Origin of the sequence: Lactococcus sp. S47, from assembly GCF_016517475.1 — a bacterium.
Lineage (GTDB): Bacteria > Bacillota > Bacilli > Lactobacillales > Streptococcaceae > Lactococcus > Lactococcus lactis.
This window is the reverse complement of record NZ_JACVUB010000006.1, coordinates 1-57,671: the sequence shown is the minus strand read 5'-3', so window position 1 is coordinate 57,671 and position 57,671 is coordinate 1. Positions and strand designations below refer to the sequence as shown.

General features: G+C 34.4%; 42 protein-coding genes and 2 pseudogenes (1 of these 44 running past the window's edge). 39 read left to right on the top strand and 5 right to left on the bottom strand.

Annotated elements, in window-relative coordinates; genetic code table 11:
- The 5 genes from smc to IAE52_RS07415 form a co-directional block, all read left to right on the top strand.
- Window positions 1–1,513, top strand: partial view of a chromosome segregation protein SMC gene (smc, locus tag IAE52_RS07435; RefSeq protein WP_058206151.1) — the 3' end only. It extends 2,012 nt beyond the left edge of the window; the window shows 1,513 of its 3,525 coding nt (coding positions 2,013–3,525); its start codon lies off the left edge, out of view; the stop codon is at window positions 1,511–1,513.
- A gap of 241 nt (window positions 1,514–1,754) precedes the next feature.
- The gene (locus tag IAE52_RS07430; protein WP_012897477.1) at window positions 1,755–3,923 is read left to right on the top strand and encodes an LTA synthase family protein; all 2,169 of its coding nucleotides are present in this window, start codon (window positions 1,755–1,757) and stop codon (window positions 3,921–3,923) included.
- A 90-nt stretch (window positions 3,924–4,013) separates the two neighbouring features.
- Window positions 4,014–4,424, top strand: a complete 411-nt coding sequence (locus tag IAE52_RS07425) for an EbsA family protein (RefSeq protein WP_003132556.1) — start codon at window positions 4,014–4,016, stop codon at window positions 4,422–4,424.
- A 90-nt stretch (window positions 4,425–4,514) separates the two neighbouring features.
- Window positions 4,515–5,633, top strand: coding sequence for a YibE/F family protein (locus IAE52_RS07420; RefSeq protein WP_039114967.1), 1,119 nt, complete (start codon window positions 4,515–4,517; stop codon window positions 5,631–5,633).
- Window positions 5,630–6,391, top strand: coding sequence for a YibE/F family protein (locus IAE52_RS07415; RefSeq protein ID WP_033900327.1), 762 nt, complete (start codon window positions 5,630–5,632; stop codon window positions 6,389–6,391). The genes IAE52_RS07420 and IAE52_RS07415 overlap by 4 nt, the downstream gene beginning before the upstream one ends.
- Before the next feature lie 49 nt (window positions 6,392–6,440).
- Here the strand turns inward: IAE52_RS07415 and IAE52_RS07410 are convergent, their stop codons facing one another.
- Window positions 6,441–7,781, bottom strand: coding sequence for an amino acid permease (locus IAE52_RS07410; protein ID WP_003132560.1), 1,341 nt, complete (start codon window positions 7,779–7,781; stop codon window positions 6,441–6,443).
- A 375-nt stretch (window positions 7,782–8,156) separates the two neighbouring features.
- Here IAE52_RS07410 and IAE52_RS07405 point away from each other — a divergent pair, with 375 nt between their 5' ends.
- From IAE52_RS07405 to IAE52_RS07320, 18 genes and pseudogenes are all read left to right on the top strand, one after another.
- Window positions 8,157–8,966, top strand: coding sequence for a Cof-type HAD-IIB family hydrolase (locus IAE52_RS07405; RefSeq protein ID WP_011835534.1), 810 nt, complete (start codon window positions 8,157–8,159; stop codon window positions 8,964–8,966).
- 9 nt (window positions 8,967–8,975) lie between these two features.
- Window positions 8,976–9,527, top strand: coding sequence for a hypothetical protein (locus IAE52_RS07400; RefSeq protein WP_200136744.1), 552 nt, complete (start codon window positions 8,976–8,978; stop codon window positions 9,525–9,527).
- A 45-nt stretch (window positions 9,528–9,572) separates the two neighbouring features.
- Window positions 9,573–10,952 carry a signal recognition particle-docking protein FtsY gene (ftsY, locus tag IAE52_RS07395; RefSeq protein WP_033900321.1) on the top strand — a complete coding sequence of 460 codons (1,380 nt, stop codon included), beginning with the start codon at window positions 9,573–9,575 and terminating at the stop codon, window positions 10,950–10,952.
- A gap of 175 nt (window positions 10,953–11,127) precedes the next feature.
- A complete protein-coding gene (locus IAE52_RS07390; RefSeq protein WP_011835531.1) occupies window positions 11,128–12,102 on the top strand; it encodes a ribose-phosphate diphosphokinase in 975 nt (324 codons plus the stop codon).
- A gap of 72 nt (window positions 12,103–12,174) precedes the next feature.
- Window positions 12,175–12,846, top strand: coding sequence for a helix-turn-helix domain-containing protein (locus IAE52_RS07385; RefSeq protein ID WP_033900317.1), 672 nt, complete (start codon window positions 12,175–12,177; stop codon window positions 12,844–12,846).
- A gap of 70 nt (window positions 12,847–12,916) precedes the next feature.
- The gene (gene leuS, locus IAE52_RS07380) at window positions 12,917–15,406 is read left to right on the top strand and encodes a leucine--tRNA ligase (protein WP_003132571.1); all 2,490 of its coding nucleotides are present in this window, start codon (window positions 12,917–12,919) and stop codon (window positions 15,404–15,406) included.
- A gap of 264 nt (window positions 15,407–15,670) precedes the next feature.
- Window positions 15,671–16,426, top strand: coding sequence for a MurR/RpiR family transcriptional regulator (locus tag IAE52_RS07375; RefSeq protein WP_003132572.1), 756 nt, complete (start codon window positions 15,671–15,673; stop codon window positions 16,424–16,426).
- A gap of 413 nt (window positions 16,427–16,839) precedes the next feature.
- The gene (locus tag IAE52_RS07370) at window positions 16,840–18,258 is read left to right on the top strand and encodes a PTS sugar transporter subunit IIC (protein WP_010905577.1); all 1,419 of its coding nucleotides are present in this window, start codon (window positions 16,840–16,842) and stop codon (window positions 18,256–18,258) included.
- Window positions 18,259–18,342: 84 nt separating this feature from the next.
- Window positions 18,343–19,704 (top strand): glycoside hydrolase family 1 protein, encoded by a 1,362-nt coding sequence (locus tag IAE52_RS07365; RefSeq protein ID WP_012897484.1) that lies wholly within the window; start codon window positions 18,343–18,345, stop codon window positions 19,702–19,704.
- A gap of 251 nt (window positions 19,705–19,955) precedes the next feature.
- A complete protein-coding gene (locus IAE52_RS07360; RefSeq protein ID WP_109990746.1) occupies window positions 19,956–20,759 on the top strand; it encodes an alpha/beta fold hydrolase in 804 nt (267 codons plus the stop codon).
- A 159-nt stretch (window positions 20,760–20,918) separates the two neighbouring features.
- Window positions 20,919–21,281 carry a hypothetical protein gene (locus IAE52_RS07355; RefSeq protein WP_109990747.1) on the top strand — a complete coding sequence of 121 codons (363 nt, stop codon included), beginning with the start codon at window positions 20,919–20,921 and terminating at the stop codon, window positions 21,279–21,281.
- Between the two features lie 130 nt (window positions 21,282–21,411).
- Window positions 21,412–22,653, top strand: a pseudogene (locus IAE52_RS07350) (NAD(P)/FAD-dependent oxidoreductase); the annotation flags it as partial.
- Between the two features lie 161 nt (window positions 22,654–22,814).
- Window positions 22,815–24,818: an NAD(P)/FAD-dependent oxidoreductase gene (locus tag IAE52_RS07345; RefSeq protein WP_015426135.1), complete on the top strand. Its 2,004-nt coding sequence runs from the start codon at window positions 22,815–22,817 to the stop codon at window positions 24,816–24,818.
- A gap of 113 nt (window positions 24,819–24,931) precedes the next feature.
- The gene (gene sdaAB / locus IAE52_RS07340) at window positions 24,932–25,603 is read left to right on the top strand and encodes an L-serine ammonia-lyase, iron-sulfur-dependent subunit beta (RefSeq protein WP_012897487.1); all 672 of its coding nucleotides are present in this window, start codon (window positions 24,932–24,934) and stop codon (window positions 25,601–25,603) included.
- 19 nt (window positions 25,604–25,622) lie between these two features.
- The gene (gene sdaAA / locus IAE52_RS07335) at window positions 25,623–26,486 is read left to right on the top strand and encodes an L-serine ammonia-lyase, iron-sulfur-dependent, subunit alpha (protein WP_109990748.1); all 864 of its coding nucleotides are present in this window, start codon (window positions 25,623–25,625) and stop codon (window positions 26,484–26,486) included.
- A gap of 120 nt (window positions 26,487–26,606) precedes the next feature.
- Window positions 26,607–27,062 carry a CopY/TcrY family copper transport repressor gene (locus IAE52_RS07330; RefSeq protein ID WP_003132584.1) on the top strand — a complete coding sequence of 152 codons (456 nt, stop codon included), beginning with the start codon at window positions 26,607–26,609 and terminating at the stop codon, window positions 27,060–27,062.
- 15 nt (window positions 27,063–27,077) lie between these two features.
- Entirely contained in the window at window positions 27,078–27,278 is a 201-nt protein-coding gene (locus IAE52_RS07325) for a heavy-metal-associated domain-containing protein (RefSeq protein WP_021722979.1), read from the top strand.
- Between the two features lie 185 nt (window positions 27,279–27,463).
- The gene (locus IAE52_RS07320) at window positions 27,464–29,626 is read left to right on the top strand and encodes a cation-translocating P-type ATPase (RefSeq protein WP_109990749.1); all 2,163 of its coding nucleotides are present in this window, start codon (window positions 27,464–27,466) and stop codon (window positions 29,624–29,626) included.
- A 54-nt stretch (window positions 29,627–29,680) separates the two neighbouring features.
- Here the strand turns inward: IAE52_RS07320 and IAE52_RS07315 are convergent, their stop codons facing one another.
- The 3 genes from IAE52_RS07315 to IAE52_RS07305 all read right to left on the bottom strand — a co-directional run bounded on the left by IAE52_RS07315 (window position 29,681) and on the right by IAE52_RS07305 (window position 33,321).
- Complete coding sequence (locus IAE52_RS07315) at window positions 29,681–29,824, bottom strand: hypothetical protein (RefSeq protein ID WP_003132587.1); 144 nt, start codon at window positions 29,822–29,824, stop codon at window positions 29,681–29,683.
- A complete protein-coding gene (locus IAE52_RS07310) occupies window positions 29,814–32,465 on the bottom strand; it encodes a YfhO family protein (RefSeq protein ID WP_109990750.1) in 2,652 nt (883 codons plus the stop codon). The genes IAE52_RS07315 and IAE52_RS07310 overlap by 11 nt, the downstream gene beginning before the upstream one ends.
- A gap of 70 nt (window positions 32,466–32,535) precedes the next feature.
- On the bottom strand, window positions 32,536–33,321 hold the full coding sequence (locus IAE52_RS07305) for a DUF4931 domain-containing protein (RefSeq protein ID WP_010905582.1): 786 nt from the start codon (window positions 33,319–33,321) through the stop codon (window positions 32,536–32,538).
- A gap of 275 nt (window positions 33,322–33,596) precedes the next feature.
- On the opposite strand from IAE52_RS07305, the gene mnmA reads away from it, so the two are divergent.
- The 6 genes and pseudogenes from mnmA to mutY all read left to right on the top strand — a co-directional run bounded on the left by mnmA (window position 33,597) and on the right by mutY (window position 41,301).
- The gene (gene mnmA, locus IAE52_RS07300; RefSeq protein ID WP_003132592.1) at window positions 33,597–34,727 is read left to right on the top strand and encodes a tRNA 2-thiouridine(34) synthase MnmA; all 1,131 of its coding nucleotides are present in this window, start codon (window positions 33,597–33,599) and stop codon (window positions 34,725–34,727) included.
- A 210-nt stretch (window positions 34,728–34,937) separates the two neighbouring features.
- Entirely contained in the window at window positions 34,938–36,164 is a 1,227-nt protein-coding gene (gene rpsA / locus IAE52_RS07295) for a 30S ribosomal protein S1 (RefSeq protein ID WP_003132594.1), read from the top strand.
- A 150-nt stretch (window positions 36,165–36,314) separates the two neighbouring features.
- Window positions 36,315–37,031 (top strand): nucleoside phosphorylase, encoded by a 717-nt coding sequence (locus tag IAE52_RS07290; RefSeq protein WP_064973681.1) that lies wholly within the window; start codon window positions 36,315–36,317, stop codon window positions 37,029–37,031.
- Window positions 37,032–37,159: 128 nt separating this feature from the next.
- The gene (gene pnuC / locus IAE52_RS07285; protein ID WP_012897492.1) at window positions 37,160–37,873 is read left to right on the top strand and encodes a nicotinamide riboside transporter PnuC; all 714 of its coding nucleotides are present in this window, start codon (window positions 37,160–37,162) and stop codon (window positions 37,871–37,873) included.
- 94 nt (window positions 37,874–37,967) lie between these two features.
- Window positions 37,968–39,902: pseudogene (gene uvrC / locus IAE52_RS07280) on the top strand (excinuclease ABC subunit UvrC); the annotation flags it as partial.
- A 235-nt stretch (window positions 39,903–40,137) separates the two neighbouring features.
- Window positions 40,138–41,301, top strand: coding sequence for an A/G-specific adenine glycosylase (gene mutY / locus IAE52_RS07275; protein WP_109990751.1), 1,164 nt, complete (start codon window positions 40,138–40,140; stop codon window positions 41,299–41,301).
- Window positions 41,302–42,534: 1,233 nt separating this feature from the next.
- Here mutY and IAE52_RS07270 read toward each other — a convergent pair.
- Window positions 42,535–42,687, bottom strand: a complete 153-nt coding sequence (locus IAE52_RS07270; protein ID WP_155273357.1) for a hypothetical protein — start codon at window positions 42,685–42,687, stop codon at window positions 42,535–42,537.
- A 753-nt stretch (window positions 42,688–43,440) separates the two neighbouring features.
- Between IAE52_RS07270 and secA2 the strand changes: the two genes are divergently transcribed.
- The 10 genes from secA2 to IAE52_RS07220 form a co-directional block, all read left to right on the top strand.
- Window positions 43,441–45,798 (top strand): accessory Sec system translocase SecA2, encoded by a 2,358-nt coding sequence (gene secA2 / locus IAE52_RS07265; protein ID WP_109990752.1) that lies wholly within the window; start codon window positions 43,441–43,443, stop codon window positions 45,796–45,798.
- 50 nt (window positions 45,799–45,848) lie between these two features.
- Complete coding sequence (locus tag IAE52_RS07260) at window positions 45,849–47,057, top strand: accessory Sec system protein translocase subunit SecY2 (protein ID WP_200136743.1); 1,209 nt, start codon at window positions 45,849–45,851, stop codon at window positions 47,055–47,057.
- A 19-nt stretch (window positions 47,058–47,076) separates the two neighbouring features.
- Window positions 47,077–48,630 (top strand): accessory Sec system glycosyltransferase Asp1, encoded by a 1,554-nt coding sequence (asp1, locus tag IAE52_RS07255; protein ID WP_033900289.1) that lies wholly within the window; start codon window positions 47,077–47,079, stop codon window positions 48,628–48,630.
- Window positions 48,620–50,209: an accessory Sec system protein Asp2 gene (gene asp2 / locus IAE52_RS07250; RefSeq protein WP_187398242.1), complete on the top strand. Its 1,590-nt coding sequence runs from the start codon at window positions 48,620–48,622 to the stop codon at window positions 50,207–50,209. The genes asp1 and asp2 overlap by 11 nt, the downstream gene beginning before the upstream one ends.
- A 33-nt stretch (window positions 50,210–50,242) precedes the next feature.
- Window positions 50,243–51,127, top strand: coding sequence for an accessory Sec system protein Asp3 (gene asp3, locus IAE52_RS07245; protein WP_033900286.1), 885 nt, complete (start codon window positions 50,243–50,245; stop codon window positions 51,125–51,127).
- A gap of 38 nt (window positions 51,128–51,165) precedes the next feature.
- Window positions 51,166–52,608 carry a glycosyltransferase gene (locus tag IAE52_RS07240; protein WP_033900284.1) on the top strand — a complete coding sequence of 481 codons (1,443 nt, stop codon included), beginning with the start codon at window positions 51,166–51,168 and terminating at the stop codon, window positions 52,606–52,608.
- Window positions 52,598–53,473 carry a hypothetical protein gene (locus tag IAE52_RS07235; RefSeq protein WP_033900282.1) on the top strand — a complete coding sequence of 292 codons (876 nt, stop codon included), beginning with the start codon at window positions 52,598–52,600 and terminating at the stop codon, window positions 53,471–53,473. Before IAE52_RS07240 ends, IAE52_RS07235 begins: the two co-directional genes overlap by 11 nt.
- Window positions 53,463–53,714: a hypothetical protein gene (locus IAE52_RS07230; RefSeq protein ID WP_033900280.1), complete on the top strand. Its 252-nt coding sequence runs from the start codon at window positions 53,463–53,465 to the stop codon at window positions 53,712–53,714. The genes IAE52_RS07235 and IAE52_RS07230 overlap by 11 nt, the downstream gene beginning before the upstream one ends.
- Window positions 53,715–53,763: 49 nt before the next feature.
- Window positions 53,764–54,771, top strand: a complete 1,008-nt coding sequence (locus IAE52_RS07225) for a sugar transferase (RefSeq protein WP_033900278.1) — start codon at window positions 53,764–53,766, stop codon at window positions 54,769–54,771.
- A gap of 197 nt (window positions 54,772–54,968) precedes the next feature.
- The coding region (locus IAE52_RS07220) for a KxYKxGKxW signal peptide domain-containing protein (RefSeq protein ID WP_200136742.1) at window positions 54,969–57,671 on the top strand (2,703 nt) is incomplete at its 3' end.

The following is a 57,671-nucleotide window of genomic DNA, read 5'->3' as shown; positions in this document are numbered from 1 at the left end:
TTTTACTTCTGTTGAAATAAGTAATTTAGAAAAACAAATTAAGTCATCAGAAGAGCAGTTAAAAATTTCAGAAAAAGAAGTTCAAAAAGCCCAAAGTGCTCGTCAAGAATTGCTAAAAGAAATTGAACTTTTGAAAACTCAAGGGGAAGAAAAACGTTTTGTTGAACAATCTTTGAATTTGAAAATTGAACAATTAACAGAACAAAAAGTTGCGCTAGAACAATTAACTAATCTGTCAGCAAATCAAGAAGCAACAGGTAATTTGCTTGAATTAACTAAAGAAAATGAACATAAAGTAGAAGTTCTTGCAAAAATTACAGAGCGAAAAGCTGAAATTGAAAAGCAACTTGAAGAAGTTAAAACGAATAGTCAAGCGCATAAAGCCTTGCAATCAGAGAAAACAAGTGCTTTAAATCAGGCTCAACTTCGTCAATCAGAAGTGGCCAGTGAATTGAAATTCACCAAAGCAGATGAAAAACGTTTACTGACAGACTTGTCAGCCTTGACAGAAGAAAAAAATCAACTGACAGCACTTTTAAACCCTGTCCAATTTGATGAAACAGAAAGAAATAATTTCTCAAAACAACTGACAGAAGTAGAAGAACGCTTGAGTCAAATTAATGTCCGAATGGTTAGTTTAAAATTTGAACGTGAAGATTTAGCAGCTCAAATGGAAGATTTAGAACATCACAATCAAGATTTTATCCAGCAAACACAAGAACTTAACACGAAAAAAACGCGTTATGAAATGCAATTGGAACAAATCGAAGGACAATTGATGACACTTCAAGAAACGTTGAATAGTGAACATCAAATCAGTTTTGAAGAGGCGCAAGCCACTGCAAAAATAGTGGATGATTTAGCGGAGGCTGAGCAAAAACTCAAAAATCTAGAACGTCAAATCAAGGCATTAGGACCAATTAACTTGGATGCCATTGCTCAATTTGATGAAGTCAATGAACGCTTTACTTTCCTTTCAAGTCAAAAAGATGATTTATTAGAAGCTAAAAATCTTTTATTGAGTACAATCGATGACATGAATGATGAAGTTAAAATTCGGTTTAAAACAAGTTTTGATGCGATTCGTGAAAGTTTCAAAACGACCTTTGCTCAAATGTTTGTTGGTGGGCTTGCTGATTTAGAATTAACAAGCGACAACCTTTTAGAAGCTGGGGTTGAAATTAAAGTACAACCGCCAGGTAAAAAATTATCAAGTTTAAATTTGATGAGTGGTGGAGAAAAAGCGCTGACAGCTTTAGCTTTAATTTTTGCAATCTTAAGAGTACGAACAGTACCTTTCGTGGTTCTTGATGAGGTTGAAGCGGCACTTGATGAAGCCAATGTTAAACGTTTTGGTGATTACATGAATCACTTTGATAATAGTAATCAATTTATTGTTGTAACACACCGTCGTGGAACTATGGCGGCAGCAGGTTCAATGTATGGCGTTACAATGGCTGATGCTGGGGTTTCTAAGATGATTTCGGTGAAACTTGATTCGGCTATTAATTGAAATTTAAGATAGTTTTAATCTATAAATGCTACACTATAAATTGATTTTTGAAGGACTGCCTAATTTATGGCTTGGTATATGATTTGCCTAAAAATAAGGAAAGTCGTATAATTTAAGCAACAAAAACATGAATTTAAAAAATTTCATTAATTAAAAAAATAATGAAATTGGCGTTTTTCGTATTCATTAATAAGTTTTATATTAATGAATTGACTGCAGTTTTTCTTTAAATTAAGGAAGAATGAGTATATTTTCTGGGGATAATAAATTGAAAAAATTACTATCTGCTTTCAACACACGTGTTGGTTTGCTTAGTTTTATTGTATTTTTTGTATGGGTAAAATCGATGATTGCCTACTTTGGAGTTTTTAATCTTCGCGGAGTTGGTCCAGCGGAATTATTGCTGATGATTATTAACCCAATTGGTTTTACAGCTATTTGTTTTGCTGTTTTACTCTTTATTAGAAGAACTTCGCTTTTCTATTTAGCGACACTGGTCTTAACGATAGCTGCAAACTTTTTGCTCTATCTTAATATTCTCTATTATCGAGAATTCACCGATTTCATCACGATTGATACGATGACTGGTGGGGCCGGAATGTTCCAACATGGTTTTGATTTTGGTTCGGTGCCTGTTCATTTGATGGACTGGGTTTATTGGATTGACCTTGTAGTCATTATTGTTTTATTGATTGCTAAAAAAATGAAATTCGACCAACGACCGGTTGGTGCGAAAAGAGCATTTACTTATCTTTCAATGGGCTTGGCTTTGTTTGGTTTGAATTTCTGGTTTGGAGATTTTAATAAACACCAATTGATTTTGCGTAAGGCCCAATCAGATAAAACTTATATTGTTCGATATCTTGGCTTAGGCCCATGGATGTTAACAGACGGTTATTATACGAATTTAGCAAATACGCAACGGAAAGATGCCAGCAAAGAAAGCTTGCAAGAAATTCAAAAATACATTGCTTCAAATCGTTATTTAGCACCGAACTTGAAAATGTATGGAATTGCTAAAAACCGCAATGTTATTGAGATTCATTTGGAATCTTTCCAACAAGCATTGATTGATTTGAAAATTAAAGGAACAGACGGAAAAGAACATGTAGTTACGCCTTTCCTAAATTCAATCTATCATTCAAATTCGACTTACTCATTCAGTAATTTCTTCAATCAGGTTGGACAAGGAAAAACTTCTGATGCCGAAAATCTATTGGAAACATCAACATTTGGTTTACCAGCTGGCTCACTTTTTGCCAAATATGGTTCAACCCAAACTTTCCAAGCAATGCCGGCTATCTTGAATCAAACCGATGGTTATAGTTCAGCTGTGGTTCATGGGAACGTTGGTGCTTTCTATAATCGATTGAATACATACAAACAAATGGGTTACCAAAACTTCTTTGACCAAAGTTTCTTTGATAATTCCGCATCAAATATGAGTCCTTGGGGAATTAAAGATAAATTACTCTTCCGTGATTCTGTACCATTGCTTGAACAAATGCAACAACCTTTCTATGTTAAGTATTTGACGGTTACAAATCACTTAACATATACAATGGATGATGAAGACAAAGATCCGAACTTTGCAACTGTTGATTCAGGGAATAAATTAGTTGACGGTTACTTTGAAACGGCTCATTACTTAGACCAAGCAGTTCAACAATTTTATGATTATTTGAAGAAATCTGGCTTATACGATAAATCAATTATTGTGTTATATGGTGACCACTACGGAATTTCTGGTAGTGATAATAAGGCATTTGCGCCTTATGTTGGCTATAATGCTGATACTTTCAATAGTTACGATAGTACAATGTTACAAAGAACACCATTCATGGTAGATATTCCTGGACAAACAAATGGTCATATTATCAATACTTATGTTGGTCAACTTGATGTTATGCCAACGCTTGAGCATTTACTTGGGATTGATACGAAAAAATATGTACAGTTTGGTCAAGATATGTTTGCTTCTGGTCGTCAAGATTTTGTTGCTCTAAGAAATGGTGGATTTGTTACTCCAACCATTACTCAACCAAGTTTGAATGGAAACTATTATGATACTCAAACGGGCTTGCAGATTGAAAAACTTAATGCTCAGCAAGAACAATATGTTAAAGAAACCAAGCAAAAAGTTTCTGATCTCTTAAAAGCATCTGATAAATTAAATAATCAAAATCTCCTCAGGTTCTATACGCCAGAAGGCTTTAAAGCTGTTGACCCTAAAGATTACAACTATACGGTCAAGGCAACCGAGAAGAGATTGAAGAAAGAAAATGAAGATTTAGCAGCTAGATCAAATAGTTTACTTAGTCAAAATCAAGGAAAATCAACTTTACCAGATTATTCGGTTGAAATTCCAGAAGTTGAAAAAGGACAAGATTCACCAAAGGTGAAAGATTAATAAAAATAAGATAAGTTACTGACAGAAAGCTTCAAAATGAGTTAATCTCATTTTAAGGCTGGTCAGCACTTTATATTAAGAGAGGAACCAATGAAAACAGGATATTTTCTGCCAGTGTCACTTAATCATCGATTAGTTTTGCTCTGGGGCATCATCATTTTAAGCTTTGAGCGAACACTTTTTTATGAATTTAATAAAGAAGGCAACTGGTTTTTGACTATTTTGGCGATTGTTTCATATATTATCTTTATCACTTTGATTTGGCCACACCGTTTCTTCATTGCTGATGACGAGCTTCACTTTACAACTTTCCCCCGAGTGCGAATGAAAACAATTGAATTGAAATATATCACAGCCGTAAAAACAACAAAATTTGGTTTTGGATTTTCTTATGCTGGCAAACGTTATCAATTCTTCACTTTTGGAAAGTCTAAAGAAGCTTTAGCAACTTTGCATGATACGATAGAACATTCTGATAAAGTCAGTGATTTAAAAGCCTAATAAAAAAGACGGCAGTTTTGTCGTCTTTTGATTTGTCATAAAAAAATATGACTAAAATTCATTATTTTAGTCGATGAAAAAAGGAAAGTTATGAATATAAAATGGATATTCAAGAAAATGCTACTTCCCATAATCTTTGCTATTGTTGCATTTTTTCTTGTGAGTCATGACCAATTTTTGTACGAGGCGCCAGTTGGCAAAATTACGGTTGCCAAAATGATAAGTAGTCACGAAGTGAGTGATGATTTTCAAAATAAAGACCGTCAAGTCACGCAAGAATTGTCAATAAAAGTCCTCAATGCAAAAGGAGCAGAGCCTGGGAATTTAAATTTAAAAAACACAACAACTCTCTCTCAAACAACAGGACAAATTTATCGTGTTGGTCAGCAAGTAATTTTAAAGAAAATATCGGGAAATTATCAAATTGTGACCTTAAAAAGGGATGCACTAATTGTTGGACTACTCGTTTTATTTATTGGTTTTGTCATTAGTTTTGAACGATTTAGGGCTTCAATTTTTCTTTTCTTATCTCTGGTCTTAAACCTTCTTTACTTTGTGATTGTCATCGCCCTTAACGTTGAATTTAATCCGCCTGTCATTTTGCTATTTGGGATTCTGTCAGTAATTTTTGCAGCTTCCTCCCTTTTATTTGTCTTGGGACCGACAAAACAGATGCTCTATACTTTTATAACTACCGTATTAACCACTGCTTTAACTTTTTCAATTGTTTTATTCGTTCTAAAAATGACAGGGAATTCGGGTATTCATTTTGAATATTTGGACTATGTCACCCAAAATCCATCAGAGTTTTTCTTTGTTGGGACAATGATTTCAGTTTTAGGGGCAATCATGGATGGTACAGGTGATATTGTTGCAGGGCTTTTTGGTATGGCTAGACAAAATAAATTGAACAAAATAAATATGGTCAGAAAAGATTACATTAAATCAGGAATTTCAATTGGGCAAGAGCTCATTGGAACTTTGACAAATGTTTTGTTCATGATTTTCATGGCGGAAACTTTGCCGATGACGCTTTTATTATTGAGAAATGGAAATTCTTGGTCTTATATTGCAACGGTTGGTCTTAATCTTGGGTTATTACAAACAATTATTTCGGCCATTGGAATCGTGTTAGCTGTGCCAATTACCGCTGTTTTCACAAGTTTTGCTTTGACTAGAAGTCATCAAGGAAAGGAGAGTTCTTTATGAATGCACTCTTGATCCTATTAATTTTACTGATTGTATTGATGCTTATCGTTGCCAAAAAAGATGGCTTACGAAATTTAATTGGTTTGACCTTTAATTTTATTGCTATTTTTGTGTTAATTACTTTAATTTCTTGGGGATTTAATGCAATAGCAGTTCTGATAGTTCTGTCAGTAATTATTTTGGCAATAGCTATCTTTATGTCTGCTGATGAAAGTGAAGTCACGTTGATTGCTTTTAAAACGAGTATCATTGTTGTTTTATCTTTGCTCATTCTTGCTTTAATCATTCAACATTTTGGTCAATTTCAGGGATTTGCTACAGAAGATGTTGATGAATTGGAAAATCTGTCATTAAATGTGGGGCTTAATTTTTCAAATGTAGCCATTGTAGTCATGGTTATTTCCATGCTTGGAGCGGTAGCAGAATCAGCGATGGCTTTAGCAGCTAGCCTTTCGGAAGTTGTTGAGCAGGACGAAAACATGAGTCTTGACCAATTTAAAAATCAAAGAGAAATTATATCTCAACAAATTTTGGGAACGGCTGTCAATACCCTCTTTTTTGGAGTTTTGGGGGCAACTGTCGGTCTAATTCTCTGGTTTGTACGTTTAAACTATCGCTTGGCGGATATTTTTAATTCAAAATTACTGATGGCCGAAGTTGCCACCATGCTTTTAGGAATGTTAGGAATTCTATTTGCAATTTGGCTTTCTGGTTATTTTGTTCAAAAATCTTTTGAGCAAAAAAATACTGACAGATAATTCTGTCAGTAAAAACAAAAAGACTTGATTAATTATCAAGTCTTTTTTATTAGTTTAAATTACTGACAGAATCATTCTTTTTTCGATAACTGATAAAGATGATGAAATAAAGAATTGCTGTGAAGACAGTCACACCAATTGGATTAGTAAATAAAATACCAATCAGAATGAGAAAGAGAGCAATCAGTGCTAAGAGACTCATCGTTCTACCGGATAATGATTTTGTTTTAAGAGAGAGACCAAAACCAGCGAGACTAATTAAAATCCAAACGGCTAAAACAGTGTAAGAAAGGGAACCAGCCAAGTAATTAAACAAACGATCACCGACAAAATAAGAAAGAACAACACCGATATAAAGTGTACCTGAACAGAAAATGACTGCTCTTTGAGGAACGTGATGTTTATTTAAATGAGCCATTCTTTGAGCCATTTTACCTTGACGATTTTTTAAACGGAAATACAAAAGGCGAGATGAAGCATAGATTCCAGAATTAATTGATGAGAAGAGGGCAAGAATGATAATCAAGTTGACAATATCGCCAGCAAAAGGAATATGCATTTTATTAAAGACCATCACAAAAGGGCTCATTGAAGAAGTAGCCAACGTTTGCCAATTATAAATTACAAGAAGTAAGAACATCGGAATAATATAAAATGAAATAATTCGACCGATTACACCGCGGATGGCTTTAGGAATGGCTCTTTTAGGATCTTCTGTTTCACTAACTGTAATAGCAATTAATTCAGAACCACCATATGAATAGATAACAATTAGTAAAGAATTAATGACCCCTTTAAAGCCATGAGGAGCAAAGCCACCATGAGCGGTCATTCCAGAGAAAGTAGTCACTAGATTAGTATCAAAAATTTGTTTTGCCACAAGAAAAACACCAAAAATAATCAACAAAATAACAACACTAATTTTAATAAATGCCAACCAGTATTCTGTCTCAGCAAAGAGAGCAACTGAGAATAAGTTAATAAGGGAAGTTAAAAGGGCAATAATCAAGACAAAAACCCAAGTGGGAACATTAGCAAACCAGAGTTGCAAAAAACTTGCAGCAGCAACAGCCTCAGCAATGATATTAATCATCCACATTGACCAATAAACCCAGTCCGTAAAATCAGCCGTATGATTACCCAGATAAGGCTGAACAAGTCCGGACAAGCCGTGTGGATCTTTTGAACTTAGAACAAGCTTTTCTAAACTCTTCATTACAAAATAAAGAACGATTCCTCCGATAAAATAAGCGATTAAGACAGAGGGACCAGCGGCAGCAATGGCTGATGAGCTTCCTTTGAAAAGACCAGCACCAATTGCTCCACCAAGAGCAATCATAGTAATATGGCGTGCGGCCATTTTTTTCTTTAAGGATTGATTAGTTTCCAACGATAATTCCTAGCTTTCTAAATCAATAAGCAGAGACGTCTCTCTTTTATTGACTAATAAATTGATAATAAAACATTAAAAAAGACGTCCTGAGGACGTCTCTTCGTCCTCGTTAATGACAAACGTCAAAGAGGACTCACACATTTAGCTTAAATTAGCTAGTGTGAGCCCTCCTTCAACAACAAGTTAAGAGAAGCTTGTAAATAAGTCATTTATTGGACCTCGTTTTTTTAATTATTCTAAGTGTAATCAAAAGATTTAGATTTGTCAAACATTTTTATGAATAATCTAAAAATATTAGTAAATGTTTAATTCTCAATCTGACTTTAGTGAGCATTATTGAACCTGACTGATACAGTGTGCTATAATTAAACAATGAATAAAGAAATTAAACTCATTGCCCTAGATTTGGATGGGACCTTACTCAACTCTTCAAAAGAAATTTCAAAAGAAAATCGTCTGGCTATTAATGCAGCAAGACAAAAAGGGGTCCATGTTGTTTTAACAACGGGGCGTCCTTTGATTGCAATTCAACCCTTTCTCAAAACGTTAGAAATGCTTGATTTTGAAGATTTTTCAATTACCTTTAATGGTGGTCTGGTCCAAAGAAATACGGGTCAAATCTTATCTAAAAAAAGTTTTTCACATGATGAAATTTTAGAAATTAAAGAATTGACTTCAAATCTTGGCATTCCTTGCGATGTTTTGAGTGAAGAAAAAGTTTATATGACGAAAAGTAAAATTGACTCGCAATATGACACTTTAAATAAGCTTTTAACTTTTATCAAAGTTGATTTTGATCAAGTTCCACTTGATGTGGTTTATAATAAGATTGTTTCTTGTACAGAAAAAGAATTGTTGGACGCTAGTCTTGATAAAATTCCTGAATCTTATTTTGACCAATTTGAGATTTTTAAAACTCAAGCGAAGCTTTTAGAGTTTATGCCAAAAGGAATTAATAAAGCTTATGGTTTGACACAATTGATTAATCAGTTAAACTTAAAACCAGAAAATGTAATGGCCATGGGAGATGAAGCAAACGATTTATCAATGATTTCTTGGGCAGGATATGGTGTTGCTATGGCAAATGCTGTCCCAGCAGTTAAAGAAGAAGCAAGAATTATTTCTGATTTAACTAATGACCAACACGCTGTTGCTCATATTATTGAAAAATATGTACTCTAAGGACTAATAATGAAAGATGAAGTTCAACTAAAAAAGTATTTGCCGAGTTTAATTTTTGCGATTATTTTACCAGTTATTGCCTATTTGTTTTTAAAAATGCTTGGGAATTCAGACACTTTAGCTTTAGGAATTGCAACAGCCTTTCCAGTTGTTCATATGCTCTGGTCTTTAATTAGAAAAAAAGAGTTAAATCCTGTTTCTTTAGTGGCAATTATTGGTTTTTTAATTTCACTCTTAGCTGTTTATCTGACGCATGGAAATAATCTTGCTTTCAAGCTCTGGCGCCCGATTTTAACGGCTGCTATTGGAACGATTTTTTTACTGTCAGTCCTTCTAAATCGACCGCTTTTAGAGCTTGCTAGCGAGGGTGAAAATCACAGAAAAATGTTAATAATGACTCTTTTTATGGGCTTGGTTTTTATTTTTCATGCTTTGTCAGTCATTTTATTAGCCTTTTTTGTAGAGACCACGGCTTTCGTTTTGCTTTCAAAGGTAATCGATTTTTCAGCCGTTGGTGTCCTTATTTTAGGGCTTGCATTTTTAAGAAAAAAATTAAATTAAAATCTTTCATTATATGAATGAACTTTATCATCAAAAGGAGAAAAAATGGGACTTTTTGACCGACTCTTCGGAAAGAAGAAACAAGAGGAAACTAATCATGATGTGCCTGTCAGTGAAAATCAATCTAGTGAAATCACTGAAGCAGTCAAGAATGAAAAAGAAAATGAAACTGCTAAACGGCCTGAGGTAACTGAAAAGCCAGTAAAAGTAGAAAAAGTTACTGACGAGTCTGTCAGTAAAATGATCGATGTTGAGCCAGAAATTACGGATGAACCTGTCAGTGAAAATGAACCTATTATTTCTGAAAAGGTTGAAGTAGAAGTTACTGACGAAAAAATTGTTAAACCAGAAAATGATGAAAAATTAGAAAAAATTACTGACGAAAAAGTAATCTCTGAAACTACAGAAGTGACTGAGAAAAAAGTTACTGACGAAGATGAGGAAGAAGAGATTGTCATTGATATTGATGCTCTGGCTAATATTTTCACTCAATCACGTGAGGAAACTGAGAAAAAATATGAACAGTCATTAACTTTAACTCGTAAGACTTTTTCTGACGGCTTTAATGAACTTTTTGCTAACTTCCGGACAGTTGATGAAGAATTCTTTGAAGAACTTGAAGAAACTTTAATTATGTCAGATGTCGGTGTGGATTTGGCAATGGAAGTGACTGAAGAATTGCGCAAGGAAGCAAAATTAGTTAATGCTAAATCAACAGATGACTTGCGTCAATTGATTATTGAAAAAATTGTTGATAAGTTTGACGGTGAAAAATTACCGACAAAATTGGATATCCAAACGGATGGATTAAGTGTTTTCCTTTTTGTTGGGGTAAATGGTGTTGGTAAAACAACGACCATTGGTAAATTAGCTGCTCGTTATAAAAATGAAGGCAAAAAAGTACTCTTAGCAGCTGCGGATACTTTCCGGGCAGGTGCTATTGACCAATTAGTTGAATGGGGAAATCGTTCAGGCGTTGAAGTAGTCACAAAACCAGCTGGTTCAGATCCAGCGGCAGTCGTTTTTGACGCTCTCGCAAAAGCTAAAGCTGAAAATTATGATATTTTACTTGTGGATACTGCAGGACGTTTGCAAAATAAAGATAATTTGATGAAAGAGCTGGAAAAAATTGGTAAAGTGATTAAACGAGAAATTCCAGATGCTCCGCATGAAACGATTTTGGCACTTGATGCAACAACAGGCCAAAATGCCATTCAACAAGCCAAAGAATTTTCAGCAGTTACTCCAATTACAGGAATTGCTCTGACTAAACTTGACGGTTCGGCAAAAGGTGGGATTGTCTTGTCAATCGTTCAAAGTCTTAAACTTCCAGTTAAATTGATTGGTTTAGGTGAAAAGCTTAATGATTTACAAGATTTTGATGAAGAATTTTTCGTCAGAGGGCTTTTCAAAGAGCTTTTATAAAATATAAAATAAGAAGTAAAAAAGTTTTGTTCAGTTTGGGCAATGCTTTTTAACTTGTCAACGGTTCCATTAAAATAAAGCCGATGAGCGTTTGAAAAAATTGAGAATTTAATGTAAAATAGAATTACATAAAATAGAACTGCTATGTTCTGTAGGAATTAAAGAAAGGCTCTTCATGTCGTATTCAAATTTGAAGTTGTTTTCGCTCTCTTCTAACCACGAATTAGCCCAAAAAGTGGCTAAAGAAATTGGAATTGAGCTTGGAAAAGTAAGTGTTGGTGCACATTCGGATGGCGAAACTGTCGTTCATATTGACGAATCAGTTCGTGGTGATCATGTGTTTATCCTTCAATCAACAAGTGACCCTGTCAATGATAACTTGATGGAACTCTTGATTATGATGGATGCATTGCGTCGTGCCTCTGCTGCATCAATTAACATTGTCTTACCTTACTATGGTTATGCTCGTCAAGACCGTAAAGCTCGTGCTCGTGAACCAATCACATCAAAACTCGTAGCAAACATGCTTCAAATTGCTGGTGCCGACCGTTTAATTACTTTCGACCTTCACGCACCACAAATTCAAGGATTCTTCAACATTCCAGTTGACCACCTTATGGGTTCACCATTGATTGCTGAATATTTCCGTCGTCAATTGGTTTCTGCTGGTGATGATATCGTTGTCGTTTCGCCTGACCATGGTGGAGTAGGACGTGCGCGCAAGTTAGCAAACTTCTTGAAAGCACCACTTGCTATCATTGATAAACGTCGTCCTCGTGCCAATGTGGCAGAAATTATGAATATCATCGGTGATGTTCAAGGGAAAAAATGTATCTTGATTGATGACATGATTGATACGGCTGGAACAATTACTTTAGCGGCCAATGCCCTTAAAGAACTTGGTGCAACAGAAGTCTACGCTTCATGTACTCATGCCGTACTTTCAGGACCAGCTATCGAGAGAATTAATAATTCAGCGATTACTAAACTCGTTGTTTTGGATACTATTGAAATGCCAGAAGAACGTCAAAGTGAAAAAATTGTTCAACTTTCAATTGCTCACTTGCTTGCTGATGCGATTATTCGTATTCACGAACGCCGTCCATTGTCACCACTCTTTGAATTACATCTTCCTTCAGAACAAATCTAAACTAGTAATTGTTGGAATTCAAAGTGGATTTAGGATAAGACTTCAAGCGACCAGAGGTCGCTTTTTTAAAAAATGGAACTAGAAAAAATTAGAAAACTTTACGAGAAAGTTGACCCCAGTCAACTGACAGAGCGAGAAAAGTTACTGACAGAATTGATTTTTACTGACAGAAAATTGAAGACTGATAAACTTCCTAATGGCCGCTATCGTATTTTACAATTTTCAGGAAATAATTTTGAAGAATTGGAAAATACTTTAAAGCTACTTTTACCTGATTTTGTAAAAAGCATTGGGGAAGAAAAAATTGTGATAGAAGCATTTTCAACTGATAGTCCCACAAACTCAGAACTTTTTGATATTTTTCAAACCCTTTCGCAAGATATGGGTGAAGAGGTGACGGCTTATGTTGGCCGTTTTGTCGAGAAAAATAAACTCTCTGAAGCATACTCTGAAGAATACAAAATTTTTGAAAGTCAGCAAACTTTTAGTGAATACATTTTATCAGAAAGTCTAAATCTATCAGAAAATAGAATTTTACAAGAAATCCGTAAAGAATTATTAGAAAATCCTGAAGACCAAAAACTAGTTGAAGCAATGTATAAAGCAAGTAGCAATCAAACGAAAGCAGCAAAAATACTTTATGTTCATCGAAATACGCTGATTAATAAAATCAAAAAATATGAGCAAAAATATGGCTTACAACTTTCGGGAAGTGACCTAACTCTCGCTTATAATTTATTATAAAAGACAATTTATATTAGCAATATTATGAGAAAGGAACTGAGTTTAATAAAATTGAACTCAAATCTTTAATATGGAATACAATCATCAAGAAATAGAAGCCAAATGGCAAAAATACTGGGCGGATAACAAAACTTTCCGTACAGGAACAGATAAAAATAAACCAAAATTTTATGCTCTAGATATGTTCCCTTATCCATCTGGTGCAGGACTTCACGTTGGACACCCAGAAGGTTATACTGCAACTGATATTTTGAGCCGTTACAAACGCGCTCAAGGGTTCAATGTTCTTCATCCAATGGGCTGGGATGCCTTTGGTTTACCTGCTGAACAATATGCAATGGATACAGGAAATGACCCAGCAGAATTTACAGCTGAAAATATTGCTAACTTTAAACGTCAAATCAATAGCTTAGGTTTTAGTTATGACTGGGAACGTGAAGTTAATACAACTGACCCTAATTTTTATAAATGGACACAGTGGATTTTTACTAAACTTTATGAAAAAGGGTTAGCTTATGAAGCAGAAGTAGCTGTTAACTGGGTTGAAGAACTCGGAACGGCTATTGCTAATGAAGAAGTGCTTCCAGACGGAACTTCTGAACGCGGGGGTTATCCTGTTGTTCGTAAACCAATGCGCCAATGGATGCTTAAAATTACAGCTTATGCGGAACGTTTACTTGAAGACCTTGAAGAAGTCGATTGGCCTGAATCAATCAAAGAAATGCAACGGAATTGGATAGGGAAATCAGTAGGAGCAGATGTGACTTTTGAAGTTGCAGGAACCGACAAATCATTTGAAGTCTTTACGACTCGTCCTGATACCCTTTTTGGGGCAACTTATGCTGTGCTTGCACCTGAACATGATTTAGTTGATGCTATTACGACACCTGAGCAAAAAGAAGCTGTTGCTGAATACCGTCGCAAAGCGAGCTTGAAATCTGATTTAGCCCGTACAGACCTTTCTAAAGAAAAAACTGGAGCATTTACCGGAGCTTACGCGATTAACCCAATTAATGGCCGTAAAATGCCAATTTGGGTTGCAGATTATGTTCTTGCTTCTTATGGACATGGTGCTGTTATGGCAGTTCCTGCTCACGACGAACGTGACTGGGAATTTGCTAAGGTCTATGGACTTGAAATTTTGCCTGTTGTTGAAGGTGGAAATGTAGAAGAAGCTGTTTATACAGAAGATGGCCCTCATATTAATTCAGAATTTTTGAATGGACTTGACAAAGCACAAGCGATTGAAAAAGCCATTGAATTTTTAGAAGAAAAGAAAATTGGGAAAAAGAAAATCACTTACCGCTTGCGTGACTGGCTCTTTAGTCGTCAACGTTATTGGGGTGAACCAATTCCAATTATTCATTGGGAAGATGGCACATCAACAGCGCTCTCAGAAGATGAACTTCCTCTTGTTTTACCAGTAACCTCTGATATCAAACCGTCAGGAACTGGTGAGTCTCCTTTGGCTAACTTGACAGATTGGTTGGAAGTCACACGCGCAGATGGCCTAAAAGGTCGCCGTGAAACTAATACAATGCCACAATGGGCAGGTTCAAGTTGGTACTACCTTCGCTATATTGACCCAAATAATAGCGAAGCTTTGGCAGACCCAGAACTTCTCAAAGAATGGTTGCCAGTTGATATCTATGTGGGAGGGGCTGAACATGCTGTTCTTCACTTACTTTACGCTCGTTTCTGGCATAAAGTGCTTTATGATTTAGGAGTTGTTCCAACTAAAGAACCTTTCCAAAAACTCTTTAACCAAGGAATGATTCTCGGAACCTCTTATCGTGATCATCGTGGGGCCTTGGTTGCAACTGATAAGGTTGAAAAACGTGATGGTGGCTTTTACCATATGGAAACAGGTGAAGCCCTTGAACAAGCTCCAGCTAAAATGTCTAAATCTCTTAAAAATGTTGTTAATCCTGATGATGTTGTTGAACATTATGGAGCTGATACTTTACGTGTTTATGAAATGTTCATGGGTCCACTTGATGCAAGTATTCCATGGTCAGAAGAAGGCCTTGAAGGGGCTCGTAAATTCCTAGACCGAGCTGTTCGAATGATTGAAAATTCAGAGATTAAAGCTGAAAATAATGGAGAATTGGACAAAGTTTACAATGAAACAGTGAAAAATGTTACTGAGCGTTTGGACTTGATGTACTTTAACACTGCAATTTCCCAATTAATGATTTTTGTTAATGCAGTTAATAAAGCAAAAGCTTTACCGTTAGAATACGCTAATGGCTTTGTCCAACTTTTGGCGCCATTTGCACCACATATTGCTGAAGAACTTTGGGTAAAATTAGGTAATGAAGCTGGAATTTCTTATGTTGCTTGGCCAACATTTGACGAAAGCAAATTAATTGAATCAGAAGTTGAAATTGTTGTTCAAATTAATGGTAAATTAAAAGCAAAAATTAAAATTGCTAAAGATTTAGCGCGTGAAGAACTTGAAAAAATTGGTCGTGAATCAGTTGCTGAGGCTCTTGAAGGTAAAAACGTGGTCAAAGTAATTGCTGTTCCAAATAAATTAGTTAATATTGTTGTAAAATAAAGATGACAATCTGAACATTTATCAGTTAAATCTTATAATAATTAGCTGTCAGTAAAAAAATGAGAGCTAAAGAATAAAAAGTAAAATAAGCTGGTTGACAATTTGTCGACTGGCTTATTTTATTTTGGAAGTCACAGAAGAGTTTAGAGTTGACCCTCAAAATTCTGTCAGTAATTTATTTATTAAATAAAAATCGCTACTGATGAGTTCGCTCAGGATAACAAATAAATAATCAACAACATAAGAAAGGTTGGGTCAGTAAAAATGATTGATTTCTTGCCCGAACAAGTTCGAACGCTCAATGAACTAGAAACTGCGACATTTAATTTTATCTTATCTAATTTATCAAGTATTGATAAAATGTCAGTCAGACAGCTTGCACAAGCTGTCCATGTTTCCACAGCAACAGTTATGCGCATGACCAGAAAACTTGGTTTTGAGGGCTGGGTAGAACTAAAATATTATCTTAAAAACCAAAATCAACTGACAGAAATTCCAGTTAATTACTATGAAAATTTATTACAACTCGATCTATTTTTACGAAAAATAACCTCTAAGGAAGCGGGAAGAAAATTAGAAGAAGCTGTCAAATTAATTCGAGAAGCTCGATATATTATTTTTATTGGAGTAGGTTCTTCAGGAGCTTTAGCTGAATATGGTGCCCGCTATTTTACAAATATTGGCTTAGAATCTTATGCCATTTCTGATCCTTATCAAGCCGTTAAGGGCAAAGGTGCACCAGACGTTTTAAGCATTGTCTTATCCGCTTCGGGTGAAACAGATAAGATTATTGAACGAGTTGTCAAACTAAGAGAGGAAGCGCCAGCAAAGATTATTTCAATTACAAATCATCCAGAAACGACCTTATCCAAACTTTCAAATATAAATTTAACTTATGGATTCCAAACGGAATATTCCGCCTATGACCCACTTGAAAATTTGACTTCTCAGCTCCCAGTCATTGCTTTTATTGAAATACTAGCTCATCAGGCAATGGAAAAAGCTGATAAATGTAACTAATCCTGTAACAGGTAACAAAGATAGAAAAGCCCCTTGCAAAAAAAATTGTAAGGGGTATTATTGTATTGTAAGCGGTTTAATTAAAAGAGTATAGTCTTCAAAGTATCTGAACTGTCTTAACAAATTGAGTTCGACCTTCTTGAAATAAGTGAAAATGCGATTCGCCTTGCAACTTTGCCTTTTTATCACTTGCTTTAGCAAGTAGAGAAAACGGACAGCGTAGCTGATGAAATCAGCAAAGATAGTCGCTTAGAGCGAATGGATTGTGTAGCAGCTTGCTGCGTAGATAGATAAAGTACGTTGAGCATTCCAGCTAAGTGTTAAAGCACTTGTTGGGGGGCAAAACGCCAGCACAAAAGACAATTTTCCTCATTTCAGAACCGTCGGGCTCACATCTTAAAGGAGGTTTATTTATGAACGGCTTCATAAATAATAAAGTCTTACCGCCAATTATGAAATTCGTGAATACACGAGCGATGACTGCTTTGAAAAATGGAATGCTTTTTGCCATGCCATTTATCATTGTTGGGTCAATTTTCTTAATTCTGGCGAATATTCCAATTCCACCTGTGGCAAAATGGTTATCAGACAACGGCTGGTCAGCAATTTTTACCCAAGCATTTAACGTATCATTCGGTATTTTAGCGATTTGGGCAGCAGTCGGTATTGGCTATTCTTATGTCAAAGAAGCTGGATTTGGTGATGTTGCTTTACAAGGAGGATTAACTTCTCTCTCTGCATTTTTCATTGTTCAATCTCTAAGTATTGCAAATCCAATCACAGCGGCACTAGCTACTGGGAAAGAAGCCTCAGGCATTGGAAATCTCACAGGAACACAAGCAACGGCTGCTTTTGAAAAGCTTCCTCATGCCATGCAAGTCTTTCTAAATAATCCAGTGACAGGAGTGCTCAATTTAACTTGGAACGGTGGTCAAGGAATGATTGCGGCCATTATTATTGGTATTCTATCAGGCTGGGCTTATTCAGCAATGATGAAAGCAGGCTGGAAGATTACACTTCCTGAACAAGTCCCATCAAATGTTGCTAATCAATTCACTTCAATGATTCCAACAGGAGTAATTGTCGTCGCTGCTACGGTTGTCTATGCTTTATTTGATAAAATTGGTCATACCGATGCAGTAACCTTTATTTATCATTGGTTATCTGTCCCTCTACAAGGTTTAGGCGGCTCATTTGGTGGAATTATTATTATCTCACTCTTAGTTCCATTCTTCTGGTTCTTTGGGGTTCATGGTGGAATTATTATGGGAGCAATTACCTCTGCCTTTCTGATTCCAAATACCTTTGCCAATGCATCCCTTTATCAATCTCACAAATTGAGTTTAGCTAATGGTGCTCATATTGTGACCAATGAATTCTATAATAACTTTATTAATCTTTCGGGGTCAGGAATTACTTTTGGATTAATTATCTTTACGATTTTCTTTGCTCGTTCAGAACAGATGAAGTCAATTGGTAAAGTAGAGTTAGTCCCAGGTTTATTTAATATCAATGAACCTTTCTTATTTGGATTGCCACTTGTTTTAAATCCAGTTCTTGCTCTGCCATTCTTTCTTGTTCCAGTAGTCGTTTCGGCTACGGTTTACGGAGCGATTTATTTTCACATTGTTCCGCCAATGAATGGTGTTGCTGCGCCTTGGACCACTCCACCAATTATTTCTGGCTTTTTAATCGGAGGCTGGCAATATGCAGTGCTGCAAGTTATTGCGCTTTTAGAATCAATTTTGATTTATCTTCCATTTGCTAAAAAATATGACAAAATGTTGTTAGAACAAGAAGCAAATGCTGAAGTTGAAGAAGTTATTGCTTAGTAATTGAATAAGGAGATTAGAAACTCCGGAGAAACTTTTTCTTCGGGATTTCTTTTTATAAAATTAAAGATAAAAGGGGACAAAATGGAAAATAAAATGCCAAAAGATTTTTTCTGGGGGAATTCAACTTCGTCAATGCAAACCGAAGGCGGCTGGAATGAAGGAGGAAAAGGGCCCTCTGTCTATGATGTGAATACCGCTGGACGTTCTGCCAAAGATTGGCAAGTAACAAATGATAATTATCATCATTATTCCCAAGATCTAGATCTTATGAAAGAAATGAATATGAATATGTATCGTTTCCAAATTTCTTGGTCACGAATTGTTCCTGACGGCGATGGTGAATTTAATGAGGAAGGAATTGCCTTTTATAATCGTCTGATTGATGATTTGCTTGCTCGTGGAATTGAGCCTATGATATGTCTCTATCATTTCGATATGCCATTAAATCTGGCTGAAAAGTACAATGGTTTTTTGAGCCGAAAAGTGAAAGAAGCATTTGTAAGATTTGGGCAAGAAATGATGAAAAGATTTGCTGACAAAGTCAAATATTGGATTGTTTTTAATGAGCATAATCTTTATTTTGCTGACGGTTTTGAGCATTATTCGGGAGTTTTGAAAAAAGAGCTGACACTCTCTGATATGTATACTGTTTTTCATCACACCATGCTTGCTCATTGTGAATTGACCCAATTTTTGCATGAAAATTTTGAAGCAAAAATAGGAGGAATGTTGGCGACTACGGAAATATATCCCGCAACTTTTTCACCAAAAGATAATCTATATCTTAGAAAATTTGATGAATTTTATAATCGAAATCTCTGTGATGTTTATGCTTTTGGTCATTATTCGCATGAGGTTATGACCTATGTTAAAAATCAGAACATCCAAATGGATTTTCAAAAAGGAGATGAAGAAATTTTAAAAAATGGAATTTCTGACTTTATTTCTTTTTCTTATTATCGCTCAATTTTACTTGATGCAAGTCAGCTGACAGAAAATGATGCACCAAATTCTTATTTGACTAAAGGAATGAAATTAAATCCGTTGCTTGAACATAATCAATGGGATTGGTCCATTGACCCAGAAGGCTTTAGAAGAATTCTAAGTAGATTATATAATGAATTTGGATTGCCTGTTTTTCCTATTGAAAATGGCATTGGTCAGTCAGAAATCTGGGATGGGAAAACAAAAATTGCTGATGACTTGAGAATTTCTTATCATCAGAAACATCTTGAAGCCATGAAAAAGGCAATATTTACTGACGGGGTAGAAGTTATGGGTTATCTTGGTTGGGGATTGATTGATATTCCTGCTTCATCTGGTGCTATTGATAAACGTTACGGTGCTGTTTATGTGGATCCAAAAAGTCATAAACGTATTCCAAAAAAATCATTTCATTGGTTTAAAAATGTTTTTGCTTCAAATGGTGATCATTTGGATTAGAATAATCAGTGATAAAAATGAAATAATGATAGAAAACTTATGATTTACTCATATCTCTTAATTAAACTGATAGCTAGGCTGTCAGTTTTTAAATTCATCATTAAAAAATTTTACTGACAGAATTTTTTTACTTATTGTCAGTATTTTTATCTGGCTGAAGAATAATCAGTTACTAGAAATCATAATTGGTCAGTGCTGACAGAATTTTTGTTACAATGAAAACATTGGAAAATGCTTGAGAGGAAACAAAAATGTCTTTTTTTACAACAAATGATTTAGTAAAAATAAATTTTCATGATTATGGCAATCAGTTAAATCAACCTCTGATTCTAATTGGTGGCTATTCGTCCAGTGAAGTTACATGGTTTGCCCAAATAGAAACATTTGTAAATGCTGGTTATAGGGTGATTACTTATGATCATCGCTCACATGGAGATTCACAACAAGTTGATTATGGCTTGACTTTACACCGTTTGGCAATGGACCTAAAAGAATTAATTGACTATTTACAATTAAAAAATGTTGTCTTAATTGGCCATTCGATGGGTGCGGCAACAATTATGGCTTATGAAGAATTATTTACTGACGAAAATGTATCAGCAATAATTACAGAAGATCAGGCCCCAACTTTCTTCAAATCGGCAGATTGGCTCAATGGTCAATATGGGAAAACACTGACAGAGCTGTCAGTATTTATTGATGATTTTCCAAAAACTCGGTTGACACAAAAAAAGTTGTCAGATAGTGTAAAACGAACACTGGGACATGGAATGAAACCTTTTGATTTCAAACGCTATCGTCCTTTACTGCAAAATGTTATTTTGCAAGATTGGCGTCCTGAGCTTGGGCAAGAAAAAAAACCACATTTATTTTTTGCCGGCGAGAAATCTCCGATTTTTCCAGCAATTCATGCTCAAGCAGCGCGTGAATTACAAAACAGTCCAAATTCAGAAGTTCAAATTTTTGAAGGATGTGGGCATATCTTACATTTGGAAGAAATTGAGAAATTCAACCAAGCAGTCATTGTTTTTCTCAACAAAATAAAAAAAGACTGATGTGGTCAGTCTTTTTTGCTGACCGTCAGTAAAATTTAAACTAGTAAGAAAGGCAGTATTATAGGCTTAAAAGTATTAAATAAATTTTATTTTCATATCATTTTTTTCTCATAATAAAACTTGATAAAATAGAATTAAGAAATGGAAAGGAGCTAAACCATGAAAAATAATAACATGGAACTTGCCCAAGATTCAAAAACTGATGATCAGCAAAAACCAAAGCATTTTAAAATTGAAACAACCGTAATGAAATTAGTAGTAGATAGCTATCTCCATGGCGCTCAAACCTGTGAAGTTAAAAAAGGAAAAATTTTAGGCGTCAGTATTCATCAAGGAGCATGTGATAGTATTCACCTTTTTATTAACGACGACCATAAAGTTACAGTAGAAGTTAGTCAAGGCATTAGCCGAATTTCACTGATGCAAAAGAAAAATATTGAAGATATTGATTATATACTTCCTTTCATGAAATGTTTAGGTGTATCTGAGGGTCAAGTCTTAAAAAATTATTCAATTATTTAAAAAAGCCGTATACTGCGGTTTTTTATTTTAAAAATTACAGAAAGTAAATTTATAAACAGAAAAATGTATATTTATTTCGATAAGAGGTATAATATTTTTTGGAATTATTATTAGTAGGAGGCCAAGAGAAATGGCTAAGAAAAAAATCGTTATTGTAGGTGCTGGATTTGCTGGAGTTTCAGCCACACGCTTACTTGCAAAAAATTTGAAAAATGATGCAGAAATTACAGTTATAGATAAACATGATTTTCAAACTTCAATGACCCAACTTCATGAAGTTGCAGCGAGTCGTGTTGAGGCAGATGCTGTTCAATATCATTTGAATCGAACAATTGGAAAATTTAATAACGTTAAAGTGGTAAAAGAGTCACTTGTTGAACTTGATAAAGCTAACAAAAAAGTGATTACAGATAAAAATAGCTATGACTATGATTATTTAGTCGTTTCAATGGGTGGAGAACCCAATGATTTTGGTGTACCAGGTGTTAACGAATATGGCTTCACACTTTGGTCACTTGAAGATGCTTTGAAAATAAAAGCACATTTGAAAGAAATGGTTCAAGCAGCAGCTAAAGAAGCTGATTCAGAAAAACGCAAAAAATTGTTAACCTTTAGCGTGGCTGGTTCAGGATTCACTGGAATTGAAATGGCCGGAGAATTGATTGATTGGCGTAAAAAAGCATCTAAAAAATACGGCATTCCAGAATCTGAATTTACAATCAATATTGTTGAAATGATGCCAACAATTATGAATATTTTAGACCGTAGTTTAGCAGATAAAGCACTCGTTTACCTTCAAAATAAAAACATCAATGTCCTTGTAAATCATGGAATTACAGCTGTAGCACAAGATCATATCACTGTTAATGTTGGTGGGCGTGACGAGGAAAAAGTTGTTAAAGAAATTCCAGGAAATACCTTAATTTGGACAACAGGGGTACAAGGAAATACAGAAGCAGAAGCTTGTCAACTTTCCGAAACAGAACGTGGTCATCGTCTTCAAGCAAATGAATACATGGAAGCGATTGGCGAAGAAAATCATGGCATCTATGTTGCAGGAGATGTATCAGGTTATATTGTTCCCGAAAATGGTCGACCAACTCCTCAAATTGTAGAAGCAGCAGAACAAACAGGAAGCACGGCCGCTAAAAATATCATTGCAGATATCAAAGGTGGCGAAAAAACCAAATTTGTTGGAAATTATCGTGGAACACTGGTTTCTATTGGTTCAGGCTATGCGGTTGGGACAGTTGGAAAAACAAAATTAAGTGGTTTTTCAGCAACATTCATGAAACACATGGTTTATCTTGTTTATACCTTTGAAATTCGTTCTGGTCATTATTTCTTCAAATATATCAATGACCAACTTTTCCACAAAGGGGCAATTTAAGTTAAAATAAAATATAAATATAAAACTTTTCCATGAAAAAATTTGGAAAAGTTTTTCTTGTGTAACAGTTTACAAATTGCTCTAAAAAGGATATAATAGTGCCTGACGTTATTATTATATTACTAGTAGGAGAACCATTCTAAATGACTAAGAAACAAATCGTAGTCATCGGTGGTGGTGTTGCAGGAGTACATGCGACGCGTGAGCTTTCTAAAAAGCTCAAAGCAGATGCTGACATCACACTGATTGACAAACATAGTTACCACACAACCATGACTCAACTTCACGAAGTTGCAGCAGGACGTGTTCCATTCACAACTGTACAATATGATTTCCAAAAGCTTTTAGGAAAACGTAAAAACGTTAGTCTTGTCACTGACTCTGTCGTCAGTCTTGACAAAGAAAACAAACAAGTAATCACAAAACATGGTCGTTATAGCTATGATTATGTCATTGTTGCCCTTGGTGGCGAACCAAATGACTTTGGAGTTCCTGGTGTTAAAGAACACGGGTTTACACTTTGGTCACTTGAAGATGCAATGCGAATCAAACGTCATTTGGAAAAAATCGTCCAATATGCATCAACAGAAGTTGATGATGAAAAACGCCGTGCTCTTTTAACAATTTCAGTTGCCGGATCAGGATTTACTGGGATTGAAATGGCAGGTGAATTGATTGATTGGCGTAAAAAAGTTTCAACAGATTGGAAAATACCTGAAGAAGAAATCACAATCAACGTTGTTGAAATGATGCCAACAATCCTTAATACTTTAGACCGTAAACAAGCAGATAAAGCTCATGCATATCTTGAAAAGAAAAATGTTCACGTTTTAACAAATCACGGTATTGTTGAAGTAGCAAAAGATCATATCAAAGTGAATGTTGGTGGGCGTGACGAAGAAAAAGTTGCCAAAGAACTTCCAACTCACACATTAATCTGGACAACTGGTGTTCAAGGAAATACAGCTGCAAAAACAGACCTTAATGAAACAGAACGTGGACATCGTCTTCAAGCAAATGAATACATGGAAGCTGTTGGTTTTGAAGGAAAAGGGATTTACGTTGCTGGTGACGTTTCAGGATATATTGAACCAGATACTGGTCGTCCAACACCACAAATCGTTGAAGCTGCGGAACAAACAGCACACACAGCAGCGGCAAATATTCTTGCAGACATCAATGGTGGAAGCAAACATAAACATGAAAGTAAATACCAAGGAACAATGGTTTCAATTGGTTCAACTTGGGGAGTTGCCAAAATCGGTAGCATGCGTCTAACTGGTTTCTGGGCAATGTTGATGAAGAATATTGTTTACTTTATCTATACTTTACAAATTCGTTCAGCACATTATTTCTGGCGTTATGCCTTGGATGAAGTCTTCCGCGTAAAAGATAATCGTAACTTTATGCGTGGTCATACTTCACGTCAAGGAAATGTACTTTGGGCTGTTCCACTTCGTATTTTCTATGGTGTGGTTTGGTTTACCGAAGCAATTAAGAAAATTGTCGGTGATGGTCAATACTTCAACCCAACGACTTGGTTTGGTAAAGGTTCTTGGTTTACAAATGACCTTAAATTCCCATTCTCATGGTTGCAAGAAGCACCAAAAGCAGCTGACGCAGCCGCAGGCGCTTCAACAGCTGCTTCATCAAGTTCTAGTGTAGCCGATGCAGCCGCAGGTGCTACAGGCGCAGCAACAACGGCCGCTTCAAGTGGTGGTGGCGAAGCTGCTCATAAAGCAACTGAATGGGGTCTCTCATACGCTTACGGTTCTGACCCAATGACTGTTTTTGACAAAGTGCCACATTGGATGGAACCTATCTTTAAGTTTATGATTCCAAACCGTGAAGTCGCATTGTTCATGCAAAAATTCATGTCAATTGTTGAAATCTTCCTTGCACTTGCCCTTATTTTTGGATTGTTCACTTGGATTGCAGCAGCAGCAACAGCCGCATTGACTGTTATGTTCTCACTTTCAGGAATGTTCTACTGGGTTAACATTTGGTTTATTCCAGTGGCAATTGCACTTATGAATGGTTCAGGTCGTTCATTTGGTTTAGATAAATGGGTTCAACCTTGGATTCAAAGATGGCTAACCAAAATATGGTATGGTCAATCGCGTTCAATTTACAAAGGACGTCAATAGAAAATAGCTCTGCGGAGCTATTTTTTTTTGCCTGAAAAAGCTTGAAAATTATGTTATGATATTTGAAGATAAAAGATAGTTTAAAAACTATCTTTGTAAGAACTGAGGTTTAAATGGATAATTTAAGATATAAAAGTGTCTTTGACATCATTGGTCCAGTGATGATTGGACCTTCAAGCTCGCACACAGCTGGTGCTGCTCGAATTGGTAAAATTGTACGTTCTATTTTCGGTGAACTTCCAGAAAAATTGGAGATTCATCTTTATGAATCTTTTGCTAAAACCTATCGGGGTCATGGAACAGATGTTGCTCTTGTTGCAGGTGTTTTAGGAATGGATACAGATGATGAACGTCTGCCAATGGCGCCTCAGCTTGCTTTTGAACAAGGAATGGAAATTTCTTATGTTCCACATCCAGAAGAAAAAGCAGAACATCCCAATACCGCACGTTTAATCGCCAAAAAAGGGGATCGAACAATGACCGTGACTGGAATTTCAATCGGTGGTGGAATGATTCAAGTGACAGAATTGAATGGATTTGATATCGCAATTTCGGCTGGTGTTCCGACATTTGTGGTCATTCATGAAGACGTTCCAGGTATGATTGCTAGAGTTTCTAGTGTCCTTTCAGAACATCAAATTAATATCGCACAAATGAATGTAACCAGAGAAGCTAAGGGTGAAAAAGCGATTATGATTTTAGAAGTTGATACACCAAATGTTAAGGAAGTAATTGAGGAAATGAAACTTATTCCTCGTTTGCACGCCGTTAATTTCTTTAATTAAAAGCAGTATAGGAATAAATATGTTTAAAAATATAGAAGAATTAATCGAGGATTCTAAAAATTATTCCTCGGTCACAGAATTAATGATTGCCATTGAAATGGAACAAACTGGACGAAATCGTGAACAAATTTGGGAAATGATGGAACATAACCTAGAAACGATGCTTGATTCTATTAAAAAGGGGCTTGCTGGTAAAAAATCACTTACAGGTCTTACTGGTGGCGACGCAAAATTGATGGATGATTATATTAAATCAGGCAAAGCACTTTCGGGTGAGCTTATCTTGGGAGCAGCTCGTGATGCGGTTGCCGTCAATGAAGTGAATGCACAAATGGGGCTCATTTGTGCGACACCAACTGCCGGATCAGCCGGCTGTTTGCCAGGTGTTTTAACTTCGGCTATTAAAACTTTAGACTTGAGTCATGAACAGCAAGTGGAATTTTTATTTGTAGCAGGAGCCTTTGGACTTGCTATTGCAAATAATGCAACGATTTCTGGAGCTGAGGGTGGCTGTCAAGCTGAGGTCGGTTCTGCTTCGGCAATGGCATCAGCTGCACTCGTTTTAGCTGCTGGTGGTTCTGCAGAACAAGCAGGTTATGCGATTGCTATTGTCTTGCAAAACATGTTGGGCTTAATTTGTGACCCTGTTGCTGGTTTGGTTGAAATCCCTTGTGTTCACCGTAATGCAATGGGGGCGTCACAAGCAATGATTTCAGCTGATATGGCTTTGGCTGGGGTTAAAACAGTGATTCCAGTTGACGAGGTGGTCAATACCATGTATAATGTGGGACGTTCTCTACCAGCTGCTTTTAGAGAAACAGCTGAGGGTGGTTTGGCCCAAACACCCACTGGACGTAAAATTATGGAAGAATTATTTGGTTAAGATTAAACTTAAGAATTCGAATGATAAAATTCGAATTTTATTTTTTAGGTTGAATACTTGACTTTTAGTGTTTACACGTGTAAACTTATCTTATGAAAATGAATAAGGAAAGGAGAAAAAATGAACGAAGTAGAATTTAATGTATCAAACGCCGAATTAATCGTTATGCGTGTAATTTGGTCTCTGGGAGAAGCGCGAGTTGATGAAATTTATGCGCAAATCCCCCAAGAATTAGAATGGTCATTGGCCACTGTTAAGACTTTACTTGGTCGACTGGTAAAAAAAGAAATGCTTTCTACCGAAAAAGAAGGAAGAAAATTTGTTTATCGTCCATTGATGGAAGAATGTACGGCTATTAATTTAATGGCCGATGGTCTAATCCAAAAAGTTTGTGAAACGAAACATGTCAATGTTTTGCAAGAGATGATTGAAAAATCGACTTTGACGGCAAAGGATATTGAACTTTTGCAAGAATCACTTAATGCCAAAGAAGTGGTAGGACAAAAACATTGTAATTGCTTAGAAACAAGTGGACTTTGTGCTTGCAAACATGAACATGAGCAGATTTCTGCTTAAAAAGGAGAATATAAAATGAAAGAAACTTTAAAAATTGAGGGAATGACTTGTGACCACTGTGTAATGCATGTGACAAATGCTTTGGAAGCTATTGAGGGTGTTGAAAAAGCGAAAGTCTCTTTGAAAAAAAATGAAGCACTAGTTAAATTTTCTGCCCCAGCAGATATGGATAAAATGGCTGTTGCCGTTGCAGAGGCTGGTTATAAAGTAATTTAAAAAACACTTCGTTTGTGAATTGAATTTAAATTTGCTAGAATGAAATTGGTAAAGCAAACCCCAAATATTGTTTTACTAAATAATAACAGGTCATCTTCATTCCCCAAATGGAGATGATTTTTTCTTGACTTTTTTCGTTTACAGTTGTAAACTATATTTAGAGATAAAATATAGAAGAGGTAAAAATGCGGAGTCAATCATTTGTAATTACAGGAATGACCTGTGCAAATTGTGTAAATACAGTTTCAAAAACATTGAATCAGTCAGATAAAATTATGGAAGCAACGGTAAATTTGGCGACTGAGAAAGCCAAAATTGTTGCTGACGATAATATTTCTGACCAAGAAATTATTAACTTAGTGGAAAAAGCGGGTTATGGAGCCATTGTTAATGACAAAGCTCATCAGGAAAAAATTGCACGTCAAGCTGCAAAAAAAGCAAGAAATTTGGCTTTGTCTTTTTGGATTGCTTTAATTTTGACTTTACCTTTAGTAGTTGCAATGTTTGCTGATATCTTCGGAGTACATGCAAATTGGGTCATGTTTTTACATGAACCAATCGTACAATTGATTTTGGCAACTCCAGTACAATTCGTTATTGGTTGGCGCTTTTATGTTGGCGCTTATCATGCTTTGCGAAATAAATCGGCAAATATGGATGTTTTAGTGGCTTTAGGAACTTCGGTTGCTTACTTTTCGAGTTTGATTTTGGCTGTTTTTATGAGCCAAGCGAATGCTTTGAATTTTGAATCATCGATGGTAATTATCACTTTGGTGGTCATGGGTAAACTTTTAGAACATAATGCAAAAGAGAAAACAACGCAAGCAATTACTGGATTAATGTCTAGTCGATCAAATTTTGTTCATACGGAATCGACTGATTTAGCGATTGAAGAAGTTCAAATGGGACAAGTGATTCGCATTTTGCCAGGGGAGAAAGTGCCTTTGGATGCGATGATTCTTTCTGGCAAAGCATCCTTTGATGAATCTATTTTGACAGGTGAAGCCTTACCTGTTGTAAAAATGGATGATGAAGTCATTTTTGAAGGAACAATTAATTTAGATGGTGAAGTTAAAGCGGTTGTTGTTCATGATTTAAATGATTCAACAATTTCAAGAATGGTTGAAATGATGAGTGAAGCACAAGGCTCAAAACCAAACATTCAAAAATTAGCTGACAAGATTTCAGGGATTTTTGTGCCAGTTGTGTTAGTTATTGCTCTGATAACTTTCATTGCGACTTGGGCTGTCAGTGGAATTTTACTGACAGCAATCATGCATTCAGTAGCAGTTTTGGTCATTGCTTGTCCTTGTGCGCTTGGTTTAGCTACACCAACTGCCATTATTTCTGGAACTGGTTTGGCTGCTAAAAATGGTTTGTTGATTAAGAATGCCAATGCTTTGGAGCTTGCCGGATTAGTTAAAACAGTATTTTTTGATAAAACTGGGACAATTACAACAGGTGAATTTGAACTGACAGATTTTAAATTACTGACAGAAAGTGAAAAAGTTACTGACAGCTTTAATTCTATTGAAGAAAAACTAGCAAGTGATGAGTTTAAATTATTGGCTAGTCTAGAAGCTCACTCTAATCACCCTTTGGCTAAATCTCTTAAATTTCAAGGTGATTTATATGAACTGACAGATTTATCAGAACTTGCGGGTCGTGGACTTTCTGCTAAAATTAATGGTCAGGAATATTTTGCGGGCAATGATAAATTAATGACAGACTTAAACCTGTCAGTCCCAGAAACAGATGATACGGTCATTTATTTGGCAAATAAAGAAAAATTATTAGCGATGGCTGTTTTTAGTTCAAGTCTCAAAGATGATGCGCTTAAGACAATTCAGACCTTGCAAAAACGTGGTCTAAAGACTGTTATGTTGACAGGAGATAATCAAAATTCGGCAGCAAAAATTCAAAAACTTGTTCATTTAGATGAAGTTAAAAGTGGTTTAAGACCTGAAGAAAAAGCAGAAATTGTGCAAAATAGCTCAAATTCAATGATGGTTGGTGATGGAATCAATGATGCTATTGCTTTAGCGTCAGCGACCGTCGGGCTGGCAATGGCAACTGGGTCAGATATAGCTATGGAAGCTGGTGATGTGACTGTTACTAGCGGTCAGCTTCATAAAATTTCCACTTTCTTTGAAGTAGCTAAAAAAACAATTTCCAAAATTAAGCAAAATTATTTTTGGGCTTTCGTTTATAATGTCATTGGCATTCCGCTTGCAGCTTTTGGATTACTCAATCCAATGCTCGCTGCAGCAGCAATGAGTTTATCATCAGTTTCTGTTATTTTGAATTCCTTACTTTTGACAAAAACAAAAATAAAAAACGTTGAATAATCAACGTTTTTTTATTTAGAATTTACTGATAGAATTTTTTAAAGACAGTCTGCCTTATTTTTTATACAATTCTGGGTCAAGCAAGCCACCTTTTTTGAAATTGACTTCAAAATGTTTGGTCTTTAAAGAATAGGAAACAGGGATGCTGACAGCAACTAGGATTCCGAGCGTAAAGGGGATAATTGATTTAGCTTTCATTTTTTGTTCCTCCAGATTTTTTAGGTTTATTAGTAAAATAGTTGTAACCAATAAATAACAGAATTCCTAAAATAAAGCAAATGATTCCTTCTTTTAGTCCATTAGGGAAGAATTTTAGTTCAAGACGATGACTGCCAGCAGGAACGCTAACTTTCATAAAACCAGATTGAGCTTTACTGACAGCCACTTTTTTTCCATCAACTTTTGCTGACCAGCCTTTATCATAAGGGATTGTCAAGAAAATATCGCCCTTTTCTTTTTCCGTATAAGTCATGCGAACCCCGTTTTTAATCATTTCTGTTTTAGGACTACGAGATTGTAGAAGTGCCATTTCTTTTTGATAAGCTTCAGTGTCCAGACGCCAGAATGAAGTGGTATCAAAAGTAACTTGTGAATTTTCCGGAAATGCTAAGGTCACTTTTAGCTTAGTTTCCTTACTGAAACTTCCTAAATTCAAGAAGGAGCCAGTATCATTTGTACCAACGTAATAACTATTGAGAGAACGTGTCATTTTTGGATTGGAAACATCAGAAATAGTAATCAATGTATTTTCAGCATTACTATTTAGATAAGTAATATTGGGAACAGATAAATAAATTTGACTATTTGCCGCCACGGTAATTCCGTAGGTGACTGAAACATCAGTAGCTGTAGAAGTTTTTGGTCGAGTCAGAGTAACAGAATTGCCAGCACCCGTGATTTTATCAGCAGTTTCTTCACTGGTCGTGTAAAATGGAGTAAAGAATGTAGTTTTCGATTTTGTCAAAGCGTTAACTAAAGCTGTTTGATTATTAATAAAGCTGCTAGCTTGAGCTTTATCAGTGAATTTAGCATCTTCAAATCCATTGGGAACGAAGACACCAAGACCCATCACATTTGAGTTTTTGCTCAAATTACTGAGAGCATTGGAAACTGGTGAAAATCCAAATTTTGGAGGTTGAGCTTGGCTTATATTATATTTAATTCCAAAAATCGAATCCATCAGTAATGTATTCCCAGGATAACGTAAATTCAAATAAGTACTGTCAGTGTGAAAACCTAATTGACGCATGATTGAACTGGCGTTGCTGTTACGAACAGATGAAAATTGGGAAAGTGCATTAAAATTGTACTTCATGCCATCATTTGCTGTATCAGGAACAGTGTTATCCATTCTGGCAAAACCAGAACCAGTAAGCTCATTCACCTTATTGGCAATCGGTTCTATAGAATTCACTTGGGTATTATAGTAATCACGACTAGCAAAATTCCACTCTTTTTGTATTCCTTGAACCTGATAAAGGGCATTAACACCAGCTTCAACAGTCATGAAAACAAAGAGGATAATGACAAATAGATGAGCTGAAATCCATTTCCTAACAGAATTAATAGACAAGATTAAATAAGCAAGACCAAACAAGAAAGTCAACATAACTTGAGAAGTCATTACATATTTATAGTGTCCAAAAATTAAAGTAGCAAGAAAACCTGTAATTAGAAAAAGACTAATAGTCAAAATATGCCAAGTCTTTATTTCCTCCCAGCGAGATAGAGTTTCCAAAGCCATTAAAACAAGAAGCAAACTAAATAAGAAAGCATAGCGGTGCAAGAACATATTTGGTGAATGCATCCCTTGCCATAGTAAATCTAAAGCTTGAAGATAAAATGAAGCAACAAAGAAAGCAATGATTCCTAGAAAGGCAAATTTACTTCTGAGACGAATACTTTTAGTGAAAAAGAAGAGAATAGCCAAAGCTAAAGGCATCATTCCAACATAAATCATTGGAATGGCATTGAATTGAGTAGTATCATAAGTGCCAACAAAATTCTTAGCGAAAAGGTCAAAAAGATGAGAATTTTCTGTAAAGACACCTGACAAAGTTGAAAGAGCATCGGAATTATTAGACTTCAAATCAAGATACATGGGTAAGAGCATGATTAGGCTGGACAGACCAGCTAAAGCAGAAGAAACCACAAAATCAAGCACTTTTGTCCAAGACCATTTTTCGTAAGTTATCCGTGCCAAGAAATAGAGCACTAAGAAAATAGCCACCATAAAACCAAAATAATAATTTTGGATAAATAGAATCAATAAACTAACGAAATAAAGCCAGCGTTTTCGTTCATCCATTAAGCGATGAAGTCCCCAAATAATTAGAGGCAAGAGAATGAAAACATCTAACCACATCGTAATTTCAAGCTGTGAGGTCAAAAAACTCATCAGTGCGAAAGCTATACTTATTGACAAAACAATCAATTTAGAAAGCTTTTGATACATGTTTTTGAAACTGACAAATGCTGATAGACCAATCAAGCCAAATTTTAGTATGGTCAGTAAATATAGAGCATCAGGCATTGATTTTACATCAAAGAAAAATGTAAGTGGCATGAGAAAACTTCCCATGTAGTAAGCCGAAAAAGCATAAAGATTGAGGCCGAGACCACTGGTAAAAGTATATAAGAAACCAGAAGAACCGCCCGAATGTAAAATATTACGATAGAGAGAATGAATGGCGACATACTGATGATATGCATCCCCAGCCAAAATTGACCGTGAACTCCCCCAATAAATCCCAGTCATTGCAAGAACGATAACCATTAATAATAATGGAATAAAAAAACTTGCAAGAAGTGCCCATTTATTTTTCTTGATAAATTTCATATTTCTATTATACCAAAGATACAAAAATCAAACTTATATTAAGTGTATTAAAAAAATACTGACAAACCTGTCAGTACTTTTTATCTAAACGATTTCTAATCTCGTCAGCAATTTCTTCTAATGCTTCAATTCCATTGACTTGCGGGATTTTATAACCAATAAAATAAGGAGAAGTAATAAAGCGAGGAACAATTTTACAAATATATTTATCATCGAAATGATGGAAAAAGAGATTATAAGAATCACAACGCCCATTCATATAGTCTGTCATTAAATAAGAGGTAATCCCGTGAACATTGTCAGCCAATTTTTCAACATTTTCAAGTTCAGAAATAATAACATTAAATTCCACAAAGCCCATAATAGGTCGAGTAGACAAAGTGACAGTCAGACCATTTTTTTTGATTTCGACTCCTTCAAAATTTTCTTTTGCAATTTGAGCATAACCGTCAGTTTCTTCTAAGCCAACGACTTGCAAATGAGGGTGGCGCAATGTTCCGCCAGAGCGAGGACCAAAATTTTTGAACATCAAAACGGATTGATATTTGCCAGATTGAATCATTTCATCCCAACATTCAAAAGCAAAAGAAAAAACCTCACGATTTTCTTCCACACCATAAGTAGAAATATCACCTAGATGTTCATCAGACTCAATAATCACAGTCATCATTGAATTTTTAAGTGTTGGAAATTTATTTTTTAACCAAATTTTATGGTCAGAAGTTTTTAAAATACCTGTCAGATTTTCCACATCACAAAAAGGACAAAGAACTTCCTTAGGTACAACTGTTTCATTACGTTTTTTTGTTCCAATAGCTGTATTGAAAACTAAAGGATTTTCACTATGTTTAATCATTATGACATTATACCACTTTTTTTGACTACTTTTTTTATTCAAAGGCTAGTTTTTACTTAGGCAATGTGTTATAATATTCCAGTTACCTATTAATGTTCAGCCTTCAACTGCAACATTTACAAAAGTCAGCCTTCAACTGATATTTTGTCTAACTTGAAAAGAAAAAATTTACTGACGAAATCGTCTAGTTTTTTTCGTCAGCAATTTTATTTCTTTTCAAAATCAAAATAGAAAGAGATGGTGAAAAATTAATGGATAACACAAATACTCAACTTATGTCTGGTAAGAGTCCAGCACAAACACGTGTCGTTGTCGGAATGTCCGGTGGTGTCGATAGCTCAGTCACAGCTTTGCTTCTTAAAGAACAAGGTTATGATGTTATTGGTGTCTTCATGAAAAACTGGGATGATACCGACGAAAATGGTGTCTGTACAGCCACTGAAGACTACAAAGATGTAGCTGCAGTAGCTGATCAAATTGGCGTTCCTTATTACTCAGTCAATTTTGAAAAAGAATACTGGGACCGTGTTTTTGAATACTTCCTCGCTGAATATCGCGCTGGACGTACCCCAAATCCTGATGTCATGTGTAATAAGGAAATTAAATTTAAAGCTTTCCTAGATTATGCTATGGAATTAGGAGCAGACTACGTCGCAACAGGTCATTATGCCCAAGTTCGTACAGATGAAAATGGTATCGTTCATATGTTACGTGGTGCGGACAACAACAAAGACCAAACTTATTTCTTAAGTCAATTGACCCAAGAACAACTCAAGAAAACAATGTTCCCATTGGGACATTTGGAAAAGCCTGAAGTACGTAAGATTGCTGAAAAAGCAGGACTTGCAACTGCTAAGAAGAAAGATTCAACAGGAATCTGCTTCATTGGTGAAAAGAATTTCAAAAAGTTCCTTGGAGAATATTTACCAGCTCAACCAGGTAAAATGATGACACTTGACGGTATCGAAATGGGAAATCATGCCGGTTTGATGTATTATACAATCGGTCAACGTGGTGGTCTTGGTATCGGTGGACAACACGGTCAATTAACAAGTGACCCATGGTTTGTTGTTGGTAAAGACTTAACTACTAATACCCTTTATGTTGGACAAGGTTTCCATCATGAACACCTTTATTCAACAAGTCTTGACGCAAGCGATTTGAGCTTTACCAGAGAAATGCCAGAAACTTTTGACCTTCACTGTACAGCAAAATTCCGTTATCGCCAAGAAGATACAGGAGTAACTATTCATGTTAACGGTGATAAAGTAACCGTTGATTTCGACGAACCTGTTCGAGCAATTACTCCCGGACAAGCTGTTGTTTTCTATGATGGAGAAGAATGTCTTGGTGGTGCGATGATTGACGTAGCCTACAAAGCACAAAAAGTAATGCAATATCAATAAAATATTGACCTGTCAAAGTTTTGACAGGTTTTTTTGAACAAAAAAAGAAACGGTTTTCATAACTTGTCGATAATATTTCTGTACATAATAAAATACTTATAACTTTTTTAATATAAATCGAGAAAAAAGCTTTCCCTAAGCGATTTTTTATGGTATAATGTTTTGTAAGGCTGTGTACCAGCCAAATTGTTGGAGGAATTTTTTTTACAAATGAACGAATTTGAAACATTATTAAACAGCGTTGAAGACGTTAAAGTACGTGACGTCGTTAAGGGTGAAATCCTTTCAGTTGAAAACGGGCAAGCAACTGTTGCCATCGTAGGAACTGGTGTTGAGGGTGTCCTTACACTTCGCGAAATCACTAACGATAAAGATGCTGATATCAATACATTCGTTAAACCTGGAGATGTTCTTGATTTGCTTGTTATCAAACAAATCGTTGGTAAAGAAGCCGAAGGTGCAAACGTATATCTCCTTTCATTGAAACGTCTTGAAGCTCGTAAAGCTTGGACTCAATTGGAAGGCAAAGAAGGCGAAATCGTAACAGTTAAAGTTACTAAAGACGTTAAAGGCGGACTTTCAGTAGACTATAACGGTGTTCGTGGATTTATCCCTGCATCTATGATTGACACTTACTTTGTTAAAGATACTAAGAAATTTGTTGGCGAAGAAATCGAAGCTAAAATTATCGAAGTTAACGCTTCAGAAAACCGCTTCATCCTTAGCCGTCGTGCAGTTGTTGAAGCTGAAGCAATCGAAATGCGTAAAGAAGCTTTTGCACAACTTCAAGAAGGCGATATCGTTGAAGGTACAGTTTCACGCGTAACTAACTTCGGAGCATTCGTTGACCTTGGTGGTATCGACGGATTGGTTCACGTTTCTGAACTTTCACATAGCCGTATCAAACGTCCATCAGACGCAGTAAAACCTGGCGATGTTGTTAACGTTAAGATTTTGAAACTCGACCCAGAAGCTGGACGTCTTTCACTTTCACTTAAAGCTACACAACCTGGACCATGGGAACAAGTTGAAGAAAAAGCACCAGTTGGATCAACTGTTGAAGGAACTGTTAAACGTTTGACAGACTTCGGTGCCTTTGTTGAACTTTATCCAGGTGTTGAAGGACTTGTTCACGTTTCACAAATTTCATGGGAACGTGTTGAAAATCCAAAAGATGTTCTTAAAGTTGGTCAAGTTGTGAACGTAAAAGTTCTTGACGTGAAACCTGCTGAAGAACGTATCTCACTTTCAATCAAAGCGCTTGAAGAAGCTCCAGCTCGTCCAGCTCGTAACAACGACAACGACGGTGAAAAACGTGATCGCAAACCACGCGCACCACGTAAAGCAGCTAAACCTTCATACGATTTGCCTGAAACACAAGAAGGCTTCTCACTTGCTGATTTCCTCGGTGAAGACTTCGATATTAACGATTTGTAAGAAAAATTCAAAAATATCCTCTAAAAGACCCGCTGGGTCTTTTTTTGTACATAAAGGCAGTCAAATCGACTTTGAATTGTCTGAAATATTTGCTATAATTTAATTGTTTAATAGTTAAGGATTATTTGTTTATTAAAAAGAGAGGGAAAAATGGAAGAAGGACAAGCGCATATTCAATTAAAGAAGACTGATGCTAGACTTGATGCAATTATTGTAGGTGATCCAGCTCGAATAGATCAGGTCGCAAAATTTTTGACCGATGTAAAAAATTTAAAATACAATCGAGAATTTCGCTCAATCTGTGGAACTTATAAAGGTAAGGAACTATTAGTTTTGTCAACAGGTGTAGGTGCACCGTCAGCTGCTATTGCGATTGAAGAGCTTCATAATATTGGAGTTAAGAGAATTATCAGAGTAGGTTCTGCGGGTGCTTTGCAGTTAGGGATCGATTTAGGAAGTCCAATTATTGGAGAAGGAGCAGTACGAGATGACGGTTTGACAAAAATGTATGTACCCGAACAATATCCAGCAGTTCCATCTACTGATTTGTTAAATAAAGCAAAAGAAATTGCTTCTGATGGTTTTTATGGAATTATTCGTTCTCATGATGGTTTTTATATGGATAATCATGAAGAAACTCAAGCATATTGGTCTAAATTTGGAATTGTGGGCGAAGATATGGAATCTGGTGCATTGTTTACAGTCGGACGTTTACGAGGAATAGAAACTTTATCCATTTTGAATAATGTTGTTGCTTACGGAGGAGATTTACAAGCGGGAGTCAATGATTTAGTTTCAGGAAATGATAAAGTTAATAAAGGTGAGCTTCGGACAATTGAGATTGCTCTAGAAATTTTAAATCGCTAATATAACTATTACTTGTAAATTGATTAAAGTTGAAAAATAGAACTGAAATTACCATCATATTTTAAATTAATAAAGCGGTAAGCGTTATTCTTGACTGCTTTTAAGCGTTAGGATAAAAAGGAGAAAAAATGACAAAAGATTCTTGGCTTTTTAAGCAACTTTTTGCAAATTGGAAGAAATTTGAAATCACATATATCTTAATTTTATTGTTCTTACAAGTGATTGTTTATATCATTGCCCCTGATTCTTTCATTGGAATGATATCTGGTGTATTTGGTGTACTTTGTCTCATTTATGGGATGAAAGGTCGTAAAATTAATTTTGCATTTGGTTTAGTTCAGACCTTAGCGATGACTTTAATTGCTTATCAGACTCACTCATGGATGAGTTTTGTTATGGGAATTTTTTATGTCTTATCTCAACCTGTGGGGTGGTTTTTTTGGGGACAGGATGATGCTATCCATGAATTTAGACCAAAAACTCGTCGTCTAATTTTTCTAGGTGCTTTTATTGCTTGGTTGGTCGTTTGGGGCATAGATGCCCTATTAAATGGGCAACTTCCTTATTTTGATGCTCTAAATTTAATTATTCCACTCATTGCACAAGTATTGTATATTTTGAAATATAAAGAAAATTGGTCGCTGTGGATTGTGGTTAACACGGCAGCAGTAATTTATTGGACAATTTTAACGGTACAATTTATTATGGGAGTAAACACCCAAGGGCAGTTAGGAATGTATTTATCGCAGGTTGCCTTACAAGGAGCCCTGCTCTTCAATGCAATCTACGCTAATCGAGTTTGGGCAAGTGGTGAAGCTGATAATGAAGGCGGAACTAAATAACAAGTGAAAATGACTCAAGTAAATGGGTCATTTTTTGTTTTATAAACGTCCAAAAGAAGAGCAGCTCCTACATTTTTTTGCTATAATAAACAATATGAATCAAACGATAAAAGCAAAGTTAGAACTATTACCAGATAGTCCTGGCTGTTATTTACATAAAGATAAAAATGGGACAGTTATTTATGTCGGAAAGGCAAAGAATCTTAAAAATCGAGTGCGCTCTTATTTTCATGGTTCTCATAATACCAAGACAGAATTACTAGTTTCTGAAATTGAAGATTTGGAATGGATTGTTGTAGGTTCAAATATTGAATCTTTAGTTTTGGAAATCAATCTCATTCAACGTTATAAGCCTAAATATAATATTATGCTTAAGGATGATAAATATTATCCTTTCCTAAAAATAACAAATGAAAAATATCCTCGTTTGTTGGTCGTCCGTAAAGTTCAAAAAGATGGTGCGACTTATTTTGGACCTTATCCAGATGTCAAAGCTGCCAATGAAGTTAAACGCCTTTTAGACCGAATTTTTCCATTTAGAAAATGTGGCTTACACGAGAAAAAAGTATGTTTCTATTTTCATATTCATCAGTGCTTATGTCCAGTAGTTAATCATGTTGATCCTCAAGTTTATAAGGATATGACTCAAGAAGTGAAGGAATTTCTGACAGGTTCTGATAAAAAAATTGTTAAAGAACTTGAAGCAAAAATGATGATTTCTTCTGATAATATGGAATTTGAGCAAGCTGCTGAATATCGGGATGTGATTAAGGCAATTGGAACTTTAAGAACAAAACAACGGGTCATGAATCAAGATTTGAAAGACCGCGATGTTTTTGGATATTATGTTGATAAAGGCTGGATGTGTGTCCAAGTATTTTTTGTACGCCAAGGAAAATTGATTCAGCGTGATGTGAATATGTTTCCGTACTATAATGATGCTGAAGAGGATTTTTTAACTTACATTGGACAATTCTATCAAGATAATAATCATATGATGCCAAGGGAAATTTTTATTCCGCAAGACATCGATAAGGAATCTGTGGAAGCAGTAGTTGCAGCTAGCCAAGAGGGAAATTTATTAACTAAAGCTCAAACTAAAGAAGTGGATGCAAAAGTTTTTACGGCCAAGACGCTTAAATTTTCTGATCAAAAAGATGTTGAACAGTCAATTGTTAAACTTGATAAAGAATTATCAGCCGAAAAACGTTTATCATCACTTTTAGCTAAAACACAGATTGTTCAACCAAGCCGTGGTGAGAAAAAACAATTGGTTAATATGGCAACTAAGAATGCTCAAAGTCAATTACAATTGAAGTTTGATGTGGCTGAGCGTGATATTTTGAAAACGACTAAAGCAGTTGAAAACTTGGGTAAAATTTTGGGAATACCAAAACCTGTAAGAATTGAGTCGTTTGATAATTCAAATATTATGGGGACTTCACCAGTATCTGCAATGGTTGTTTTTATTGATGGAAAACCTTCAAAAAAAGATTATCGGAAATATAAAATTAAAACAGTGGTTGGTGCGGATGACTATGCTTCAATGCGCGAGGTGATGACGAGACGTTATTCACGAGCTTTAAAAGAAGAAACGGCTCTTCCTGATTTGATTGCAATGGATGGTGGGGCTGGTCAAGTTAACATTGCCAAGCAAGTTTTAAAAGAGCTTGGGCTATCGATTCCGGTTGCTGGGATGCAAAAAAATGATAAGCACCAAACGTCAGAATTACTTTTTGGTGACCCTTTAGATGTAGTTCCCTTGTCAAGACAATCTCAAGAATTCTTTTTGCTAACCAGAATTCAAGATGAGGTTCACCGTTTTGCGATTACATTCCATAGACAACTACGTGGTAAAAATACATTTTCAAGTAAATTGGACGGTATTGTTGGACTTGGTCCAAAACGAAAACAAAAGTTACTGACAACTTTCAAAAATTTGAAAGCAATTGAAGAGGCAAGTGTACAAGAAGTGGCAGAAGCTGGCATTCCTTATGAAGTAGCAGAACGTGTGAAAACAACTTTGTCTGGACCAATTCAAGAAAATGAAAATTGGGAATCACTCAAGGATAATGTTCCTCTTTTAGAAGGTAAAAAATAAAGTAATCAAAAGAATTGTCAGTAAATCTGTCAGTTCTTTTGATTCTTGAAAAAACATAAAAATTACTGACAGAAATTCTGTCAGTAAAATAAAGTAGTTATTGCAAGTCTGTCAGTAAATATTTACTGACAAACTAGGAATTAAGAAAGTAATTGGAGAATCGATGGACTGGTCTAAGAATCAAATAAAGGAATTTCAGCAAGATTTACTTTCTTGGTATGATGATAATAAAAAGCCACTCCCTTGGCGAAAAACAACTGAACCTTACAAAATATGGATTTCAGAAATCATGTCCCAACAAACACAGGTTGAAACTGTCATGCCATATTATGAACGTTTCATGAAAAAATATCCGACGATTGAAACTTTAGCTCAAGCTGATGATGCTGAACTTCTAAAACTTTGGGAAGGGTTGGGCTATTATTCTCGCGCTCGTAATCTAAAAATCGCAGCGCAAGAAGTTGTTGATAAATATGATGGAAAATTTCCTGACAATCTAGCCGATATATTATCATTAAAAGGAATTGGACCTTATACAGCCGCTGCAATTGCTTCAATTTCTTTTGGACTCGCTGAGCCAGCAATTGATGGAAATCTAATGCGCGTGACCAGCAGGCTGTTTGAATTAGATTGTGATATTTCTAAAAGCAGTTCAAGGAAAATTTTTGATGGCTACCTAAGAAAGCTCATCAGTAAAAAAAGACCAGGTGATTTCAATCAGGCGCTGATGGATTTAGGTTCTTTAGTTTGTAGCCCCAAGAGTCCAAAATGTGAAGCTTGTCCCTTACTAAACTATTGTGCAGCAGCAGCGTCAGGAAAACAATTAAATCATCCAGTAAAAACAAAAAAGATAAAACAAAAAGATTTGTATTTTACAGCCTTTGCCTTAGAAAATTCATTAGGAGAATATTATTTAGAAAAGCGTCCATCAAAAGGTTTGTTAGCAGACATGTGGACATTTCCACTGACAGAATTACCAGCAGCAGATTTTGAAAAAATGATTACTGACGGCTCTGTCAGTAAAAATATTGTCATTCCAGAACTTCCGGAAAGTATTTCAAAAATGGAATATATAGCTAATTTTACTCACATTTTTTCTCATCAAAAATGGCATTTGGCAATCATTAAATTAAAACCAGAAGAGACCTTTGAAGTTGCTGACGAATTATTATCAGAAGACAAATTGTGGGTTCATTTTGATTCAAAAGTACTGACAGAAAATGGCCAACCAAAAGTAAGTCGTTCACAAATTCCACTTGCTGGGCCACAAGTGAAGATGTTTGAGATTTTAGATAAGAAGAATAAGAAAATTGATCTGCTAAGATAGTGGAGTAACCATCGAAACCAAAAAATTTTTTGTATAATAGATAATTTACCCTAAAAATGGAGATAAACACTTGCTACATAAGGATAATAAAAAATTTGTTTTAATCTTAACTACTTTTTTAACTACGTTATAATTTAAAATAATACATTTGCAAGGCTTTGAGAATATTTGCATATTTTTAAGATTTTTCTTTTATTTTTTTTGCAAGGTGACTGTATAAATTCATTTGTCAGACACTCTAGCTTCCTTAAAGATTCTCAGAAGTAAACTCTAAAACATCTTGAATAAAAAAACTGGCAATGCTAATTAGTAAGTAATAATTAGAATACTAGTTGTATTAAATTCAAATAGATGATCTAAAGAATCACTTGGATAATTTATGGGAGGATATTGATCTTTATAAAAATCTAAAAGTAGAAAATAGCTAAACCTGTAAATGATAATTGCAATAATTGGATTAACGAAGCTTGAGTTTATTAATGCTATTAAATATAAGAAGTAATTTATGATAGATAGAATTTTCCAGTAGTTATTATTTATAACATTCTTTTTGAAATTTAGCATATTTTTAGGACAGTTTTTACTGAAAGGTTCTTGAAGGATTAGTCACCTAATAGTGTGCACTAGTTCAAAATATTGTTTGATTATATTGTTTATCGAAATTAGTTGTCAATAGAGCACTAAAAGAGTAATTAAATAGTCTGATTTTTAATCATATTTCAGCTTAAAGGAGCTAACGCTAAATAACTACTTGAAAATAGTAAAACCATACAAATGTATGGTTTTTTATTTACTGCATAAATAGGACTAATTATTGGAAAAGTTATAAGGTTTTACACTGTTTTTATTGTTGATTTTTTAAGACTTAAAATTGTATAAAAATATAACTTGTTATGATCTGAAAATTTCCTTGAACTCGGAAGACCAAAATAAATTAGAGAGTGCGTTAAGATGGTTCATAAAAGGGGGCTAAAAAAATGCTAATAAGAAAATCAAGGATTCTTAGTAGTAGAACTTGTACTTGAAAAACAACAAGATATAAATTGGTTATCATATCATATATTATATAAAAGAATAAGAAAGAGTACTTAGAACAAAGGCATTAAGGCATAAAGCACTATAAAGAAGGTTTCTTAATTTTTTCTGTATTATTCAGTATATCAGTTACTTTTGTAATATCCAGTATCAGTCCGAATTTCCAAATAAACTGATGGCATATTTTTCTGCAATTATTCAGATTGTTAGATGTTCTAAAATCACCATTCTTTTATAATTATCTGGGAAGAGTTTTTTAAGAGATAAACATCTTCGTTGGCATTTACGTTCATAGGCATGCTGAATTTCTAAAATATTATGTGCATTTTTTAATCCCTCTTTATAAAACATAACCGATCTCCATTCTTTATTTTATTATTCATTGAAAGATTAATTTATATAGCCCAAAAACAATATTAGTTCAATAACACTTATATAGAAAAAGTATAGAATAATATTTCATGTAATAAAGAAGTTTGATGTTTCTTTTGTCACAAACATCACGTATTATAACACGTATTTCTTTTAAAAGTCAAAAAGTGTTTGTTTTAATAAATGTAACAAAAAAAGCCTTGATTAGGGCAAAGTTTAAAAAGTATGTATATATTTTGTGGAGGTAGGAGGTAAAGAATCATAAAAACAGATAATATTTGAATCTATAACTTTATCTTTTAAAAAATAAAAAGCGTGATAATATTATCCATTGTGAGCAAAATTCTTTAAGAAAAACTTGAGTTTTTTCGATAGAAGTGATGATTTCTATATTAAAAAATCTGAAAATACAATATAAATCTAGCTTCATTAAGACATATATATATTAAAATTATAACACAAGTGAATTATTTTTGTCAATATATATTCATTTCATTGTGTTATTTTTTTACTTATTTCAAAAAAAATTTACATTGTACAGATAATAGCAAATTTACTTCTTAAATTTTGATATTTTAATGTTAAAACAAAATTCTTTACGAAAAACTCAAGTTTTTCGTAAAGAATTTTTCTTTTTAAAATAAATAAAAATGCTAAAGTTATAGGGTTTTACTGTTTAAAATGTATTGACCTAAATGGTACAAGAATTATTTAAAATAGACTGAGTAGAATATGAAAAAAAAGAAGTTAAAAAAATTTTTAAACGTAATAAAAAGTAATCTTATTGAATATCAACAATTATCTGATGATGATTTAAAAAAGCAGACTACGCTTTTTAAACAAAGAATTCATTCTGGAGAAACATTGGAGGATCTTTTACCAGAAGCTTATGCTGTGATGATAGAAGCCAATAAGAGGATATTGGGCTTGGAATTATATGATGTTCAAATTTTAGGAGCTATTGTCCTTTTTTATGGAAATGTTGCAGAAATGAAAACAGGAGAAGGAAAAACATTAACAGCTACCTTACCAATGTATTTAAGAGGATTACAGGGGACAGGTAATTTTTTAATTACAACTAATGAGTATCTTGCGTGGAGAGATGCTGAAGAGGTGGGTATAGTTTATAGATGGCTAGGGCTTTCTGTAGCAGTAGGTGTAAAAAAGTATGAGTTTGATAAAGAGATTGATAAAAAAGTGGTGTATTCTTCAGATATTGTATACACCACGCACAGTGCTTTAGGCTTTGATTATCTGCTGGATAATCTATCGGTGGAAAAAGAAAAACAATATATTTCAAAATTTAATTTTGTAATTATTGATGAGCTAGATTCTATCCTATTAGATATGGCACAGACTCCTTTAATTATTTCTGGGGCTCCCAAGGTTCAGTCTAATCTACATATTATCACAGATGTGTTTATAAAAAGTTTAGCTTTTGATATAGACTACGAGATAAGTGAAGATAAGAAGAGTGTTTGGTTTTTGGAAGAAGGAATAAGGAAAGCACAAGATTATTTTGGAATAACTGAAATTTTGGGAGAAAGTTTCAAAGAACTTTACAGGCACTTAGTTTTGTCACTAAAAGCAAATTATATTTTTAAAAATAAAAGAGACTATGTTATTGAACAAGGAGAAATCCTATTACTTGATGAAATGAATGGAAGAAAGCTTGTTGGTACAAAGTTACAAGGAGGATTACATCAAGCATTAGAAGCCAAAGAAGGGGTAGAAATCACAGATGAAACAAAATCAATGGGCAGTATTACCTATCAAAATCTATTTAAAATGTTTAAAATCCTCTCTGGTATGACTGGAACTGCAAAAACGGATGCGGAAGAAATAAGAGAAACGTATGGAATAGACGTAATAAGTTTACCTACTCATAAACCAATTATAAGAGTAGATCACAGTGACAGGATATATTTTACACATAAAGAAAAGATGTTAGAATCTCTAATTTTTGTGAAAAAAATGATTAAAACCGAACGACCAATTCTTATTGCTACAGGGTCAGTTTCGAAATCTAATCTTTACTCAAAATTACTACTCAGTAATAGAATTCCACATAGTGTCTTAAATGCATCAACAGTAACAAAAGAAAAGCGAATTATTCATGAAGCTGGAAAGAAAGGTGCTGTAACTGTAGCAACTGCAATGGCGGGACGTGGTACTGATATAAAGTTAGATAACTATAGTAAAAAAAACGGCGGTTTAGTTGTTATTGGGACTGAAAATATGACGAGTAAGCGTATTGATAATCAGCTTAGAGGAAGAGCAGGAAGACAAGGTCAGGCTGGGGATAGTTATTTTTATTCGTCTCTTGAAGATAAGATTATTGTAGAAAACGCACCGGATTGGGTTAGAAAGTATAGAAAAAAGAACAAATTAAGTTCTCATATATCAGGTGCACCAGGAGTTTTAACTAAAAATAAATTTGAAAGCTTGGTTGAGAAGTCACAAAAAAATAGAAATAATCAAGAGGTTAATATTAGAAAGGATACATTAGATTACGATGATATAGTTAGTGTGTTGAGAGAAAGAATTTATTCTGCAAGAAATCAAGTGATGGAATCAGATCCGGCTTTTCTTACTGGAATTATAGAACAAAGTTTTGAACAATCAGTTCGTAATTTTGTTTCTAATAAGAAAAACTTATCGGAATATAAAATAATAGATTTTTTGTATAACAACATAGACTATTCGTTTGATCTTTCAGAATTAAGAAGTTTAGAGAACAGGTCGAAAAAATCAGTTTCCAGTTTTTTAAATGAAAAAATCAACTTTAAAATGAATGAATTGCAGCAAGATTTGTCTAATACTTTTCAGTTAAATTATTATCAGAGAGTTATTATCTTAAGATCAATCGATTTGTTATGGATTGATTTATCGGATGCTTTAGTCCAACTAAAGTCAGTTGTAAAAAATAGGAATTGGGCTCAACATCAGCCTTTATATGAATTCCAAAAAGAGGCTAATCGATATTTCACAGAAACTTTGGATAAGCTTTGGTTAGACATTACCAGAAATACTTTACTTTCTGAATTATTTGTTAATTCAGATGGATCTATAGACGTTGAATTTCCTTGATAAAAGGAATATAAAACGTATTGAATAATAAATGAAGATGTAGGAAAAAAATGAAAGAATATTATGGTGTTATAAAGCGATGTTTATGGACGATCACATTTGTATCCATTGTCCAATTTGGAGGGTTACTCCAACTTCCTTCAGTAATTTCAAGTGGAGAAAGTGAAGGAATTCTGAGAATTTTCTCTGCAATTACTGCTGGGAATACCACAAAACTCACGCTATTCTCTTTGGGATTGGGGCCTTATATGATGGCTTTAATCTTATGGAGTACACTAACAATGTTAGACATTGATTCGATTAATAATTTATCAAAGAAGCAAGCAGGATTTATACAAAGAATATTAACCTTTATATTTTGTATGCTTCAAGCAATTACAACAATTGCACATTTCAAAACGAGCATATCCTATGAAAAATTCGGAAGATTGACAGAAAATAAAGTTAATTTGTCATTGGTACTACTCTTAATAACAGGAGGGATGATAGTTTCGTATATTGCTGATATCAACATGAAAAAAGGTGTAGGAAAGCAAATGGTCCTTATCTTACCCGGATTATTAGCTAATATTCCAGCGATGTTATTTTCTGGTCAAACTAATAAAGGATTTTTCATAACTCCTCTAGGAATGGGAATTTTGATACCCGTAACGCTTCTATTTCTTTTTGCTTCTGTATTTTTATATAAGGGAGAGCGTAGAATCAATGTTCAACAAACTGCTATTGATGTATCATTTCAAAATTCATATATTCCAATAAAGGTTTTATCTGCTGGCGCATTACCTTTCATGTTTGGAGTTACCTTGTTCTCAATTCCTCAACTTTTTACTCTAGTTCCTTCATTGAAAAATACAACTTTTTTATACATTATTACTCAAATGTTCTCTTATACAACTGTTATTGGAATAATTACTTATGGGGTTGTAATTGTTTTGCTTGGGTATGGTTTTAGTCATGTCAATATACGTGTTTTTGATATTGCAAAATCTTTAAGAAACTCTGGAGATTACATTTTAGGTGTAACTCCAGGACGAGCAACAGAGAGATTTTTAAGAAAAATCCTTAATCGAATGATCGTTATTGGAAACACTTACATGCTAGTTGTGTCGCTGGTCCCGATGTTTATTGGGTTGAAATTTCCAGAGATTACAAATTTGGCCTTTTACTTTGGGAGTATTTTTATGGTTATCATTATTGTTGATAATTTGAACGAAGACATTAAATTTATGATTGCAAAGAGGCATTATAAAATATTTTGATAGATAGAAGGAAGAAATAATGTTGTATTTGGTACCAAATTGGAGTGAGAACATAGAGTGGGACGAGGATCGACTTTTCACGTTATCAAAATTTTTTATAGACCAAAATTTTGACCATCAAGTTTTATTAACTAATATATTTCCTTTTTTGCGTTACGAGCTAAATAAAGAAGGCTATGAATATACTAAAGTGTTAAGATTATTTGATTTTATACAAAATATTAAGGTAGAGACAGGTCATCCTATTACACTAGAAGATATTGATGTTCCCCAAGAGGTTGATAAGATTTTTACGCCTACATCAACGATTTTGTACGCTAAAGGTTATATTATTGGAAAGGTTTTGTATAATCAATTCGGATTTCCAGCATTAACAAGATATTATCTAGAAAATGGGGATGTATGTGAAGAAGTCTATGATGATAGAGGGTTTGTTACATATAAACGTTATATCAATAATAATAATCAAATTTATCAAGTCGATTATTTTAATGAACTTGGAAAACATACACTAACTCATAATGAGCAAGGAGTTACAGTAGAAAAAGAGGGGAGTATTTTTTTAAAGAATAAAAAGTATAATTCCATTGAAAACATAGTAAATGAAGTTGTAAAAAGTTTTATTGAAAAAAAATTTAAAGACGTACCAGAACAGTCTATCTCTTTATTAACAACCACGGATAAATTAATTTTAGAGCAATTCCAAGGGATTAATAGTAATGTTAGAACATTTCACTTACTTACAAGTGAAAAAATAGATTATAAAGAGATTCAAAATAAGAAAATTATTACGGATAGCCAAAATTTAATGAAGGATAGTGAAAAAAATTATTTTCATGTTCCAATATTTTACCCTGAACTTGATCTTGGTGATAGCGATTCGGAGTCACTGATGAAAATATTTTGTAAAATTTCTAATGCCATAGATGATAAAACTTTACAATTACTTGTTCAAAGAGTAATAGAAGATGATCAGGTTGGCCTAATACTTGAAATAAATAATCCAGAACGTCTGAAAAGAGTTAAATTTTTACAAACACTATTAATTGAAGAATATTTTGGGATTGATTTAAATTCTTCAGATTACCAAAAAGTTCATAGTTATATTGTTGCTCAGAAAATGAAAAAGCTATTTAAAAAAGACATTGATTCCGTAAAAGAAATACAAAAAACTGCAAAATGGACAAGTTACGTCAGAGCAGTAAATGCAAATTTGCGAATTCAATACGTCAACCATTTAGAGAATGAGGAACTGAGAGCTTTGATTAAAAATAGCAGAATCTATTTGGATTTTGATGAAAATTATAGTATATTACGCCATTCAATTGCGGTAAGTAGTGGAATTCCTATTTTATCAATTCATGAGAGTGAATTAATAAGTGAAGGAAAGAATGGTTTTTTATTAGAACTTGAAACAATCAATGATAAATTAATAAGTTATGTCGACTATTTTATCTGCGAATTAAGAAAATGGAATGAAGCTTTGGTTGAGAGCATTGATATTATCGAACAATATAATTCTGAAACTATAATGATGAAATGGAGAGAAATATTCCAATCGTATGAAAAATGAAATTATTCAATTTGGTGGAACAAAATTAAATTTTCCTAAAGAGGTACTTGATAAATACAACTATAACATATTAGCAGGAAATTATAATTTTATTTCAGATGTAGAGAATTTAGAAATTTTTATTGAAAATAAATTCAACAAGAAAAAATCGCGTAATATCTATATCTTTGGAAAAGATGCCACTCTTCTTTTCAATTTCCCAAAACTTTTAGAACAATTCCCAGCCTACCAAATTCTCTTTGATTCTAATAGTTCTCTTCCAGAAATCCAAAAAAACATTTTAAAATCAAAATTTGGTAAACCTGTTAATTTGGATAATGGAAAAGAACTTAAAAAGATTATTGAATTCGTTATGCAATCATCAATAAAGCAATATGGGTATAAGTTAGATATGTCCTACGTTGAGATAAGAGAACAATTTAGGGATAAAACAGTAAAGAAAGGGAATAGTCATTTTGAAATTTTAGGAGATTTTGGACAAAAAATGAATCAGATAGTTAGTTGGAAAATGCACCCTTTTGGTATTGAGGGTAATACAACCCTAACTTTTACCCCTGAAATTAAAGTTGTTTCTGGGAATGTGGTCTTAGAATTTCAAGTTTTTCTAATTGATCAAGCTACTAATAGCATTATAGAAGTTATAAAGGGTAGTCCAGAAGAGTTTATGAATCAAAAAAAGCTTATTATCAATTCTACTGATACTAATAAATTAGTGAGTGTCTCCCTCTGCGCTTCAGGAGGAGAGGGAAAACTGGAGATTGGACAGATTCATTTTAGAAGTTACGTTTCAGAAGAGAGTATCATGATTCAAAATGGGAAGCGAATCATTGATTATCAGAGGCGAAACGAGGAACTACTCTATTATTTTCATCCTGGCGATTTAAAACCCCCTTTGTCAGTATATTTTTCTGGATATAGGTCTGCCGAAGGATTCGAAGGAAGAGGCATGATGTCTCGAATGGGAAGTCCGTTCATTCTGATAGCTGATCCTCGATTGGAAGGAGGCAACTTTTATATTGGGAGTGTTGAATTAGAAGAAGGAATCATAGATATTATTAATGAAAAGCTGAAATGGTTAGGCTTTACAAATCGGGAACTTATTTTGTCAGGTCTATCTATGGGGACTTTTGCCGCACTTTATTACTCAGCAGATTTAGAACCAGCAGCAGTGATTGTGGGTAAACCTTTAACAAATATAGGATTAATTGCTGAAAATGAAAGAATTAACCGACCAGAAATATGGGGCACTTCTCTGGATATGATAATGCACTTTGGAAATGCCTCTAATCATAATGTAGCTAACCAGCTGAATGATAAATTTTGGACTAAGTTTAAAAATGGGAAATACCAAAATACGACTTTTGCTATAGCATATATGAAAAATGATGATTATGATGGGGAAGCTTTTTATCAGATAGCAACTTATCTCCGTACTCTCTCTCCTCAACCTGTTCTACTATATAAAGGATTAATAGGAAGGCATAATGACAATAGCGTAGAGATTAATACATGGTTTATTAAACAATATCGGAATATCTTATGGGATAAATTTCTAAGAAGAATTGATTATCACTTATAAAGTATTCACTATGATTGGAATGAAGGTAAAATTTTGAAACAAATTTCAATAATAAAATGGGGAAATAGTTATTCGGGTACCTATTCATATGGATCGGAGATAATAATAGCAAAAGAAAATGTAAAGTTTTCCTCACCAATGATGCCTGTAGGAGCAAAGATTAAGACATGGAATTCTGCAGGTAATTATTCGAATGACCGAATTTCTCCTACTTTACCACTATTATTGGCCAATAGTACTTATAAAATTGAATTATATATTGAAAAAAATAATAAGAACAATGTCCAGACAATAATAGAATTTTATGATAAGTCAAATCAGAAAATTGGTATAGAGTATTTTGATGGTCTAAGTCTAGTATTTACGTATCCAGCAGAAGCAGTTAGCTATACAGTTAATTTAATCAATCACCAACACGAGTTAATAGTATTTAGTTTTATGACTATTTCTGAAATAGAGGAGTGGGAAACTGTAGAATTATCCAAAAATTATGAGGGAAATTTTTTTAGAATATTATCATCCTTAAGCGAGAAAGAAGAGATAGAAGTCATGATTAGTCCACTTGATAAAGTGACTACTATTTTAACTCCTAGACATAAATCAAGTGAGCTATGTCTCTTGATTAATGAGAAGGAAGAAACCTTTATATATTTGATTTTAGAACTTTTAGAAATTATCAGAAATCAAAAAAAAATGGTTATTATTTCATACGGAGAATATATTGCAAGTATTCCTGATTTCTACCAAAATTTATCAGATATTTTGAGAAAATTTTGCCCGAATGTAAAAATCATTAATTCCATTAGTGTAAAGGATGATAGTGATGAAACTTCTCTAAAACGTTTTAGAGAAGTTAGAAAATATAGCAATATAATACTGCAAATGTTGCAGAGGAAGGAACAAATTGATCAGATATAAAGAGAATATACCCCAAAATAATTAGGAGAAAATGAAGTATGAATTTTTTTATAAATAAAGCTATGGGAATTGGTAATTCAGGAGTTGAGCATGCTCAATTTTATAGAGCACAACTTTTTGATAATTTAGGTATTCCTTATAAATATATTTTTACAGAATTAGTTAAAGAACTAAAAGAAGCTATGGAGCATTGGGAAATATCTTCGGAAAAAGTAATTGATATTTGGGAGTTTTTCACCTTTGGACCAGAGGTAGCTAGGTCAGGATTAATAAGAAAAGCAGAGCGTCAAGATCAAATTATTAAGGATTTTTCTAATACTCACCGCATTGTTCATACGGTGACCTCTTCAGGATTATTGATTAAAGAGCACATTGAAAAGTCTCCGAATCCAAAGAATAATGAATTTTTATTAGTTTCTCGTTATAAAATTGAAATTTTTGATTTTTTAACCGGAGAGCGAAAAATAATGTTCAATGAATTTAAGCATCCTCGAAGGGGAAGAATATTAGAAAATATCCATATCTATGATTTTGAAGGGGAGCATTTATTTTTTAGAAATGAGATTTTATTTCAGCGTTATTTTTTTGAATGTCTCTCTAAAATTTTCCTGGATAAAAATACTTTTATTTTAGATCGAGGAGAAGAGCCGGAAGTAGCCCTTTTTAATCATCAATTTTTAAATCAAAATATTATAGAAGTAATTCATGCGGATCACTTAGGAGATAGGGCTGTGGCAAAAGATCCTTTATGGAATAATTATTATGAGTATCTTTTAACTCATATTGATCAAGCAGATAAAATAATTGTATCAACTGATTTACAAAGAGAAGATTTCATAAAAGATTTCCCAGGGGTGGAAGACAAATTTGTTACTATTCCTGTTGGGGGAATTCGAGACAAAAGAAAGTCATCGAGTGATTCATCAAATACAGAAAGACCTTTAAAATTTATGACTGCTTCCAGGTTAGCAAGTGAAAAGCATATTGATTTAGCAATTCGTGCATTTTCTGAGATTCATGGAGAGTACCCTGAAATAATTTTTGATATATATGGTCAAGGCGTAGAAGAAGCGAAACTCCAAAAAGTTATTAATGAGCTTGAAGCTAACGACTATATTCATCTTAAAGGACACTCTAATAATTTAGAAGACATTTATAAACAATATGACGCCTTCATATCCGCTTCATATTCAGAAGGATTTGGATTGACATATATTGAAGCTTTGAATGCTGGACTTCCTATTATAACGTTTAAAGCTCGTTTTGGAGCGCTTGAACTTATAACAGATGGAGTAAATGGCTACTTAAAAGATTTTAAGAGAGGGGATGAGAGCTTTAATGTTGCTCAGTTAAAGCAAGGGATTTATCAAATGATCAAAGGCAATTATGTGGAATTAAAACGAGATACGATTGAATCTGTAGAGAAATATCAAGATTCTGTTATCGGAAACAAATGGAAGCAGGTATTAGATGAATTATGAATTAGTCACACTTATTAGGAGAGGAAATCCCGAATGGGAAGGAATCGCTGAAAGATTACATTGTGAAGCTGAAAAATTAATAAGTGTTTTGCCTAGTCCAGAATTTTCAAAGTCTATAGAAGATTTAAAGATCGAAGGAATCAATCTTTTTGATTACTTAACCAGAAGAAGTTATGACTTATCACAGTCCCTATTTTTTAACAGAGCGCCAGTTCCAAGTTTTTCTGAAATTTTTATGAATGAAGATTACTCTATTTCAATCATTCATGAAGGTCAAGAGATTGGAATAATGGAATTATTTCAAAATACAAGACGACTTGTTAAAAATATACAATACCTTCATGAAAATGGAGAGAAGGACTATATTGAAGAATATGCCATTGATGGTAAGATTTTTAGTGAAATTTTTTATTTTAATAATCTTCCTCAAGAAATTCATTTTTATAATGACAAAAAAATCCCAGTAATTAGTTATTTCTTTTATGAAGGGAGATTGGAGTACGTCAGTTTGAATGATCAACGCACGGGAGAAGTAAAAGAAGGTTTCAAATCTCTAGATTCTTTTATCTCTGAGCAAGTAGCAAAAATAATCACTTCAATAGATCAGGTGAGAATTTCTTTCTTAGGCCTAGAATTAACTGCACTATCTAAAACTAATTCTCATAATATTCTTCGCCTAAATGAATCTCCTTTTGATGAAAATGGAGAAGTTAAAGGTAATTTATTAGCAATTCTTACAAATAAAATTGACTATATTCAAGAAGTTGAAGTGTCTTTGGAAACGAAGCAGTCATTAATTAAAAAAGGAGTACCTGTTTCAAAAGTCAAAGTTATAAGAGAAAGAAAAAAAGAATATGAAAGCTAAGAAAGCACAGGATCTAGTAAATTCTTCTTCAAGTATTAATAAGTCAAGAGACCATTTATCTACTCCTCATTTCAAAAAAAATAGTCAATTGGATGATGAGATAGAACAAATGTTTCAAGAGGAAAGTGATATGGTCATAAATGATGCAGAAGAAAAAGGCTACGGTAAATTTATTATTATCCTTATAGCCATTATGATGACTTTGGTTATTCTGTTATCTTTTATTTATAAAATTTTATAAGAATAAGACATCAAATATGATTAAAGTAATCTGATAAAGAGGAGAAATAATGCAAAGATGGGTAGTTAATATTATACAGGCCGAATCTAGGGATGCAGTTACTAAACCCAAAAGTGATATTACGAAAATAGCACAGCAGTTAGGATATGAAAAAATTAGTATCCGAATGCAAGATACACGAATAATGTCGGATGAAATTCTGGACGCATTACTAAATGGGGTATTATCTGAAATTGAAAATGGAGATGTTATTCTTTATCAATTCCCTACGCTATTGGGAGTTAGATTTGAGGAAACATTTATGGATAAGCTTAAAACTATTGGAGCTAAGGTAATTGTGCTTATGCATGATTCAGAGTGGTTAAGGGGTTTTTTCCCAAATGAAAACATCTTTTTAAACAATGCAGATGTGGTTATAGGTCATGGGGCAAAGATGAATGATGCGCTTAGAGAATATGGTGTGCAAACAAAAATAATTTGTAAAGAACTTTTTGACTATCTCCATACGGATACTTTGCCAATTAATAGTGAAATTGAGAAAAAAGTAACTATTGCTGGTAATTTAGATAAATCGATTTTTATAGAAAACTGGCCAATGAATATGCCAGAACTACATGCTTTTGGGCGTAAAACAAAGGAAATATTTGGTGTCAATGTAATATATCATGGTTCGTTTAGCTCTCAAGATTTACTAAAAAATATTTCAGGAGATTCTTTTGGTATTGCATGGGATGATAATCTTCCAGGAGGTGGGGACTATCAAGGGTATACAAGGTTTAATAGTCCTCATAAAGTTTCATTATATCTTAGTCTGGGGATGCCGGTAATTGTTTGGGAAGAAGCAGCCATTGCTCATTTTATTGATTCACATCATCTTGGATTTACGATAAGTGACCCTTATGAAATAAGGGAAAAGCTCGATAAAATGAGTGATAATCAACTACAACTGTTTAAGTCAAATGCTAGAAATATGGCTAATATTTTGAGAAATGGTGGATTCACACGAGATGCAGTAATTAAAGCAGAATCAATTATTTTCGGAGTTGATGGCCAGTAGACAGGGTGAACCGAAGTTATATTTCTTTTAAGGGGGCAAAATAATGGAAATTACAAATGTTACTTTTATTGGAGATGTAAAAGTTTGGGCACCTTTCTTTATGTTGCTTTTTGAATCGGTTAATAAAAGAGGCCCCTGAAAATTAGAATAATTTATTGCTAAGAATAAAAAATATATTTATAAATAGGAAAATAAGAATGAATTTAAAAAATAAAAATAAATCTCTAATAGTCTCGGAGCCAAAATTACGTTACCGGATGTATAAGAGTAAGAAACGTTGGATGTATGCAGCACTTTCCACTGTTAGTGTTTTAGGTGGTGGAACAGTGGCCGGAGTTGCGGTAGCTACTCAAACTGAGTCAGTATCAGCAAATACTTCAGGGGCGACGATTCCGGCGGCAAAGGCGCTCGCAACCACTGCGGGGAGTACAATAAATAAAGTCGCAACTGATCCGGATATTAATAGAGGAGATTTTGAGACAGGGCTTAATACTACCCCTTCATCACCCACATCAGTTACTGTTGCAACTCCAGATCAAGTTCTAAATGACGCAACTTATAAATCTACGGCGATTACAAATGGTACATATGCAAATGTAACAACATATGCACAATTACAAAGTGCTTGGGCAAATGCCAATATTACCTATATTGATATTACTGCTAATGTTACTTATCCTACTTCCGGTGGGACAGCTATGACTAACCGGGCAAATGGTGCAAGTGTTATTGTACAAGGAAATAACAATACGGTAGATCTTGGAACACAAAGTTTTGACTGGGCAAATATTACAACTTCAACCACTTTTACTTTGAGTAATATGGTAGCACAACAAGGGTTTGCTGCAAACGATGGGAACGGCTACTCACTTATTAGTCCTTCTGGTGCCACTCAGTTAACAGCAAATGTAAACAATCTGACACTGACAAAGAGCACTTTAAATGGAAATAACCCAATCCATTTAATGTATGGAGTTGGTTCAAAATTAGTTTTCTCTGGTACAAATACATTTAATATTTCAAATGAGGTAACGCGTTCGGTTGGTAGTATTAATTTTGCGAATAATTCGAGCGTGGTCCTAAATCGTACATCAAATGATATCCGATTTTCGGAGTTCTATTTTGAAACTGTTGCGTCATCTAGCAGTGTAGGTTACGGAAATACTATTACAATGGGAGATGGCTCTTCTAATACTGCTAATACTTACAATGGGCAGTCTGCTAACTATCCGGCCGCTTATTTGTACTTTAATGGAATTACAGCGGGTGATAATGTTCAATGGTCGCAAACAGGTTTCCAGTACTTTATTAATGGACAACAGGGAGCTGCAGCTACAGCAAAATATACTTTTGGACAAAATTTTAACCTCTCGATACCTAAATCAACTCAACCAGGGGCTATTCGAGTACAAGGGACTCAAAGCGTACTCTTTAATGCTGCTACAACGTTAGACATCAATCAGTGGGCTAATGGAGCAGTTATACAGACAAATAGTGCTGGTTCAAGTGTTACCTTTATTTCTCCTAAATCATTGCATATGGCTGTTGATACTGCTACAGGTACTCCAAGTACAGGGCCACTCGTAAGTGGGGCTGGGAAATTTACGATGAATAATTCCAGTATTAACACATGGCAAGGAACCAATGCTAGCCCAGCAACACCTGATGCAACAGGTACATTTGGTAATTTAACTGTTCAAAATGGAACAACTTCGGTTACTGGTGGTACTGCAACATCTAGTATTATTAATACTAGCACACGAGAGCTGCAAACTAATGCTCTACCTGTTGGAGATATAAAAATTAATTATGTCAATCAAAATGGAGATACTGTAGGTACTACGAGTGTTCCGTTAAGTGATGACTCAAATTATATCGGTCAAAACATTAGTCTAGTTAACACAACTTATGCGGTTGACAATATGCCTTCAGGTTATATGTGGGCTTTAGGAGGAAGTACTGATAATCAGATTTATTCAGGTGCACCTACAGGAACTAACGGGCAACCTGGAGGTGACCCAACAAGTTCTATAGATAACGGAGATCAGTACGGGCAAGCGAACTACGCCAATGTTCCTATGACGGGCGAAACTTACACATATAATATCTATGTTTATGGTCAATCAAACCCTAATATTTCATATACATATGTAGACGCTCAAACTGGATTAGCAGTTGCAACTGACTCAGGAAATGTTGGAAGCGAAATGGCAGGTACAACTAATGTCCCAGCTAATGTAGGAAACACGATTGATTGGAGCAGCAATCTTTATACTCAAACCAATGTACCAACTGGATATGTATACATTCAGCCCGGATCTGATATGCTTCCAACAAATACAAACCAACCTACAACTACTGTAGTCACAGATACAACATCAACAACAAATGTATCAATTTACGTTTATAGTCCTGAGGGAAGTACTTCTATGTCAACGAGTACTTCTACATCAACAAGTTCATCAATAAGTACTTCAACTTCACTGAGTACGAGTGTATCAATAAGTGACTCTTTAAATAGTAATACAACATCAGAAAGTATTAGCCAATCAATAAGCACTTCTATCTCATCAAGTAGTTCATTATCAGATTCAATCAGTGATTCCGATTCAATGAGCACTAGCATTAGTGATTCAAGCTCACTATCAGATTCCATTAGTGGTTCAACTTCAATTAGTGATTCAGACTCAATGAGTGAAAGCATCAGTGATTCAGGTTCATTATCAAATTCCATTAGTGATTCCGATTCAATGAGTAATAGCATTAGTGATTCAAGTTCATTATCAATTTCAATCAGTGATTCAGACTCAATGAGTGAAAGCATCAGTGATTCAAGTTCATTATCAATTTCAATCAGTGACTCAAACTCATTAAGTGATTCAGATTCATTGTCTACGTCA

What these genes read in the sequence shown, in the direction of transcription:
- leuS (WP_003132571.1), top strand. Translation starts at nt 12,917, where the DNA reads ATGGAATACAATCATCAAGAAATAGAAGCCAAATGGCAAAAATACTGG.
- IAE52_RS07310 (WP_109990750.1), bottom strand. Translation starts at nt 32,465, where the DNA reads ATGAAATTTATCAAGAAAAATAAATGGGCACTTCTTGCAAGTTTTTTT.
- IAE52_RS07360 (WP_109990746.1), top strand. Translation starts at nt 19,956, where the DNA reads ATGTCTTTTTTTACAACAAATGATTTAGTAAAAATAAATTTTCATGAT.
- IAE52_RS07230 (WP_033900280.1), top strand. Translation starts at nt 53,463, where the DNA reads ATGAAAGCTAAGAAAGCACAGGATCTAGTAAATTCTTCTTCAAGTATT.
- IAE52_RS07270 (WP_155273357.1), bottom strand. Translation starts at nt 42,687, where the DNA reads ATGTTTTATAAAGAGGGATTAAAAAATGCACATAATATTTTAGAAATT.
- IAE52_RS07315 (WP_003132587.1), bottom strand. Translation starts at nt 29,824, where the DNA reads ATGAAAGCTAAATCAATTATCCCCTTTACGCTCGGAATCCTAGTTGCT.
- IAE52_RS07320 (WP_109990749.1), top strand. Translation starts at nt 27,464, where the DNA reads ATGCGGAGTCAATCATTTGTAATTACAGGAATGACCTGTGCAAATTGT.
- IAE52_RS07430 (WP_012897477.1), top strand. Translation starts at nt 1,755, where the DNA reads ATGAGTATATTTTCTGGGGATAATAAATTGAAAAAATTACTATCTGCT.
- mutY (WP_109990751.1), top strand. Translation starts at nt 40,138, where the DNA reads ATGGACTGGTCTAAGAATCAAATAAAGGAATTTCAGCAAGATTTACTT.
- IAE52_RS07405 (WP_011835534.1), top strand. Translation starts at nt 8,157, where the DNA reads ATGAATAAAGAAATTAAACTCATTGCCCTAGATTTGGATGGGACCTTA.
- sdaAB (WP_012897487.1), top strand. Translation starts at nt 24,932, where the DNA reads ATGGATAATTTAAGATATAAAAGTGTCTTTGACATCATTGGTCCAGTG.
- IAE52_RS07235 (WP_033900282.1), top strand. Translation starts at nt 52,598, where the DNA reads ATGAATTATGAATTAGTCACACTTATTAGGAGAGGAAATCCCGAATGG.
- IAE52_RS07305 (WP_010905582.1), bottom strand. Translation starts at nt 33,321, where the DNA reads ATGATTAAACATAGTGAAAATCCTTTAGTTTTCAATACAGCTATTGGA.
- IAE52_RS07375 (WP_003132572.1), top strand. Translation starts at nt 15,671, where the DNA reads ATGATTGATTTCTTGCCCGAACAAGTTCGAACGCTCAATGAACTAGAA.
- mnmA (WP_003132592.1), top strand. Translation starts at nt 33,597, where the DNA reads ATGTCTGGTAAGAGTCCAGCACAAACACGTGTCGTTGTCGGAATGTCC.
- IAE52_RS07390 (WP_011835531.1), top strand. Translation starts at nt 11,128, where the DNA reads ATGTCGTATTCAAATTTGAAGTTGTTTTCGCTCTCTTCTAACCACGAA.
- ftsY (WP_033900321.1), top strand. Translation starts at nt 9,573, where the DNA reads ATGGGACTTTTTGACCGACTCTTCGGAAAGAAGAAACAAGAGGAAACT.
- rpsA (WP_003132594.1), top strand. Translation starts at nt 34,938, where the DNA reads ATGAACGAATTTGAAACATTATTAAACAGCGTTGAAGACGTTAAAGTA.
- pnuC (WP_012897492.1), top strand. Translation starts at nt 37,160, where the DNA reads ATGACAAAAGATTCTTGGCTTTTTAAGCAACTTTTTGCAAATTGGAAG.
- IAE52_RS07355 (WP_109990747.1), top strand. Translation starts at nt 20,919, where the DNA reads ATGAAAAATAATAACATGGAACTTGCCCAAGATTCAAAAACTGATGAT.
- IAE52_RS07425 (WP_003132556.1), top strand. Translation starts at nt 4,014, where the DNA reads ATGAAAACAGGATATTTTCTGCCAGTGTCACTTAATCATCGATTAGTT.
- IAE52_RS07365 (WP_012897484.1), top strand. Translation starts at nt 18,343, where the DNA reads ATGGAAAATAAAATGCCAAAAGATTTTTTCTGGGGGAATTCAACTTCG.
- IAE52_RS07290 (WP_064973681.1), top strand. Translation starts at nt 36,315, where the DNA reads ATGGAAGAAGGACAAGCGCATATTCAATTAAAGAAGACTGATGCTAGA.
- IAE52_RS07345 (WP_015426135.1), top strand. Translation starts at nt 22,815, where the DNA reads ATGACTAAGAAACAAATCGTAGTCATCGGTGGTGGTGTTGCAGGAGTA.
- IAE52_RS07325 (WP_021722979.1), top strand. Translation starts at nt 27,078, where the DNA reads ATGAAAGAAACTTTAAAAATTGAGGGAATGACTTGTGACCACTGTGTA.
- IAE52_RS07415 (WP_033900327.1), top strand. Translation starts at nt 5,630, where the DNA reads ATGAATGCACTCTTGATCCTATTAATTTTACTGATTGTATTGATGCTT.
- IAE52_RS07400 (WP_200136744.1), top strand. Translation starts at nt 8,976, where the DNA reads ATGAAAGATGAAGTTCAACTAAAAAAGTATTTGCCGAGTTTAATTTTT.
- IAE52_RS07330 (WP_003132584.1), top strand. Translation starts at nt 26,607, where the DNA reads ATGAACGAAGTAGAATTTAATGTATCAAACGCCGAATTAATCGTTATG.
- IAE52_RS07420 (WP_039114967.1), top strand. Translation starts at nt 4,515, where the DNA reads ATGAATATAAAATGGATATTCAAGAAAATGCTACTTCCCATAATCTTT.
- secA2 (WP_109990752.1), top strand. Translation starts at nt 43,441, where the DNA reads ATGAAAAAAAAGAAGTTAAAAAAATTTTTAAACGTAATAAAAAGTAAT.
- sdaAA (WP_109990748.1), top strand. Translation starts at nt 25,623, where the DNA reads ATGTTTAAAAATATAGAAGAATTAATCGAGGATTCTAAAAATTATTCC.
- asp1 (WP_033900289.1), top strand. Translation starts at nt 47,077, where the DNA reads ATGTTGTATTTGGTACCAAATTGGAGTGAGAACATAGAGTGGGACGAG.
- IAE52_RS07370 (WP_010905577.1), top strand. Translation starts at nt 16,840, where the DNA reads ATGAACGGCTTCATAAATAATAAAGTCTTACCGCCAATTATGAAATTC.
- IAE52_RS07385 (WP_033900317.1), top strand. Translation starts at nt 12,175, where the DNA reads ATGGAACTAGAAAAAATTAGAAAACTTTACGAGAAAGTTGACCCCAGT.
- IAE52_RS07225 (WP_033900278.1), top strand. Translation starts at nt 53,764, where the DNA reads ATGCAAAGATGGGTAGTTAATATTATACAGGCCGAATCTAGGGATGCA.
- asp2 (WP_187398242.1), top strand. Translation starts at nt 48,620, where the DNA reads ATGAAAAATGAAATTATTCAATTTGGTGGAACAAAATTAAATTTTCCT.
- IAE52_RS07240 (WP_033900284.1), top strand. Translation starts at nt 51,166, where the DNA reads ATGAATTTTTTTATAAATAAAGCTATGGGAATTGGTAATTCAGGAGTT.
- IAE52_RS07260 (WP_200136743.1), top strand. Translation starts at nt 45,849, where the DNA reads ATGAAAGAATATTATGGTGTTATAAAGCGATGTTTATGGACGATCACA.